The following is a 56063-nucleotide window of genomic DNA, read 5'->3' on the forward strand; positions in this document are numbered from 1 at the left end:
TGGGGCGGACGTCGATGCAGCCGAGCATCGCAGCCGGAAAGGGAAAAAGCGGGTTGCCTGTTTGAGCGAAGCGAGTTTGCAACCCGCCCCTTTCCGGCGAGAAGCGCAGGGGAGCCCGGCGTAGCCGGGCCAAATCGTGGGCCGCCCCAGGCCGTACCCACCCCGGAACCGGCACCCACATCGCAAGCCTCGTCACAGGGCCGTTTCCCTGTGCCGCCGACCTCCCGCCAAAGCGCGATGAATCTTTTTTGAGGGTGCCCCCCAAGCCTGCCCCGAAAATGGCACCGATACTCGCGCCTAGGCAAAGGGGAATCACCCCGTGGTGGACGAGCCTCGATTTCGCTTCGCTGCAGGCCGGCCGCGCGGCTTGCTGCTGCTGGCGGTGGTTTTGGCGGCGGCTTTCCTGGCCGCCGGTTTGGTAGCGGCCTTCGGCGCCGCCGGCTTCTTCCTGGCAGCGGGCTGGGCGGCGGCGGTCGGCTTACCCGTCGTCGGCTTACCCGTCGGCGCGCCCGTCCAGCGCAGGTGCTCGCCGTGGTAAGGCACCAGCAAGGGCTCGGCCTTCGGGTCCTCGGCAGCCAGCCACACGCTCTGATCCCCCACCCAGCGCCCTTGCTCCACTTCATGGACGAAGTCCGCCAGCAGCCGCGCCGTGAGCTCCGGCACCTCCAGCGTGAAGGCATGGGCCATCTTCGGCACGATCACCAGCTTCGAACCGGGAATCGCCAGGCGGATCAGATCATGCAGATGTCGCGGCGTGAGCGAATCGAATTCGGCGTTGAGAATCAGCGTCGGGCAGCGCACCCCGGCGAGCTTCGGCGTGATGCTCTCGAACTCCGCCAACGACTCCATCAGGTTCTGGATGCCGAACAGCTCATTGCTCGCCACCCCCACCCGCTTGATCACCTCGATGAGGTTCTGGTTCTGCCCCATCCACGTATTGGTGAAATTCAGCGGCATCAGCAGATCCAGATAGAACTCGAAGCCCACCCGGGCCATGCCGATGTAGAGATTGCGCGCATGCCCGGTGAGCTGCGGGTCCAGTTCGCTGAAGGTGCTGGCCGGAATCAGCCCGGCCAGGGCATCCGGGTACAGATGGGCGTACTTCAACGCCACCACGCCGCCGAAGGAAATCCCCATCACATACGGGTTCTCGATCGCCAGATGCTCATGCAGGGCCTTCAGCATCACCGCATGGTCATCGAAGCTCACCCCCAGGATCGGCTTGGAGGATGCGCCCTGGCCGATCATGTCGTAGCTCAGCACCCGGCAGCCCAGCTCCGGCAAGCGCTTGAAGTAGGGCGCCCAGTGCGAGGTGCGCATGGACAGCCCGTTGACCAGGGTGATCACCGGCTGGCCGGGTTCCCCGTAGAGTTCGTAGTGGATATCGCGGTTGTCGAATCGGAATATCGGCATGGCTCCGCGCCCCCTCAGTAGCTCGCCACGCTCTGCTCCAGCGAGCAAAGCGTCGTGAGCAGACGATCGAACAGGGCATCGACGATGATCCGCTGCTCATTGATGATGCGCTCCTTCTCCGCATGCTCCAGGCCGACGTCCACACCCTTGAGCAGCCGGATCTGAGTCTGGATCTGGCGGCCGTTCTCCTCCTCGATATCCCGCAGCGCCGACAGGAACGGCGTCTCCAGCGGCAGGGCAGCGGGCAGCAGGGGCAGCAGGCGCATGTCCGACATGAAGGCGTGAGAGAGCGCCAGGTAGCGGTAGAAGTCGGCGTTCAACTCGAAGAAGCCGGTAAGGTAACGGCTCGCATCCGTCTCCTGCCACACGGACAGGCTCAGATTGGTCGCATCCATGTAGACGAAGGGGTTGGTGCTCCAACTGGTGGCCTTGCCCAGCAGGGTGGAGAGCTCGATTTCCTTGAAGTACTGATTGTGCAGGTACTTGTAAGGCATCCAGTCCAGCGGCTGCAGCTCCACCTTGGCGAGGATCGCCGCATTGATGCCCTTCACCGCCTGCAGGAACAGGCAGATGCGGGTCTGCTCGTCGGGGCCAACTTCGTTGTTGGAAAACCAGGCCTTCGCCTGCTTGCGAATCTCTCTGGACGCTACGGACATCCCTAGCCTCGCTTGTTATGGTTATGGTCGGTACAGCGCAGACATCATAGCCCTTCCAGGCGACGAGCAGGAGGCCCGAATGACGGATCAGAGCGAGCGGCAGGGCGAGGAACGTCGGGAAAGGCTCCAGCAACTGCTGCGCGAACGCTGGCCCGATACCCAGGAGCGCGTCTGGCTCGGTCAATTTCTGGATCGTTATTATCGCGGGGTCGCCCCCGAAGACCTGGCCCAGCGCCCGCTGGACGATCTCTACGGCGCCGCCGTCTCTCATTGGAAGCTGTTCACCCGGCAGAAACCGGGCAGCCCCCGCATCCACGCCTTCAACCCGGTCCCCGAGCAGCACGGCTGGGAATCCGCCCACAGCATCGTCCAGATCGTCACCGACGATATGCCCTTTCTGGTGGATTCGGTGGCCATGGCGCTGAGCCGGCTCAACCTCACCATTCATCTGATCATCCATCCGGTGATGAGCGCGGCCCGCAACGGCCGGGGCGAGCTGCGAGGCGTGGAAGGCGGCGAAGAGCGCGACTCCTGCATGCACTTCGAGGTGGACCAGCAAGCCGAGGAAGCCCTGCGCGGCATCGAACGGGAAATTGTCCGGGCCTTGAACGATGTGCGCGCGGCGGTAGAAGACTGGCAGCCCATGAACGCGCAGCTCGGTCGCTGCATTACCCAGCTCAAGCGGCAGATTCCGCAAAGCGTGCGCGAGCAGCTCGACGAGGACGTGGCCTTCCTGGAATGGCTCAAGGAGGACCACTTCACGTTCCTCGGCTACCGCCGCTACGAGCTCGTCACCCGTCGAGGCGAGCGCCAGCTCCGGGCCGTGGCCGATTCGGGCCTGGGCATCCTGCGCCACGTGGACGGCCAGCCCCGCTCCAGAAGCTTCTCCGCCCTGCCCGAGGAAGTGCAGCGGGAAGCCCTGATGCCGCGACCGCTGATCGTCACCAAATCCAACTCCCGCGCCACGGTGCACCGGCCGGGTTACATGGACTACGTGGGCATCAAACGCTTCAACCAGCGCGGCGAGGTCATCGGCGAGCACCGTTTCCTGGGGCTCTACACCTCCGCCGCCTATAACCTCAACCCGCGCCACATCCCGCTGCTGCGGCGCAAGATCGACCAGGTGCTGGAACAGGCCGCCTTGCCACCGCGCAGCCACGCCGGCAAGGCGCTGATCAACATCCTGGAAACCTTCCCCCGCGATGAGCTGTTCCAGATCGAGCCCACGGAGCTGCACCGCATCGCCCTGGGCATCCTGCACCTGCAGGAGCGCGCCAAGGTGCGGCTGTTTCTGCGGGTGGATCCGTACCGGCGCTTCGTCTCCTGCCTGGTCTACGCACCGCGGGAGCGCTACGGCACGGAAGTGCGCCGCCGCATGCAGGCCATTTTGCAGCACGCCTTCGCCGGTGAGCAGGCAGAGTTCAGCGTGCAGCTGGCCGAATCCCTGCTCGCCCGCATTCATTTCATCATCCGCCTGGGCGATCAGGGCCTGCCCGAGGTGGACCTGGATGCGCTGGAGCAGGAACTGGCCGCCACCACCCGCTCCTGGCGAGACGATCTGCACCGCGCGCTGCTGGACTACTACGGCGAGGAGCGGGGCAACCGTCTTTATCGCCGCTACGGCGAGGCCTACAGCGCCGCTTACCAGGAGGACACCCAGCCGCGCGTGGCCGCCCATGATCTGGAGCGACTGGAGGCGCTGAGCCCCGAACGCCCCCTGGGCCTGAGCCTGTACCGCCCGCTGGAGGCGAGTGGCGCGGAGCTGCGCCTGAAGCTGCTCCACCACGGCGAGCCGGTGTCCCTGTCCGCCGTGCTGCCCATGCTGGAGAACATGGGCCTGGAGGTCATCGACGAGCGCCCCTACGAGGTGAACCCCAGCGGCGCGCCGGCGCGCTGGGTGCACGATTTCGGCCTGCGCCACGCCGGGGGCGAGCTGGATACCGAGGAGCTGCGCGAGATCTTCCAGGATGCCCTGGCCGCCACCTGGCGCGGCGATGCGGAGAACGACGGTTTTCACCGCCTGGTGCTGGCGGCCCGCCTGGGCTGGCGGGAGATCCTCATCCTGCGCGCCTACAGCAAGTACCTGCGCCAGGCCGGCACCACCTTCAGCCAGAAGTACTTCGAGGCCACCCTGGCGGCCTGGCCCGAGATCGCCCGGCTGCTGGTGCGCCTGTTCCACGCCCGCCTGGACCCGAAGCGGGCCGACGAGAAACGCGCCGCGCAACTGGTCACGCAAGTCGAAGAGGCCCTCAACGAGGTGCCCAGCCTGGACCAGGACCGCATCCTGCGCCGCTTCCTCGCCGCCATCCAGGCGACCCTGCGCAGCAATTTCTTCCAGACCCGCCAGGGCGCCGACAAGCCCTACATGTCGCTGAAGCTGCGCCCGGCGCAGATCCCCGGCGTCCCCCGTCCGCACCCGGCCTACGAGATCTTCGTCTACTCGCCCCGGGTGGAGGGCGTGCATCTGCGCGGCGGCAAGGTCGCCCGGGGCGGCCTGCGCTGGTCCGACCGGCCCGAGGATTACCGCACCGAGGTGCTGGGCCTGATGAAGGCGCAGATGGTGAAGAACGCCGTCATCGTCCCCGTGGGCGCCAAGGGCGGCTTCATCGTCAAGCAGCCCCCGGAGGAGCGCGAGGCGCGCATGCGCGAGGTGCGCGCCTGCTACCAGGACTTCATCCGCGGCCTGCTGGATGTCACCGACAACCTGGTGGACGGGCGCGTTGTCGCGCCCGAGCGCACCGTGCGTCACGACGAAGACGACCATTACCTGGTAGTCGCCGCCGACAAGGGCACCGCCAGCTTCTCGGACCTGGCCAACGAGGTGGCCGCCGAATACGGCTTCTGGCTGGGCGACGCCTTCGCCTCCGGCGGCTCCAGCGGCTACGACCACAAGGGCATGGGCATCACCGCCCGGGGCGCCTGGGAGGCGGTCAAGCGCCACTTCCGGGAACTGGGCAAGGACATTCAGCGCGAGCCCTTCACCGTGGTGGGCGTGGGCGACATGTCCGGCGATGTGTTCGGCAACGGCATGCTGCTCTCCGAGCAGACCCGCCTGGTCGCCGCCTTCGATCATCGCCACGTATTCATCGACCCGACCCCCGACCCGGCGGCAAGCTACGCGGAGCGCCAGCGCCTGTTCGCGCTGCCTCGCAGCAGTTGGGACGACTACGATCGCGACACGCTGAGCGCCGGCGGCCAGATCTACCCCCGCAGCGCCAAGCGCGTCAGCCTCTCCGAGCAAGCCCGCGCCGCGCTCGCCATCGAGGAGCGCGAACTCACCCCCAACGAACTCATCCACCGCATTCTCCAGGCCCCGGTGGAGCTGCTCTGGAACGGCGGCATCGGCACCTACGTCAAGGCCCGCTTCGAGAGCCACCTGGACGTGGGCGACAAGGCCAATGACCCGGTGCGGGTGGACGGGGCGCAGCTGCGCTGCCAGGTGCTGGGCGAGGGCGGCAACCTGGGCGTGACCCAGGCCGGGCGTATCGAATACGCCCTGCTTGGCGGGCGGGTGAACACCGACGCCATCGACAACGCCGGCGGCGTGGACACCTCGGACCACGAGGTGAACATCAAGATCATGCTGCAGAAGCCGATCGACGAAGGCGACCTCACCGTCAAGCAGCGCAACCGCCTGCTGGCGCGGATACAGGATGAAGTCGCCGCCCTGGTGCTGCAGAACAACTACCGCCAGACCCAGGCGCTGAGCCTGTGTGCCGCCCGGGCCCCGGAATTGCTCGACGAGCACAACCAGCTAATGCGCCTGCTGGAGCGCGAAGGGCTGCTCGATCGCGCCCTGGAGGGACTGCCCGGGGAGGAGCAGGTCAAGGAGCGGGCCTTGGCCGGCCAGGGCCTGACTCGCCCGGAGCTGGCCGTATTGCTGGCCTACGCCAAGATCTACCACTACGAGGAACTGCTGGGCAGCGAGCTGATCGGCGAGCCGCTGCTCGAAGAAGAGCTGCTGGACTACTTCCCCGGCCCGCTGCGCGAGAGCCAGCACGACGCCATCCTGGGCCACCGTCTGCGCGCGCCCATCATCGCCACCGAGGCCGCCAACCACATCGTCAACCGCATGGGTGCGAGCTTCATCCACCGGGTGCGCGAGCGCAGCGGCGCGGACACCGCCGATGTGGCCCGGGCCTGGATGGCGACCCGGGAGATCTTCGCCATCAAGCAATTGCGCGAGGCCGTGGACACCCTGGACAACCAGGTCCCCGCCGCGGTGCAAACCGAGATGCTGCTGCGCATAAACCGCCTGCACGAGCGCGGCAGTCACTGGCTGCTCACCAATCTGCCCCGGCCGATCCCGGTGAGCCATGCGGCGGAGGCCATGCGTGGGCCCGCCGCGCAGCTCGCCGTCTGGCTGGAGGATCTGCTCGCCGGCAGTGACCGCGCGGCGCTCGCGCAGCAGCGCGAGAAGCTGCGTGAACAGGGTGTGGAGGAGAATCTGGCCGGACGCATCGCCGACCTGGAAATGCTCTACACCGCGCTGGACATAAGCCGCATCAGCCGCGACCACGACTGCCCCCTGCGCGATGCCGCCCGGGTCTACCACCGCGCCGCCGAGGAGCTGGGCCTGTGCTGGCTGCGCGAGGCCGTAACCGGTTATCAGGCCTCCAGCCCCTGGGAGGAGCGCGCCCGCCAGGGCCTGGAGGACGAGTACTACATTCAACTGCGCCTGCTCGCCGCCCGGCTGCTGGCCGAACAGGCGCCGCTGCCCGATGAGCCCGGCCCCCTGCAGGACTGGGTGGCCGAGCGCATTCCCCGCAGCCAGCGCCTGGCCCAGACCCTGCACGAACTGTGCAACAGCCCGCAGCTGGACCTGGCCATGCTCGCCGTGGCGGTGCAGGAGCTCAACGCCGTGGTGCACACCGCCACCGCCGCACCCCAGCAGGAGAGCCCCCCATGAGCGCTATCACACTGCACCGCCAGAGCCGAGGCGAAGGTCCGGCGCTGGTCATCCTCCACGGACTGTACGGCTCCGGCCCCAACTGGAACCCCCAGGCGCGGCGCCTGCTCGATCGCTACCGCGTCATTCAGCCGGATCTACGCAACCATGGCCGCTCACCCCACGCCGAGCCCATGGACTACCCGGCCATGGCCGAGGACCTGCGGGCGCTGCTCGACGAGGAGGCGCTGGAGCAGGCCATCATCCTGGGCCACAGCATGGGCGGCAAGGCGGCCATGACCCTGGCCCTGCAGGCCCCCGAGCGGGTCCGCGCCCTGGTGGTGGCGGACATCGCTCCGGTGCCGTATCGCCACACCCAGGGGCATCGGCAGATCATCGACGCCCTGCTCGCACTGGACACCGCGGCGCTCAACAGCCGGGAGGAGGCCGACCAGGCCCTGGCCAACGCCATACCCGAAACCCTGGTCCGCCAGTTCCTGCTCACCAACCTCGTTCGGGGCGCCCAGGGCTACCACTGGCGTATTCCTCTGGCACGCCTGCGGGCGGCCCTGCCCAACATCGAGGGCTTCCCCGCGTTCGCCGAGCCATACCCCGGCCCGGCGCTGTTCATCCACGGCGGCGCCTCGGACTACCTCGCCCCCGAACACGAGGCGACGGTCCATCGGCTCTTTCCCCAGGCGCGGTTGGAAACCCTGGCCGGCGCCGGCCATTGGCTCCACGTGGAACAACCCGAAGTCTTCGCCGACGCGCTGGAGAGCTTCCTGCAGGAGCTTTGAGCTGCCTTGGACCCGACGCCGGGCGGTGGCTTTGCCGCCCCCCCTGCTCGTATAATGCACAGCAACAAAAGAACCCCATCGCAGATCTGTCTCCGGAGTAGCATTCATGGCCGACGACCTGCGCGACAGCGCGCTCGAGTATCACCGTTCCCCCACCCCCGGCAAGGTTCAGGTCGTCCCGACCAAGCCGCTGGCGAACCAGCGCGACCTGGCCCTGGCCTACTCCCCGGGCGTGGCCTACGCCTGCGAAGCCATCGCCGAGGACCCCTACCAGGCCTCCAACTACACCTCCCGGGGCAATCTGGTGGCGGTCATCACCAACGGCACCGCCGTGCTCGGCCTGGGCGCCATCGGCCCCCTGGCGGCCAAGCCGGTGATGGAAGGCAAGGGCGTGCTGTTCAAGAAGTTCTCGGGCATCGATGTGTTCGACATCGAGATCGACGAGCGGGACCCGGACAAGCTGGTGGACATCATCGCCGCCCTGGAGCCCACCTTCGGCGGCATCAACCTGGAAGACATCAAGGCGCCGGAATGCTTCGAGGTGGAGCGCAAGCTGCGTGAGCGGATGAACATCCCCGTGTTCCACGACGACCAGCACGGCACCGCCATCATCACCGCCGCCGCCGTGCTCAACGCCCTGCGCGTGGTGGGCAAGAACTGGGAAGACGTCACGCTGGTTTGCTCCGGCGCCGGCGCCGCCGCCATCGCCTGCCTGGACCTGCTGGTCAGCATGGGCATGCGCAAGGACCACATCACCGTCCTCGACTCCAAGGGCGTGGTACACAGCGGCCGCGACAAGCTCGATGAGCGCAAGGCCGGCTACGCCCGGGAGACGGAAGCCCGCACCCTGTGCGACGCCATCGAGGGCGCCGACATCTTCCTGGGCGTCTCCGGCCCCGGCGTGCTCAAGCCCGACATGGTCGCCAAGATGGCCGACAAGCCCATCATCATGGCGCTGGCCAACCCCACCCCCGAGATCCTCCCCGAGGAAGCCCTGGAGGTGCGCCCGGACGCCATCATCGCCACCGGCCGCTCGGACTACCCCAACCAGGTCAACAACGTCCTGTGCTTCCCCTTCATCTTCCGTGGCGCGCTGGACGTGGGCGCGACCAGCATCAACGAAGAGATGAAGCTCGCCGCGGTGAAAGCCATCGCCGATCTGGCCATGGCCGAGGCCAGCGACGTGGTAGTGGCGGCTTATGGCGGCAAGGCCACCCGCTTCGGCCCCGACTACCTGATCCCCAAGCCCTTCGACCCGCGGTTGATCACCCGCATCGCCCCGGCCGTGGCCCAGGCGGCGATGGACTCCGGCGTCGCCACCCGGCCCATCGAGGATTTCCACACCTACCGGCTGCGGCTCAACCAGTTCGTGTTCCAGTCCGGTCTGGTCATGAAGCCCATCTTCGAGCGCGCCCGCAGCGAGACCAAGCGGGTGGTGTACTCCGACGGCGAGGAGGACCGCATCCTGCAGGCCGTTCAGGCGCTGGTGGACGACAGCCTGGTGGAGCCGATCCTGATCGGCCGTCGTCGAGTGGTGGAAATGCGCATCAAGCGTCTGGGCCTGCGCCTGGAGGCGGGGCGCGACTTCGAGCTGGTGGACCCGGAGGACGATCCCCGCTATCGCGAATACTGGACGCTGTATCACAGCATCATGGAGCGCAAGGGCGTCACCCCGGCCCGGGCGCGGACCGTGGTGCGCACCCGCACCGGCGTCATCGCCGCGCTGATGGTGCGCCGAGGCGAGGCCGACGCCATGATCAGCGGCACCGTGGGCACCTTCCACCGTCAGCTGAAGCACATCGACGAGATCATCGGCCGACGTCCGGGCGTGCGCAACATCGCCGCCATGAACGTGCTGATCATGCCCAAGGGCACCTTCTTCCTCTGCGACACCTACGTCAATCACAACCCCAACGCCGAGGAGCTGGCGGAGATGACCGTGCTGGCCGCCGACGAGGTGCGCCGCTTCGGCATCACCCCCAAGGTCGCGCTGCTCTCCCACTCCAACTTCGGCAGCTCCGCCGCGCCCTCGGCGCAGAAGATGCGCGATGCGCTGACGCTGATCGAGGCGCGCGATCCCAGCCTGGAGGTGGAAGGCGAGATGCACGGCGACGCCGCGGTCAACGAGGCCCTGCGCCGGCGCATCCTCCCCAGCGCGCGGCTCTCCGGCCAGGCGAACCTGCTGATCCTGCCCGACCTGGACGCCGCCAACATCAGCTTCAACCTGGTGAAGGCCATCGGCGAGGGCGTCTCGGTGGGGCCGATCCTGCTGGGCACCGCCAAGCCCGCGCACATCATGACCAACTCCGCCACCGTGCGCAGCATCGTCAACATGAGTGCGCTGGCCAGCGTGGAGGCAAGCATGCTGGAGGCGGATGAGCAGTAAGCCGCAGCAGGGACCGGACACGTCCAGCGCCGTGCTGGGCGTGTTGCTGTGCAATCTGGGCACACCCGACGCCCCCACGCCCGCCGCCCTGCGCCGCTATCTGGGCGAGTTCCTGTGGGACCCGCGGGTGGTGGAAGCGCCTCGCCCGCTGTGGTGGCTGGTCCTGCACGGCATCATCCTGCGACTCCGGCCACGCCGCTCCGCGGCCAGCTATGCCGAAGTCTGGGGCGAGGACGGCTCCCCGCTGCTCAGCATCTCCCGACGCCAGACCCTGGCGGTGGAAGAGGCGCTGAACCGGCGCCTGAACCAGCCGGTGCGGGTGGCGCTCGGCATGCGCTACGGCCGCCCGGTCATTGACGAGGCGCTGCGCGAGCTGAAGATGAACGGCGCCGAGCGCATCGTCGTGCTGCCCCTCTACCCGCAGTATTCCGCCTCCACCAGCGCCTCGGTCTTCGATGCCGTGGCCAGGCATTACCTGGCCGAGCGGGAAGTGCCGCATCTGCGCTACGTGCGTGACTATCACGACGCGCCGGGCTACATCCGCGCGCTGGCCAACAGCGTGCGCGCCCACTGGGCCGCCCACGGCCGGGGCCAGCGCCTGCTGATGTCCTTCCACGGCATCCCCGCCGAGTACGCCACCCGCGGCGACCCCTACCCCCGGCACTGCGCCCGCACCGCCGAGTTGCTGGCCGCCGAGCTGGAGCTCGCCGAGCAGGACTGGCAACTGGTGTTCCAGTCCCGCTTCGGCCCCAGGGAATGGCTGCAGCCCTACTGCGACAAGACCCTGGAGGCGCTGCCCGGCGAAGGCATCAAACAGGTGGACGTGATCTGCCCCGGCTTCACCGCCGACTGCCTGGAGACCCTGGAAGAGATCGCCCTGAGCAACGCCGAGCTCTACCGCAAGGCCGGTGGCGAGCGGCTCAGCTACATCCCCGCGCTGAACGACGACGCCGAGCACATCGAATTCCTCTGCGGCCTGCTGCAGCAGGAACTGGGCCACTGGCTGAAAACACCCGCCTCCCCGTAGGCGCGGCACATGGCCGCTCCCACGGGGGAAGGCGCCGTCCGCGCAACCCAAGGAGGCCATTCCATGTCCCATGCCATCCGCGTACACCAGACCGGCGGCCCAGAGGTACTTAGCTGGGAAGAAGTCAGCGTCGGCGACCCGGGGCCGGGCGAGGCGCGTATCCGCCACACCGCCGTGGGCCTGAACTTCATCGATGTGTACTTCCGCACCGGGCTCTACCCCCACGCGCTGCCCTTCACCCCGGGCCTCGAGGGCGCGGGCGTGGTGGAGGCCGTGGGCGAGGGTGTCACCGAAGTCAGCCCCGGCGACCGGGTAGCCTATGCCGGCGGCGCGCTGGGCGCCTATGCGCAAAGCCGCCTGATCGAAGCCGACCGGCTGCTGCGCCTGCCCGCGGGCATCAGCGACGAGACCGGCGCGGCCATGATGCTCAAGGGCATGACCGCCCAGTACCTGCTGCGGCGCAGCTACCGGGTGCAGCCGGGCGATACCCTCCTGGTTCATGCCGCCTCCGGCGGGGTGGGCAGCCTGCTCTGCCAATGGGGCAAGCACCTGGGTGCCACGGTCATCGGCACGGTGGGCAGCGAGGAGAAGGGCGAACGGGCCCGCCGACTGGGCGCGACGCACACCATCGATTACAGCCGTGAAGACTTCGTCGAGCGGGTACGCGAACTCACCGGCGGTGCGGGTGTGCACGCGGTCTACGATTCCGTGGGCCAGGCCACCTTCCTGAAATCCCTGGACTGCCTGCGCCCCCTGGGCACGCTGGTGAGCTTCGGTCAGAGCTCCGGCCCGGTGGCGCCGTTGGACCTGGGGCTGTTGGTGCAGAAGGGCTCGCTGTTCCTCACCCGGCCGACCCTGTTCCACTACACCGCCAGCCGGGAAGACCTGCTGCACACCGCCCGGGAGTTGTTCCAGGTGGTGGAGCAGGGCGCCGTGCACATCGAGATCGGCCAGCGCTTTCCCTTGCAGGAGGCCGCCGAGGCCCACAGGGCGCTGGAAGGCCGGCGAACCACCGGCTCCACTGTGCTGACGGTGGGCTGAGCCACCTTGGCGCTGCTGACCCTCTTCACGGTGGCCTTTCTCGCGGCCACCTTGCTACCGCTCTACTCGGAGTTCATGCTCGCGGGCTTGATCCTGCAGGGCTACGAGCCCTTGGCGGTGTGGGCCACGGCGACGGCCGGCAACACCCTGGGCTCGGCGGTGAACTGGGCACTGGGCCGCTACCTGCTGCATTACCAGGACCGGCGCTGGTTCCCGGTAAAGCAGAAGAGCCTCGCGAAGAGCCAGGCCTGGTTCCAGCGCTGGGGGGTGTGGTCGCTGCTGCTCGCCTGGCTGCCGGTGGGCGGCGACCCCCTCACCCTGGTCGCCGGCGTAATGCGCGTGAACTTCTGGCTGTTCCTGCTGCTGGTGGCCGCGGGCAAAGCCGCGCGATACGCCTTCGTGATCTATGCGGCCGGGTTCCTGTAGGCGCGGCTCATGGCCGCGCCTGGGGGAGGCTCGGGGCCGTGTCGCCGGCCAACTCATCCAGCTCCGCGGGGCGCACACCGCCGGTGGCCAGGCTCAGGGCCCGGTAGTACGCTTCACGGGCCCGCTCCGGCTCACCCATGGCCTCGCGCAGCTCCCCGAGCAGACGCAGGGTGGCCGCGGTGGGACGCCGTGAGGCAGCGGCTTCCAGATAATCCCGCGCCCGGCCCCAGAGCTTGCTCCGCAGCGCCAGCCGACCCGCCGCCTCCAGCAAGCCGACATCCTCGCTGCGCTCCTTGAGCCACTTTTCCACCTGCGCATAGGCCGGCTCCACCGCCTCACCATTCAGCTCCCCGTACTCGGCGAGCAGGCGCTCATCCCAATCCCGCACCAGCTTCGCCCGCAACAGGCGTTCCGCTTCCACGTCCCGCTGCTGCATGCGCAGCCCGTGGGTGTAAGCCAGCCAGGCCTCGGGCACTTCCCGCAAGCCCCGGCTCGCCCCAGCCCAGCTACGGTCCAGGCTCTTCGCCCCCTCGGAGGTGGCCGCGCGCAATCGCCTACGCAGGATGTCCAGCTCCAGCGCGTCCAACCGGGGCCGTTCCAGCACCCGGCGCTTGCGCAATTCGGGCAGCAGCTGCTCGACGCGCCGCCAGTCATCGAGCTTCTCGCAGGCACGCAGCAGCAGCTCCAGCACCCGGCTGTTGTGAGGGGCACGCTCCTGCAGGTAACTCAAGCTCGCCAGGGCCTGCTCCCACTGCCGCGCTTCGATCTGCAGCTGTGCCTGCAACAGCCCCACCGCCGTGCGCGCCCGGCGACTGGTGCGATCGGCCTGGGCCAGGTACTTGTCACGGTCGGCATAGGAGCCGCGGCGCTGGGCGGCCACCGCCGCGGCCAGATAATGCAGCAGGGGCGCATCGCTGCGGGCCACATCGCGCAGCAGCAGCTTCTCGGCATCCTCCGCGCCGCCTTCGGCCAGGCGAATCATGCCGCGGATCAGCTCACCGCGGGCACGCTCGCGGCGCCGCTCACCCCACCAGCCGCGCACCTGCGAGGGCGCGCCCCACAGCCCGCGCAGCAGGTGCCAGGCCAGCCACAGCAGCCAGACGCCAAGCAGGGTGGCGAGCACGAAGACGAACAGGCTCATCTCCAGGTTCCAGCCGCCGGCCTGGATGAACACATAGCCCCCTTGCTCGCGGAACCACAGGGCAGCGACAACGCTGAGGAGCAGAGCAAGCAGGACGAGAATCAGCTTTTTCATGCGGCCCCCTTAATCCTCGAAGAGTTTCAGGGGCTCGAGCAGCGGCGCAATATCCGGCAGCTCCGGCGCCAGCTCCCGCCCAGCCAGCTCGGTGAGCGACTCCCGCGCCCGAACCACCCCCGGCGCGTCGGCGTCATACCAGGTGGCGAGCCATTCGGCGGCATCGACCAGCGCATCGCGATACAGCGCGGCATCGTCCCGGTGCAAGGCCAGGCGCGCCGTCTCCAGCCGCAGGGTGAGGTTCTGTCGCAGGAAGTACCGCTGCTCCGGGGCGACCAGGGGCAGCACGCCATCGTCCCGGCGCACCACCACCAGCTCGCCGAGGCTGTCGGTGAAGCGCCCCCAGGCCTCGTCCAGGCGGGCGCGCCAACCCTCGGCGGGCAGGTTCACGGCAGCCTCCCGGGGCTCGGCGGCGGCGGTTTCCCGCAAGCGCTCGGCGGCCAGGGGCAGCTGGGGCACCTGGTCGATCAGGCCGTTCAGAGCCTGATCGAGGCGGGCACGGTCCTGCTGCTCCACTTCCAGCAGGCGGTTGACCGCATCGCGCACCGCACGGCGCTGCACCAGCGCCTCGGTGCCCAGTTGTGCCAGCAGCCGGTCAGCGGCCTGCAGCGCGGCGAGCGCCGTATCCACATCCGCCTGAAAATTGAGCCGATAGACCGCGATCTGGGCGAGATAAGCGGCCTCGGAGCGCATCCACTCATCGCGACTGGTCTGTGCCAGGCGCCCTACCTGGTCCAGTCGGCGTCGCAGTTCCTGCTGGCCGGCGGCCAGCTCGGTGAGCAAGCGCTCGGCTTCGGCCTGCTTCTGCTCGGCTTCGACGCGCAGGCTGCCCAGGGCGTTTTCCAGGGCCGCTTCCCGTTGGACCAGCCGCGCTTCCAGGGCATCCAGGCGAGTGTCCGTGACGCTGGTGTCGGTGGCCGCGCGCAGTTGCTGCCACAGCCAGTAGCCGCCGGCGACCCCGGCCAGCCCCACCAGCAGGCTCAGGATCAAGGCCAGCCAGGCAATACCTGTACCGCGCGATGCAGGCGGCTTTGCGGTTGGGGCGGCCTTGCTCGGCGCCTTGGCCGGGGAAGACGGAGCCGGGCCCGGGGGGGCATCTTTGCTCGGCGCGGTTCGGGTGTCGGCGGGCTTGTCGGCGCCGGCCCGCGCCTCGCTGGCGGCCGGCTTCTGTCCGGCCGCCTTGGCGGTTTTCGCTCGAGTGCCGGCGCCCTTGGCCTGATCCGCGTTGGGTTTGTCCGCCTTGGAGCCGGGATTCTTGTTCTGTTCGTCGCTCATCTGCGCCATGCCTGTGCCAAATGAATGATTGCGTCCAGTACCTGGGCGTCGTCCGTGCCCTCGCTGACCCGTATCGGCCCGCGCAGCCCCCGCTTCCGGGCCGCCTCGGCAAGGCGCGGGCTCAGCACCACCAGGGCCAGCGCTTGAAGTGGCGCCTCACCCAGCAAGTCCAGCAGATGATCCAGCGCCGCGCCACTGCTCAGGGTCATCACCCGGATACGCCTCGCGGCCAGCGCGGCGCGTACCGGGGCCGGATCCACTCGGGGCGGCATCCGCGTGTAAACGTCGGCGATATCCAGCCGCTCACCGCGAGTCGCCAGGCCTTCGGGCAGTATGCGCCGCCCGCCTTCACCACGAAACAGCAGCAGCCGCTGAGCCCGCAGATCGGCCAGGGCGGGCTCGGCAAGCAGGCCGGCGCCGCTGGCCTCCCCCTTCGGGACCAGGTCCACCGCCACCCCGGCGGCCTCCAGGGCACGGGCGGTACCCGGCCCCACGGCGGCGACCCGGGTGTGTTCCGCGCGCTGAATCCCCCGCTCCGCCAGGGCGCGCAAGCCATGCTCCACCGCGTTCGGGCTGGTGAAGAACCACCAGTCGGCCTGGGCGGCGGCCCGCAGTGCCGCCTCCAGTTCAGATGTGGCCGGTGTGGGCGCGATCTCAATGCCGGGCAGGGCCCAGACTTCGCCGCCGGCACCGGCCACCAGTTCACACAGGGGGCCGGCCTGGGCCGCGGGCCGGGTTACCAGCACCCCCACACCGGCGAGGCTCACCGGTGCATGGCCTCGGCGTCGAACAGATCATCGAGGATGGCACGGGCACCGCGCGCGAGCAGATCATCCGCCAGGGCACGGCCCAGTTGCTCGGCCTCGCTCGCCGGGCCGCGAATCTCGCCGCGCACGATTTCCTCCCCGCCGGGGCGGCCCACCAGGCCGCGCAGCCAGAGTTGATCGCCTTCCAGCAGGGCGTAGGAGCCGATGGGCACCTGGCAGGAGCCCTGCAGGCGGCCGTTCATGGCGCGCTCGGCGCGCAGGCGGGCGTGGGTGGCCGGGTCGTCCAGGGGCGCGATCAGCGCGTTTACCCGCGCGTCGTCGGTGCGACACTCGATACCCAACGCCCCCTGGCCCACCGCCGGCAGGCTTTCCTCCGGGGGCATTACATAGCGGATCCGCGACTGCAGCTCCAGGCGCTTGAGGCCGGCGGCGGCGAGGATGATGGCGGCGTATTCCCCCGCATCCAGCTTCGCCAGGCGGGTGTTGACGTTGCCCCGCAGCAGGCGAATCTGCAGATCCGGGCGCCTGGCCTTGACCTGGCACTGGCGGCGCAGACTGGCGGTGCCCAGCACCGCCCCGTGGGGCAGTTCATCGAAATGTTCATAGTCGTTGGAAACGAAGGCGTCGCAGGGGTCTTCGCGTGCCATGATCACCGGCAGGTGCAGGCCTTCGGGAAAGGTCACCGGCACGTCCTTCATGGAATGCACGGCGATGTCGGCGCGGCCGTCCATCAGGCCGTTCTCCAGCTCCTTGACGAACAGGGCCTTGCCGCCGATCTTCGCCAGCGGCGCATCCAGCACCCGGTCACCCTTGGTGCTCATGCCCACCAGTTCCACCCGCAACCCCGGGTGATGGCGGCGCAGCTCGGCGGCGACATGCTCGGCCTGCCAGACGGCGAGCGGGCTCTTGCGGGTGGCTATGCGGATCAGATCGTCGGCCATGGGCTCCCTACCGGTGCGTGTACAAGCCCTAAGCATGCCATGGCGGCGCGGGGAATTCAGTCAGACACGGCCGACAGACGCGTAGTGGGCGGCTGCTTTCTCGGCCGAGACCCGGGGGGCATTGGTCCGTGCCCCCTAGAAGCTGGAACCGGGCTGCTGCAGGAAGGCCAGCTCCTCCGCCGTGGACTCCCGCCCCAGGATGGCGTTGCGGTGTGGGTAGCGGCCGAAGCGGTCGATGATCGCCTTGTGCTGCAGCTCGAAGTCGTAGTTGTACTCCAGGCCGGGTTCACGATAAAGACGCTCGGCCCACACGTGCATGGCCGCCGATTCGCTGTGCATGAAAGGCATGTAGAGAAAGGCACGCTGATCGGTGCTCAGCGCCTCCTGGACATTCCCCAGCACCGCCTCCTGGGCCAGCGCCAGGGCCATGGGGTCCTGGGCGAAGGCGGCCGGGGTGTCGCGGTGGATATTGCGGGAGAACTGGTCCAACACCAGGATCTCGGCAAGCCGCCCCGTGGGCGTGGTACGCCAATCATGAAGCTCGCCCGCGGCGGCACGTCGGAGCAGCGCGCCGAAACGCCGGGCGATCTCGGCATCCAGGGCCTCGTCCTTGGCCCACCATTGGGCGGGGTCGAGCTCCTCGAACCAGAATCGCAGCACCTGATCGGGCTGATGCGGCATGGTGGCTCCTCCGGTTAGCCGAGATCCGGGCACAAGCCCTTGGGGAGACACTGATCACCTCGAAACTGACATCCGCACGACCGCCAACCACGAAGGTAGCCTGGACCTCAAGCTGTCCACGGCTGTCGATGATCTGATCGTGCTCGCGGATCCAGGGATAGCGCGAAACCAACACCAGTGATCGTTTTTCGCCTATCCATTGCGACCATTCGTCCTTGTTGCGAAAGTCCGTCGTGTAATCAAAAAGTGCCACCTGGTAATTTCAGCGTCAACTCGGCGGTCTCCACGAAAATGTCGCAGGCTAAACGTTGTCCGCTGGGCCCGACTGCCGGGTCCCGGTCACGATGGCCATAGGCGCTTCGCCATCAAGCGGCCAGCGCCGAGGTCAGATCGGCGACGTAGCCCAGCCACATCAGCACCAGGAGTAGAAAGCCGCCGCCGAAGGCGATGAAACGGTGCAGCACTCGGTTGTAGCTGCAGTGGATGAGGCTGTGGGCGATGCGCGAGAGCACGAACAGCCAGGCGCCGGTGACCAGCCAGGCGGGCACATGCCCCAGGGCCACGGCCAGGCTTGCCAGCGCATAGAACAGCACGGGCACTTCGAACAGGTTACGGAAATTGTCCGCCGCGCGGGTGTCTTCCATGTGCGCGGCCATCTGCCCGGAGGTCGCCAGCTTCTGCGGGTGCAGCCGCTTGGCGCGCGCCTCCCGCGCCCGGCTCCAGAGCATGCGCAAGGCCACGGCGAAGGTGAGCAGCACCAACACCAGGCAGGTGCTGAGCAGTTGCGCCACATTGGCGACGAGCAGAGCGTTGTCCATCTTGCTGTTCCTTGTTGGCGGATCAGGCCGGCGACAAGTATAGCGGCAAACCCACCGCCTCCTCGGGACGCAAACCCCGGCGCGTAATCCGTTTCACCATCAGCTCTCGACCCTGGACGTTTCGGGAGACGCTGACCAATACCCCTGGAGCCTTCGCGGCAGCCCGTGCCGCGAAGGCTCCTGAGACATCACACCTGGCTCGACACCTGTCGGGGCGCGAGCAGCGCCACCAGTACCGCCACCAGCGTCGAGGCAATCAAGGCCCCGGCGAAGGGCGCCAGCGTGGGAATGCCGCCCGGGAAACTCGCCGCCTGCAGACCAGCCCACAGGCTGCCGCCGGCGACCCAGCCCGGCAGCACCGCGCCCAGCAAGCCGGCCAAGCCCCCGGCCACGGCGGCCGCCGGACGCATGCGCCGCCAAAGCCCCATCAGCACCGGCACCACGGCGGTGGCGCAGAGCAGGTCCGCGATCAGGAACAGGCGCAGCACCGAGATACCCTGCAGGGCAATGAGCACCACCGGGATCATCACCAGCAGGGTGATCCAGCGCGCCCCGCCCACGGTCAATCCGCGCGCTTCGGTCACGGCCAGGGAGGCGATGGCGTTCTGCAGGGTATCCACCGAAGAGGCCACCAGGGTCACCGCCAGCACCAGCACCGCCACCACCAACCAGGGCGCGGCACCGCCCAGGGCGGCGAAGAAGGGCAGCGGCGGCTGCCCGAGTTTCAGCCCGGCCATGGCCGCCAGCATGCCGATGCCCCCCACGGCCGCCACCGCCAGCACCGTGGTGACACCGCCCAGGACCGCGCCGCGCCCCAGCGCCCCGCCATCCCGCGCCGCCCACAGGCGCTGCCAGTAACCCTGGTGAAACAGGTTCGCGGCGGTCACGGCGATCACCAGGGTGAAGGCCACGGCCAGCGCATCGCCCACCGGGGCCGACGGCATGACCGGCGCCGCGGGCAAATCCTTAAGCAATTGCAGGCTCGCCATCCCCACCAGCGCCAGCAACACGATCAGCAGCAGCCCCTGCCAGCGGTCCGTCACCAGGCTCGCCCGCAGGCCGCCCCAGGCGGTGTAGACCAGCGTGGTAAACGCCACCGCCAGCACCGCCGCGGCGGCGGGCAGATCCGAGAGCAGGGTGACGATCGCCCCCACGGCGGTGAGTTCGGCGGCGAGAAAGCACAACATGTACAGCGCCGAGATGAGCGCCACCCAGCGCCGCACGCCGCCGCCATAGCAGGCCTCGGCGAACTCGCCGATGCTGCGCCCCCGGGGCAGGTGGCGGCGGATCGCCGGCCCGCAGGCGGCGAAGACGATGAAGGGCAGGGCCGCGCCCAGGGCGTAGCCACCCAGCGCCACCGGGCCGACGAAGGCCGCGATTTCGGGTGGCGCGAACAGTATCCAGGCCCCCATGCCGGAGGCGAGGAACGACAAGCCCAGCGCGGAAGCCCCCTGGGAATCCCGGGCCAGCAGGTAATCATCCAGGCCGGCGGCCGGGCGTCGGGCGCGCAGGCCGATCCAGCCGAACAGCAGCAGGGCAGCGGCCAGGGCAATCAGGGGCGGGTACAGCACGTCCAGTCCTCGGTCTGCTTCAGAGTGGACCGGAGCGTACTACGTCCGCGCGCCAAGGGCAGCAGGGGGGGGGCGGGTCGAGTGCCGGCGTGTGGACTTCGGCTTTTACGTATACGGCGATCATGGCGGTATGCAGTAAGCTTGGCAGGACAGGAAGCCGGGAGGCGCAAGACGGTGCAGCGACACGCGGGACGATGGGGGGCGTACAGCATCGGGGCACTGCTGCAGCTGGCGGCGGCGGCGATGTATTACGCCGTGGCGGCGCTGGGCATGTCGTTCACCCAACCCCAAGCCGCCATTTCCCTGATCTGGCCGGCCACCGGCGCCGCGCTCACCATGGTCTATCTGTTCGGCTACCGTTATCTGGTGGGCGTGGCGCTGGGCGCGTTCGCGTATCACTGGCAACTGGACGGCGATACGGTCAACGCGGCGGCCCTGGCGCTGGGCATTGCCGCGGCGGCGGCGCTGGGCGCGCTGGGGCTGCGCCGTCTGGCCGACTTCTCGGGCACCCTCGAGCGGGTGCGGGACGTGCTCCTGTTCCTGCTGATCGCGGTGATCCTGGTCAGCGGCGTCAGCTCATTGCTCAGCGCGGGGCTTGCCGCGCTCGACGGGCGTGCGCAATGGGGCGGTTTCGGCTCGCTCTGGTGGGCGTGCTGGACCGCCGACATGATGGGCACCCTGCTGCTGGCGCCGGTGCTGCTCACCTGGTGCGGCCGGCCGCTGCCGCGCTGGTCCGTGGGGCGCTGGCTGGAAGCCGTGGTGCTGCTGGGGCTGGTGACCCTCAACGCCTGGGTGGTTTACGCCGACCATCTGCCCACGGACTACGCCATGGCCCGGCCGCTGGTCTACACGGTCTACCCGCTGATGATCTGGGGGGCGCTGCGCTTCGAGAACCGCTGGATGGCCACCCTGCTGCTGCTCAACGCCGGCATCGCCGTGTATTTCACCGCCCGCGGCCTGGGCCCGTTCGCCACCGGCAGCCTGCGGGAGAACATGCTCTCGCTGGACGCCAACCTCTCCCTGCTCAGTGTCACCGTGCTGATTCTCACCGCCCTGATCACCGAGCGCCTCAAGGCCGAGCGCCAGGCCCGACGACACCTGCAGGAGCTGGCGCATTTCGGGCGCATCGGCGACATGGGGCAAATGTCCGCCGGCCTCGCCCACGAACTCAATCAACCGCTGACCGCGATCATGACCTACACCCAGGCGGCGCGGCGGCTGCTGCAAAGCCGCCTGCAGGACGCGGAACTGGATCAGGCCCTGGAGCGGGTCGTGGCCAACGCCGAGCGGGCCGCCCTCATCATCCGCGAGATGCGCGCCTTCGTGCGCAAGGACGCCCCACAGCGGCGCCGCGCCGACATCAACCGTCTGGTGACCGAAGTGCTGGATTTGGTCGGCCACAGCGCGCGTCGCCACCGTGTGGCGATCCTCACCGACCTGGGGGCGCAGCTGCCGGCGGTGGAAGTCGCGGAGGTACAGATCCACCAGGTACTGGTGAACCTGATTCGCAACGCCGTGGACGCCATCGCCGAGGCGGACACCGTGCACCGGGACATCCTCATCCGCACCGCGACCTGCGCGGACGGCGTGGAGGTGGTGGTAAGCGACAGCGGCCCCGGCCTGCCCACCACCGTGGTCAACGAGCTGTTCGAGCCCTTTGTCAGCAGCAAGTCCGGAGGCATGGGCCTGGGCCTGTCCATCAGCCGCGCCATCATCGAGGCCCACGACGGCCGGCTGGAGGCCGGCACCAGCCGCCGGGGCGGCGCCGAATTCCGCTTCGTGCTGCCCGCGCATACCGAGGAGAAACAGGGTCATGACCGACAAGCCCAGCGTGTTCATCGTCGATGACGAGCCGGACGTACGCGCCGCGTTGAAACTGCTGGTGGGCTCGGCGGGCCACGCGGTGGAGAGCTACCCCTCGGCCCAGGCCTTTCTCGACGCCCTGCCGGAGAATCGCGAAGGCTGCCTGGTGCTGGATGTGCGCATGCCGGGCATGAGCGGCCTGGAACTGCAAAAGCGCCTGGCGCAGCGGGAATTACCGCTGCCGATCATCTTCATATCCGGGCACGGCGACATCCCCATGGCGGTGCGGGCCATGCAAGGGGGCGCGGAGGACTTCCTGGAAAAGCCCTTCTCCGATCGGCAATTGCTCGACCGCATCGAGAAGGCGCTCGCCCGGAGTCGGGAGTGGCGCCAGACGGAGCAGGCCTGTGCGCAAACCGAGCGGAACCTCGCCTCGCTGACGCCGCGGGAGACGGAAGTGATGGAGAAACTGCTCGAGGGCAAGGTGAACAAGATCATTGCCCGTGAGCTGGATCTGAGCACACGCACCGTGGAAATCCACCGCGCGCGGGTGCTGCAGAAAATGGCGGTGAGCAATGTCACTCAGCTGGTGGGCGAGGTCATGGCCTGTCGCAAGCGCTGAAGCGATGCCGATCGACCCCCATGGCGCTGCGACTGTCTGGCGCGCGCGCAAGCAGGGCGCGACTCGCCGGCCATGGGCGCAGCCCGTGCCGGGCGACGCCGCGGGACCACGCCAGCGTTATGCCAGCCCGTAGCCCTGGGCCATGAGCACCGCCAGCAGGGGCAGCAGCAGCACCAGCAGCAGCTCGACACGCAGCAGCCAGCGCAAGGCCGGCGGCGTTGGCGTCTCCGCCGCGGCGCCATGGCGATGGCGGAGGAAATACACCGTCGGATACACCGACAACAGGGCGACCAGCACGAATAGCGCCACCTTGGCGTGGAAGATGCCGTTGGGGCTGTAGAAACCGGCCCCCTTGCCCACCAGGAACCACATCGTCAGCCCGGTTGCCAGCACCACGCCGGCGGAAAGCCCATAGACCATGTCCACCCGGGCAATTCTCCTCAGCTCCGCCCCCTGCATCCGCGGCTTTAGCCAAAGGTGCTCCACCACCAGGGTGGAGAAAAGCAGCAAAATACCGAGCAGATGAACGTATTTGGTCAGCACGTAGGCCATTGTCGTGTTCCTCGTCGCCCCGGGGTGGCGCGCCTTGCGCAAGCGCCCGCTATAGTCACTGGCCGGTCCGCGTTCACCTCGGCGGGCGAACGCCCCAAGCGTCAGCCATCGGCCCACCCGGCCAATGCATCCAGCGCCCGGGCGTGAAGCGCCCGGTCGGCCTCCGTGAAGAGCACGAAGCGCACCTCGCGCACCGCGTGCAGCTCGGGCAGCAGTTTCGCCACGGCCGCCAGCGAGACTTTCGCGGCCGCCTCCACGGGGTAGCCGAAGACACCGGTGGAAATTGCCGGGAAGGCGATGCCGGCAACGCCCCGCTGTTCCGCCAATCGCAGCGCATTGCGGTAACAACTCGCCAATAGCCCCTCGGCCGGCTCGTCCACCCCGTAGACCGGGCCCAGGCAGTGGATCACGTAGCGGTTGGGCAGATCATGCGCCCCTGTGATCACGGCCTCGCCGGGGCGGATGGGTGCTAGCGGCCGGCACTCCGCCTCCAGCCCCGGCCCGGCGGCGCGGTGTATGGCGCCCGCCACACCGCCGCCCGTGCGCAACTGCGCGTTGGCGGCGTTGACGATGGCGTCCATGTCCGGCTGCTGCGTGATATCGCCCACCACGCATTCCAGCAGCTTGCCCCGCAGATTGTGTGTCGCCATAACGCCCCTCGGAATAGACTCGCTCACCCTCGCTTCTCTTTTTAGCAGCCCGGCCACCAATTATCAGCCGAGGTGCCGCACCTGCAGGATTAGGCGACTCAGGCCTCAGCCCCAATCCAGGTGCGGGCGACCGTTCACGCCCTCGTACAGCGCCCGAAAGCGCTTGTGCACCCGCAGGCGCATCTCCTGGCCGGCCTTGAAGGTGATCGGCCGCAGGCCCTTCAATTGCGGCGTGCAGGGCCCACACACCGGCATCAGCTGGCGATGCCGCCGCGAGCGGGTGCTGCCCGGCAGCAGGCCCACCAGCCAGCCCATGGGGCCGCGGGCGGGGTTGGAGAGGTAGGACAGGGTCTTGCCCCGGTCGGTGTCGGCGCCACACAGAAAGCAGCAGCAGGGCAGCTCGTGGCGCACGTCCACGGTGACGGCGGTCATGCGCGGGTCCACGCCCTCGGTGTCGTCACGGCGCCGGCCGCAGGCGAGGCAGCCGCCGTCGGCGCGCACGGCGGCGGGGGCGTAGCAGTGGGGGCATTCGTTGTAGTGGGGTAGTTCGTGCATGGCGTCTTGTCCGTGGCATTCCGGGGCCCGGCCTAGTCTACTCCGCCCCGCCTCGTTAAAGTGAGCGCCAAACTCCCACACACCCGCGGAACCCCGAACACCATGGCCCGAAAACCCGCCGCCAAGACCCCCCGCACCTTCGAGCAAACCCTCTGGGACACCGCCGACAGGCTGCGCGGCACGGTGGAATCGTCCGAATACAAGCACGTGGTGCTCAGCCTGATCTTCCTGAAATTCGTCAGCGACAAGTTCGAGGCCCGCAAGCGCGAGTTGATCGACGCCGGCCAGGCCGATTACGTGGACATGGTGGAGTTCTACACCATGAAGAACGTGTTCTACCTGCCCGAGCACGCCCGCTGGTCCAGCATCCAGAAGCAGGCCAAGCAGGACGACATTGCGGTGAAGATCGACACCGCCCTGCACGACGTGGAGAAGAACAACAAGGCCCTGCGCGGCGCGCTGCCGGATAACTACTTCTCTCGCATGGGGCTGGACCCGAGCAAGCTCGCCGCGCTGATCGACTCCATCAACAACATCGACACCCTCGCCGACAATGAGCAGGACGTGGTCGGGCGGGTGTACGAGTATTTTCTGGGCAGGTTCGCCGCCACCGAGGGCAAGGGCGGCGGCGAGTTCTACACCCCCAAGTGCGTGGTCAACCTTATCGCCGAGATGATCGAGCCCTACCAGGGCAAGATCTACGACCCCTGCTGCGGCTCCGGGGGCATGTTCGTGCAATCGGTGAAGTTCGTCGAGAACCACCAGGGCAACCAGAAAGACATCTCCATCTACGGACAGGAATACACCGCCACCACCTACAAGCTGGCGAAGATGAACCTGGCCATCCGCGGCATCGCCGCCAACCTGGGCGATGTGCCCGCCGACACGTTCTTCAAGGACCAGCACCCGGACCTCAAGGCCGACTTCATCATGGCCAACCCGCCGTTCAACCTGAAACAGTGGCGCGGCGTGGACGAACTGGTCGACGATCCCCGCTGGCACGGTTTTGAAGTGCCGCCCACCGGCAACGCCAACTACGCCTGGATACTGCACATGCTCGCCAAGCTCTCGGAGAACGGCGTCGCCGGCTTCGTCATGGCCAACGGCTCCATGTCCAGCAACACCAGCGGCGAAGGCCTGATCCGCCAGAAGCTCATCGAGAATGATGTGGTGGACTGCATGATCGCCCTTCCCGGGCAGCTCTTCTACACCACCCAGATCCCCGTCTGCCTGTGGTTCCTGACCCGCAACAAGGGCGCGCGGCAGGTGCCGGGGCACCGGGACAGCGACCATCGGGACCGCCGGGGCGAAACCCTGTTCATCGACGCCCGCAATATGGGCCGCATGATCAGCCGCACCCATAAGGAACTCAGCGCCGAGGACATCGCCGAGATCGCCCGCACCTACCACGCCTGGCGCGGCGAGGCGAAGGACGGGGTCTACGAGGACAAGGCCGGCTACTGCAAGGCCGCGACGCTGAAAGAGATCGCCGCTAACGATTATGTGCTCACGCCGGGGCGTTACGTGGGCGCCGCCGAGGTGGAGGACGACGGCATTCCCTTCGAACACAAAATGGGCGAGCTGACCAAGGCGCTGTATGAGCAGATGGCGGAGTCGGAGCGGTTGGATGCGGTGATTCGGGGGAATTTGGAGGCGTTGGGTTATGGGGAGTGAGTGGACCCAACGGCGGCTTAAGGATTGTGCAAAGTGGTACTCGGGCGGCACACCTAGCAAGTCCAACCCGGCCTATTGGGGTGGCGGGATACCCTGGATTAGCGCTAAGAGCCTGAGTGAGTTTTTTGTTCAGCATTCTGAGGACACAGTCACTTCAGATGCCATCGGCAATGGCACCAGGCTAGTACCCAAAGACACAATCCTCTTCGTCGTGCGGGGCATGAGTCTGAAGAAAGAGCTCCGGATGGGCATCACGGCACGTCCGGTGACTTTCAACCAAGACCTAAAGGCACTGGTAGCTGAGGATGGTGTAGACCCTTACTTTCTCGCATATGCGATAAGGGCAAAGACTCGCGAGATACTGGCGTTGGTTGAAGAGGCTGGGCACGGGACCGGGGTCCTACCCACATCAGTTATCGAGTCCTTGAAATTACCGATACCCTTGGAAAGCCAACAAAAGGTGATCGCAAGGCTGTTCCGCACGCTCGACGACAAAATCGAACTCAACCGCCAGATGAACGCCACCCTGGAGGCGATGGCGCAGGCGCTGTTCAAGAGCTGGTTCGTGGACTTCGACCCGGTGATCGACAACGCCCTGGCCGCCGGCAACCCCATCCCCGAGCCCCTGCAAAAACGCGCCGCCGCCCGCCAGGCCCTGGGCGAACAGCGCAAACCTCTCCCGCCCGAGATCCAACAGCAGTTCCCCAGCCGCTTCGTCTTCACCGAGGAGCTAGGGTGGATTCCAGAGGGGTGGGAGGTCAGTACGGTGGGCCATCAGGTAGAAACCGTGGGAGGCGGCACACCCAGCACCAAGAACCCCGATTTCTGGGATGGTGGCAGTCATGCGTTCTGCACACCAAAGGATATGTCTCGCCTCGGGTCCATCGTACTCACGGAGACTGAGCGATATTTAACCGACGCGGGGGTAAGCAAAGTCAGCTCCGGCCTGTCGCCCTCCGGCACCGTACTAATGTCATCGCGGGCGCCAATCGGTTATCTGGCGATCAGCAACACCCCTATTGCGGTCAACCAAGGTGTGATTGCGATGCTGCCAAGCAGCCACTATGGCGCGATGTATCTCCTTTGCTGGACGCAGAACAACATGCCGACGATCAAGGATCGAGCCAATGGCAGTACCTTCCTTGAGATCAGCAAAAAGAACTTCAGGCCCATTCCATTCCTGGTGCCCAACAACGACCTTTTGCGCCATTTCAACGGACAAGTCGGCGGGCTTTACGCGCGGCTCGTGTCATCAGTCGAAAATACAGCGACGCTCGCCCAACTCCGCGACACCCTCCTCCCCAAACTCCTCTCCGGCGAACTCCGCGTCCCCGAGGCCGAACGGCAAATCGCCGCACAGGTGTGAACGCCGTCCGCCCACAGGGTGCGCCCCGTCATGGAAACGGCGGGCGACAAGCCCGATGATCCTCTCAAGGAGGAATCATGCACACCGACAAACAGATCGAGATTTATCAGGCCGCAGACGGTCAGGCACAAATCGAAGTGCGCCTGGAGCAGGACACCGTATGGCTCACTCAACGGCAAATGAGCGAGGTGTTCCGCACCACCCCTGAGAACGTCCTGATGCATCTGCGGAACATCTACAGCGACGGCGAGCTGGCGGAGGAGGCAACTACTAAGGATTTCTTAGCAGTTCGCCAAGAGGGGAAGCGCCAAGTAAAGCGCACGCTCAAGCACTACAGCCTGGACGCCATTATTTCGGTCGGCTACCGGGTGAACTCCAAGCAGGGCGTCCAGTTCCGCCAGTGGGCAACCCAACGCCTCAAGGAGCACCTGGTTCAGGGTTACACTCTCAACCGCCACCGCTTCGAAAAAAACGCCACCGAACTGGAACAGGCCCTGTCCCTGATCCGCAAGGCCGCGCAATCGCCGGAACTGACCGGCGAGGCCGGGCGCGGCCTGGTGGACGTGGTCTCCCGCTACACCCAGACCTTCCTCTGGCTGCAACGCTACGACGAGGGTCTGCTGGAGGAACCGGCTGGCCAGCGGGGCGGCCAGCTGCCCAGCCCGGAAGCGGCGATGGAATCGCTGGAAACCCTCAAGCGCCAGCTCATGGAACGGGACGAGGCCACGGCGCTATTTGCCCAGCCCCGGGGTGACGGCCTGAGCGCGATCTTCGGCAACCTGGAGCAGAGCGTATTCGGCGAAGCGGCGTACCCCACCGTGGAGAGCAAGGCCGCGCATCTGCTTTACTTCGTGGTGAAGAACCACCCCTTCTCCGACGGCAACAAGCGCAGCGGCGCCTTCTTGTTCGTGGACTTCCTGCACCGCAACGGCCGGCTCCTCAACGGGCGGGGCGAGCCCATCATCAACGACACCGGCCTCGCCGCCCTCACCCTGCTGGTGGCCGAATCCGACCCGAAGCAGAAGGACGTGCTGATCCGGCTGGTGATGAACATGCTGAGTCAGGCGTAGGTCAAAGCCAACTAATTGCTGCGAATTGCTGGCGCAACGGTGGCTGGCTATGCTGTCGGCAACCGAACACCGCCGCCCATGCGGCAACAATAACGAACAGGCCAGCCATTGAGCTTTAACGAGGCGAAACTGGAGCAGGCGATCATCGCCCTGCTGGAAGCCCAGGGCTACCCGCACCACCCGGCCGAGACCCTGCAGCGCGCCCCCGAGCAGGTGCTGCTCCACGACGACCTGCGCAGCTTCCTCGCCCGCCGCTACGCCGACCAGGGCATCACCCCCGGCGAGATCGAATCGGTGATCCGCACGCTGGAAGCCCTCCCGGCGAGCGACCTGTACGAAGCCAACAAGGCCATCCACCAGCGGGTGGCCGACGGCTTTCTGCTGAAACGCGAGGACCGCAGCCGCAAGGACCTCTACGTCCAGCTCATCGACTACACGGACCTGGCGGCGCTGCCCGCGCCGGCCGACACCTCCACCACCACGCAAGTGGCCGACCAGGCGCCGTTTTACGGCGCCACACAAAACCACTACCGACTGGTCAGCCAATTGCAGGTGGTCGGCAGCGAGACCCGCATCCCCGACGCCGTGCTCTACATCAACGGCCTGCCGCTGGTGGTGTTCGAGTTCAAGAGCGCGGTGCGCGAGGACGCCACGCTGTTCGATGCCTACAAGCAGCTCACCACCCGCTACGTGCGGGATATTCCCGAGCTGATGAAGTACAACGCCCTGTGCGTGCTCAGCGACGGCGCCAACAGCAAGATGGGCTCCCTGTTCGCCCCCTACGACTACTTCTACAACTGGCGCAAGGTCAGCGGCGACGAGGCCGTGGGCCGGGACGGCATCGACGGCCTGCACTGCATGCTGCAGGGCCTGTTCGACCAGCGGCGGCTGCGACAGGTGATCCGCCATTTCATCCATTTCCCCGACGTTTCCCGCACACAACAGAAGATCGTCTGCCGTTACCCGCAGTTCTACGCGGCCACCAAGCTCTACCGGAACATCCTCGCCCACCGCCGGCCCCGGGGCGACGGCAAGGGCGGCACCTATTTCGGCGCCACCGGCTGCGGCAAGAGCTACACCATGCTGTTCCTCAGCCGCCTGCTGATGAAAAGCCTGGCACTGGAAAGCCCCACCATCGTGCTGATCACCGACCGCACCGATCTGGACGACCAGCTCTCGGCGCAGTTCACCAACGCCAAGGGCTTTATCGGCGATCAGACCGTGGTGAGCGTGGAAAGCCGCGCGCAGCTACGCGAACTGCTCAAGGGCCGCAGCAGCGGCGGGGTGTTCCTCACCACCATCCACAAGTTCACCGAAGACACCGAACTGCTCACCGAGCGCGACAACGTCATCTGCATCTCCGACGAGGCCCACCGCAGCCAGGTGAACCTGGACCAGAAGGTGCGGGTGACGGAGCAGGGCGTGCGCCGCAGCTACGGCTTCGCCAAATACCTGCACGACTCCCTGCCCAACGCCACCTATGTGGGCTTCACCGGCACCCCCATCGACGCCACTCTGGATGTGTTCGGCGAGGTGGTGGACAGCTACACCATGACCGAATCCGTACACGACGAGATCACCGTGCGCATCGTCTATGAGGGGCGCGCGGCCAAGGTAGTGCTGGACAACCGCAAGCTGGAAGAAATCGAGGCCTACTACGCCGCCTGCGCGGAGGACGGCGCCAGCGAATATCAGATCGAGGCCAGCAAGCAGGCCAGCGCCAACATGGCGGCCATCCTCGGCGACCCGGACCGGCTCCGCGCCCTGGCGGCGGACTTCGTCCACCACTACGAGCAGCGGCTGGAAGAGGGCGCCACGGTCAAGGGCAAGGCCATGTTCGTGTGCAGCAACCGCGCGGTGGCCTGGGCCTTCTACCAGGAGTTGATCGCCTTGCGCCCGGAATGGGCCGAGCAGCGTGACTGCGAACCCGGGGCGGTGCTCAGCGAACAGGAGCGCCAGCGCATCAAACCCATGGAGCGGGTGAAGCTGATCATGACCCGGGGCAAGGACGACCCGAAAGCCCTTTGGGACATGCTGGGCAACAAGGACCACCGCAAGGAGCTGGACCGGCAGTTCAAGAACGCCCGCTCCAACTTCAAGATCGCCATCGTGGTGGACATGTGGCTCACCGGCTTCGACGTGCCCTTCCTCGACACGATCTACATCGACAAGCCCATCCAGCGCCACAACCTGATCCAGACCATCTCCCGGGTGAACCGCAAGTTCGCGGGCAAGCACAAGGGCCTGGTGGTGGACTACATCGGCATCAAGAAGCAGATGAACCTGGCGCTGGCGCACTACAACAAGGCCGACCAGCAGAACATCGAGGAGATCCGGCAATCCATCGTGGTGGTGAAGGACCACCTGGACCTGCTGGCGCGGATGTTCCACCGCTTCGACACCCGGCCCTACCACCAGGGCAGCCCGCTGGAGCAGTTGCAGTGCCTGAACCGCGCCGCCGAATTCGCCCAGGCCACGGAGCCGCTGGAAAAGCGCTTCATGCTGCTGGTGAAACGGCTGAAAGCCGCCTACGACATCTGCAGCGGCTCCGAGGCCATCAGCCAGACCGAGCGCGACCGGATTCATTTCTACCTCGCCGTGCGCGCCATCATCGCCAAGCTCACCCGGGGCCAGGCGCCGGATACCGCGCAGATGAACGCCCGGGTGCAGGCAATGATCCGCGACGCGCTGCAGGCCGACGGGGTGGAGGAGATCCTGCGGATGGGCGAGGGCGCCGAGGGCGCGCGGGACATCTTCGACGAGTCCTACCTGGCCATGATCGACAAGATCAAACTGCCCAACACCAAGGTCAAACTGCTGCAACAACTACTGGCCAAGGCCATCGCGGACTTCAAGAAGATCAACCGGGCCCGGGGCGTGGATTTCTCGAAGAAACTCCAGGCGCTGGTCGCGCACTACAACGAGCGCGACGAAAGCAACGTGCTGGTGGGCAATGTGCTGGAGGATTTCTCCGAGCAGTTGGCCGACCTGTTCCTGGCCCTGGGCCGGGAGCGGGGCTCCCACGCCGAGCTGGGGCTGGATGTGGAAGAGAAGGCCTTCTATGACATCCTCAAGAGCCTGACCGTGAAGTACGACTTCAGCTACCCCGAGGACAAGCTGCTGGTGCTCGCCGGCGCCGTGAAGGCAGTGGTGGACGACAAGGCGAAGTACACCGACTGGAACCGGCGCGAGGACATCAAGGCCGAGCTGAAGGTGGACCTGATCCTGGTGCTCGCCGAGCACGGCTACCCGCCGGTGGACCGAGACGAGGTGTACCAGGAAATCTTTGAACAGGCGGAGACGTTTCGGCGGAGTTTGCGGGGGTGAGTTACAGTCGCCTGCCCCCCGGCCCCACTCTCATGGGCCACCGCACAGGGCGATAGCATCCGGGAAGCGGGTGGCGTCATCCATCGCGCCGTAGGTGGCCGGCAAACCCCTCGGGAAGTTGAGGCGCGGCCTCATGGCGATGTGCAGCAAGCGCTCCAATGCACGAATGAATTTTTTACCGGTGCCATTCGCGTCCACCAGCAGAAGGCGGTAGTCACCGATCCGCTCGACGCCCTCCACATAGCCACCATAGCTTCCCTGGTCCAGGCCAATGTCCTTTATCGCCCTGCGCAAAAACGTATTCATTCCGTATCTTGGCGACATGCCGAAATGCCCCCCGATCCGGTGGGCAAAGTGGCTTGAGCTGCACATTCCCACATAGACGCAGTGCCCCTTCCCATCAAAAAACAGGTAGACGCCGTGCCGCAGGGCGGCTGTGCGCTCTCCGGCGAGCAACAGATCGAAGAGCCGCAGGTCGCGGAGCGCGATCTTCGGCGTAGCGGCAAGCACTTCGACCACCTCTCCCACCGGCAACGGCCGCAACGCGTCTATGTTCACCACGTGAGTCACTGTAAATCCTTGAGAAGGTTGCGCAGGGCGACGGCAGCGTCTCGCGCCACCCCCTCGAAATAGTCGGGCAGCGAGGTTTGAGTCTGACTGCTCGGTTCTACGCCCCGAGCATGATCGACGAGGATCAGGCTGTCGACCTGCTGTCGCAGACCTGGCAAGGCCGCCTGGGCTACCGGAATACGCTTCTCCTCGAAGGCGAACGGCATGGTGGCTATCGCTGTTACCCGCAAACCGCGCGTTCCGGCAATACGCGCCAACACGCTGGCCGCACCGCTCCCGGTGGCACCACCCAAGCCCACGACCACGGTGACAACGCCGTAGCCGGCCAACATGTCGGCGAAAGCGTGGGCTTCCTGTTCAGCGGCGGCTTCCGCCTCCATGACCGCCGTCTTCGCGGGCCGGCGCCCCAAATCCAGCCACTTCTGTGATGACGCGGCGCCGACGGAGGCGTGGGCCAGCTCCTCGCGAAAATTAACGAACAAAACATCCATATCCAATGCCGGCCCTATGTACCCGGCCATACTGCAGCCGGCTCCACCGACCCCGATCACCAGCGTCTTACCCACGCCACTCTCCCGTCTCAGACAATTCACCGGCATCGTGAACCATCCGAACGACAGGGTTTGTCGCGCATCAGCTCCGGCGTCGCCGCAGAGCGTCCACATAACCTTGCTGTTTCAGGGCTTCGTCCAGCTCCCATCGCACAACACATAGCGCAGGGTCTGCTACATACCCTCGCGAAAACTTGCCCACACCCAAGTCGAACAATGCTCCGCAGTGCGCGTAGCCCTGACGCTCCACGTACTGCTCGGTTATCCAACCGGCAATGACAGGCACGGGAATCAAGAGGATCAGGGTCAGGTACAACCCCGCCATGAATCGCTTCATGACCGGCAGCATGCGCTCGCGAGGCACAGCCCTCCGCCGCTGAATCTGCACATACAGGATCAAGCCAGGCACCAGCAAACCGCCGAGCAGTACGGCAGGCAATGTATAGTGGCTATAGTCGACGAGGACTACCGGATCACCGTGAACGAGCGGCCCGTAGATGTCGCGCACCCAGGCGTCGTAATACCAGGCTGGCGCGAAGGCGAACAGCAAGACAATGAACACGGTTGCCGCCAGGCCGGCGAGCATGAACCTCCAACGCATGCCGGACAGGAACTCCATCCTCACTACAGCCGCGGCAGATGCGCCGGACCACGATAAAACACAGGCCCCACACGGCCGCTTTTTTCCGCGGCACACAAGCGCAGGGCGCTCACTCCACCCCCAGCCGCCGCAAGAACTCCCGCACCCCCGCCACATGCCGCCGGCTGATCTCCAGCCTCTCGCCGCCGTCGCGCAGCACCGCCCACGGCCCGCCATCGCCGCGCTCCATGCCGGCCAGCCAGGCCTTGTTCACCAGGCAATTGCGATGAATCCGCAGCAAACGCCGGGGGTGCTGCTCTTCCAGCTGCTTCAACGACTGCTCGATCAGCTCTTCGCCGCCCGCATGGTGCACGGTCACGTACTTGTGCTCGGCCTGCAGGTAGCGCACCTGGTGCAGGGGCAGCAGCTCCATACCGTCACGCCGACGCACCAGGAGCGCTTCGGCTTCCTCGGTGGGCGGTTCGGGCTGTTTCAGCGCCTGCAATTGCGCCCGGTTCAGCCGCCGCGCCTTTTGCAGCGCCTCTTCCAAGCGCGCCCGGCGCACCGGCTTGACCAGATAATCCACCGCATTGGCCTCGAAGGCCTGCAGGGCGTGATCGGTGCTGGCGGTGATGAAGATCAGCGCCGGGGGCTGGGCGCTCTGGGCGAGCCGCACGGCGGCTTCCAGCCCGTCCATGCCGGGCATGCGGATGTCCATCAGCACCAGCTCCGGGGCATGTTCCGCGGCCTGTTCCAGGGCCTGGCGCCCGGTGCCGGCCTCAGCGACGACGCGGTACTGCGCGCCCAGTTCTTCGATGAGCTTGCGCAGCCGGGTCCGGGCAGGGGCTTCGTCATCGACGATCATCAGTCGCATCCGGCGCCCTCCTGTACGGGAAGTGAATGTCCAGCCGGTAGTCCGGGCCCTCACGGCTCAGCCGCAGATCCGCCGCCTCGCCAAAGGCGAGCTTCAGGCGCTCGCGAACGTTGTTCTGGGCGATGCCGAAGCCCCCGCCCGGCCCCCGGCCAGCACTGGCCGGGTTGCGGATGGTCAGGCGCAGGCCATCACCCTCGCGCGCACCATTCACCTGCACGCAGCCACCCTGCTCGCGGGGCTCCACCCCGTAGCGCACCGCATTCTCCAGCAGGGGCTGCAGGGTGAGCGGGGGCAAGAGGGCATCGTTGGGCAGGGCGGCGGTGTCCCAGGCCACCTGCAGTCGGGCGTCGAGCCGCAAGGCCTCCATGCGCAGATACCCCCGCCCCAGCTCCAGCTCCTCGGCCAGGCTCACCAGCCGCCGCCCGCGCCCCAGCGCCGCGCGGAACAGGTCCGCCAGGTCCTCCACCGCCGCCTCGGCCTTCTCCGGGGCGGCGGGGATCATGGAGGCGATGGTGTTCAGGCTGTTGAAGAGAAAATGGGGGCGGATGCGCGCCTGCAGGGCATCGATGCGGGCATCGGCCTCGCTCAGCAGGCGCAGCCGGGCCTGGTATTGAACCTGCAGATAACGCAGCAGCACGGCGGCGACGATGGCGGCAATGGCCAGCACCCGCAGCACGAACTCGGCACGGGCCGCGGCGGGCTCGCCGAGCAGCACGTGGCCAAAGCCCGCCACCAGGGCGGCGACCAACAACACCAACCCCCAAGCGGCCACGCCCGCCCGGACGTCGCCCAGGCGTTCCAGCAGCGGGCGCAGGATGCAAAGCAGGGCCGCAGAGGCCAGCGCGATCCACTGCACGAACAGGGAAAGCAGCCCCAGCGCGGTCCAGGAGAAGGCCCCCGGCTGTGCCAGCACCAGCACGAACACCAGCAACTCGCCGGTGACCACCACGGCGAACACGCTGCCGATCTGGCAGAAATTGGGCAAGAAGGTTTGCTGCTGTGCCACGTTTTCGTTGTTCTTGTGTAGTTTCCCCGCGGGCGGCATTTTATGCCGTCGCCCCAAGCCCTTATAACACGGGGGGCGGCGGGGAACAGTGATCTTGCTATACTGCCGCCCCCCACGCACCAGCCCGAGGACCGTACGCCGATGACGAAGAAATCCAGCCAGCTGTGGACCGGCCGCTTCAGCGAGGCCACCGATGCCTTTGTGCAGCAGTTCACCGCCTCGGAGCACTTCGACCGGCGGCTCTACGCCCACGATATCCGCGGCTCCCAGGCCCATGCCCGCATGCTCGCCAAGGTGGGCGTGCTCACCGAGGCCGAGCGCGACGCCATCATCGAAGGGCTGGACGCGATCCGCGCCGAGATCGAGGCGGGGGAGTTCCCCTGGGACCCGGCGCTGGAAGATGTGCACATGAATATCGAGAAGCGCCTGACCGATCGCATCGGCGAGGCGGGCAAGAAGCTGCACACCGGGCGCTCGCGCAACGACCAGGTGGCCACCGATATCCGCCTGTACCTGCGCGATGCCATCGCCGAGATTCGCCATCAGCTGATTCGCCTGCAGCGCGGCCTGGTGAGCCTGGCCGAGCGCGAGGCCGCCACCATCATGCCCGGCTTCACCCACCTGCAGGTGGCCCAGCCCATCACCTTCGGCCACCACATGCTGGCCTGGTACGAGATGCTGGTGCGCGATCAGGGTCGGCTGGAAGACTGTGCGGCGCGCATGAACGTGATGCCCCTGGGTTCGGCGGCGCTGGCCGGCACCAGCTACCCCATCGAGCGGGCGATGACCTGCGAGGAGCTGGGCTTCGACTACCCCAGCCGCAACTCGCTGGATGCGGTGAGCGACCGGGACTTCGCCATCGAGTTCTCGGCGGCGGGCGCGATCATCACCACACACCTCTCACGCATGGCCGAGGAGATGATCATCTGGGCCTCGCCGCTCACCGGCTTCATCGAGCTGCCCGATCGCTTCTGCACCGGCTCCTCGATCATGCCCCAGAAGAAGAACCCGGATGTGGCCGAGATCGTGCGCGGCAAGAGCGCGCGGATGAACGGCCACCTGATGGCCCTGCTGACCCTCATGAAGTCCCAGCCGCTGGCCTACAACCGGGACAACCAGGAAGACAAGGAGCCGCTGTTCGACGCCGTGGACACGGTGCGCGACTCCCTCACCGCTTTCGCCGACATGATCCCGAACCTCACGGTGAACCACGCCCGGCTCTACGAGACCGCCCGCGCGGGCTTTTCCACCGCCACGGATCTGGCCGATTACCTGGTGCGCCAGGGCGTGCCCTTCCGCGATGCCCACGAGATCGTCGGCCGCTCGGTGCGCTACGCCACCGAAGAGGGCAAGGATCTGGGCGAACTGGAACTGGACGAGCTGCGCCAGTTCAGCGCCAGGATCGGCGAGGACGTGTTCGAAGTGCTCACCCTGGAGGGCTCGGTGAACGCCCGCGACCATGTGGGCGGCACCGCTCCCACCCAGGTACGCGCCCAGGTGGAAGCGGCCAAGGCGCGGCTGGCGGCGCTCTGAGCGCCGCCGCAGCCCCCCTCAGACCCGCTCGAACCAGGCCCGCACGCCGGCGAAGTCGAATTCCAGCAGGCCGCTTTCCGTGCGGCCGAACCCCACGCTCTGGTGGTGATCGGCCTCGGGCTGGCGGGTGTGCAGCTCATCGCCCCGCACGCTGTAGTACAGGCTGAAGCGGTGGACCCTGCCTTCCAGCGGAATGGTATAGACCAGCTCTCCTTCCGCCAGGAACTCCATGCCGGTGCCTTCCTGCAGCTCGACACCCGGCTCCACCTCCCGCAATCGCCACTCGCCGAACAGCCAGCCCGGCACCTGCTCGGCGCTCATGCCGCACCCCCCAGCACCCGCATCAGCCAGGCCCCGATGGCCTCGGCCTCTTCCATGCACAACTGATGCCCCATGGGGTAGGCATGCCACTCCACCGGGTAGCCCTGCGCCTGCAAGGCCTCGCGGCTGCGCTCGCCCAGGCTGAAGGGCAGCACGTCATCCTGCTCGCCGTGGGCCAGGAACACCGGCAGTTCGGCGTTCGCGGGGTGGGCATCCGCCGCCAGCCGCTCGGCGAGCGGCATATAGGTGGAGAGACCCATCACGCCGGCGAGCCGCTCGGGGTGGCGCAAGGCCGCGTGCAGCACCACGGCGCCGCCCTGGGAGAAGCCGGCCAGCACGATGGCGTGGCTGGGCACGCCACGGTCCACCTCCCGGGCAATCAGGGCGCGCACCTGGGCGGTGCTCTGTTCAATGCCGGCTTCATCCACCGGCGACTTGCCGCCCAGCTCGCTGATATCGAACCAGGCACGCATGGCCATGCCGCCGTTTACCGTCACCGGGCGCACCGGCGCGTGGGGAAAGACGAAACGCACGCCCCGGGTCGCACCGTCACCCAGGGCGGGCAGCACCGGCTCGAAGTCATGGCCGTCGGCACCCAGGCCGTGCAGCCAGATCACCGACGCGCCGGCGTTCTCGGGGCCGAACTCGACCGTCTCCAGCAAAGAATCACTCATGGGACTTGGTCCTTGGCTCACGTAAGACCGGCCATTGTCACTGTATGGCGACGCTTGAAAAAGACCCCAATCGGATCGAACTGGCTTGTTTAGGGAAATCTTTCCCGAGGAAGGCAGCCCTTCCGTCGTGCTTTCAAAGCCATGGGAAAAGGAGGTCAGTCATGACCCGGCATGTAATCTTCGCCAGCGCACTGGTGCTTGCCACCGGCGGCGCCTTCGCCGCCCAGAGCGAGTGGCAAGCAGGCCCGGATAGCCCGCAACAGGTGTCCGCCCAGGAAAGCCGGGACTTCCCGGCCCCGGTGGACGACCAGATGATTCGCCAACTGCAACAGGCCCTGAGCGAGCAGGGCCAGGACCTGCAGACCGACGGCATCTGGGGCCCGGAGACTCACCAGGCGCTGCGCCAGTACCAGCAGGAACAAGGCCTGGAGCCCAGCGGCCAGATCGATAGCGAAACCCTGGCCTCGCTGAACCTGGAGAATCAGCAGAGCGCCGCCATGGAGCAGGGCCAACCGGAGCAGGATCAACAGGCGTCGGTGCAGGAGGACCAGCAACAGGCGGGCGTGAGCGAGCGAATGCAAGATGAAATGTCCGCCGCCTTCGGCGAGGGCGAGCCCGCCGAATACGCGTCTGGCGCGCCGGACGGCCCGCTGGAAGACCCGGACTCCCTGCGGGCCACCGCACCCGACAACATGGAACAGAATGTCCGGCAGAGCATGGAGCGAGCGGAAACCGAGCTGGAGGAAGGCCAGCGGGAGCTGGAACAGCAAGGCTAGCCACCATCCCTCTCTGTAGGAGCGGCTCCTGGCTGCGATTGGGCTGCACCTGCACCGCTAATCGCGGCCAGGAGCCGCGCTTCTACGGGGAATGGTGCCTGATTATCCCGCTCCATGGCGCAGGGGAGACTCCATGCCTGATCTCAACCTGGGGCTGATCGGCAATTGCAGCTTCGCCGCGCTGATCGACCGCCATGCGGTGGTCACCTGGTGCTGCCTGCCGCGGCTGGACGGCGACCCGGTGTTCTGCAGCCTGCTCAAGGGCCTTCGTCCCGGGCGCGACGGCAGCCTCGGGGTGGAGCTGCTGGATCTGGCCCGCACCGAGCAGCATTATCTGGAGAACACCGCCATCCTGATCACCACCCTGTACGACCGCCACGGCGGCGTGGTGGAGATCACCGACTTCGCCCCGCGCTTCAAGCACTACGGGCGCAATTTTCGCCCCGCCACCCTCATCCGCCGCATCCGGCCCCTGGCGGGCAGCCCGCGCATCCTCATCTGGGTACGCCCCCTGTTCGACTACGGCAGCGCCCGGCCGGTGATCACCTTCGGCAGCAACCACCTGCGCTACGTGGGCAGCAGCCAGGTACTGCGGCTGACCACCAACGCCTCGCTCACCGCCATTCACGACGAGATCCCCTTTCTGCTGGAGAGTGACCTGACCCTGCTGCTGGGGGCGGATGAAACCATCGAGCACGAACTGGACGATATGGGCCGGCGCTATCTCAACCGCACCCGGGATTACTGGGAAGAATGGGTGCGTTACCTGGCCATCCCCTTCGAATGGCAGGAGGCGGTGATCCGCGCCGCCATCACGCTGAAGCTCAACGCCTACGAGGACAGCGGCGCGATCATCGCCGCCGTCACCACCTCCATTCCCGAGGCGCCCAACTCCGGGCGCAACTGGGACTATCGCTACTGCTGGTTCCGGGATGCCTACTTCGTGATCAACGCGCTCAACCGCCTGGGCGCGACCAAGACCATGGAGGACTATCTGCGCTACATCATCAACCTGGCCGCCGGCTCCCCGGAACTGCGCCCGGTCTACCGCATCAACGGCCGGGCGGACCTGCACGAGTCCATCGTCCAGGCGCTGCCGGGCTATCGCAGCATGGGCCCGGTGCGCCGGGGCAACCAGGCCTACGAGCAGGTGCAGAACGATGTCTACGGTTCCTGCATTCTCGCCGCCGCCCACATCTTCTTCGACAAGCGCATCCTCCGCCCCGGCGACGAGGCCCTGTTCCGCCGCCTGGAGAGCATCGGCGAGCAGGCGGTGCGCAAGGCCACCGAGCCCGACGCGGGGCTGTGGGAGTTCCGCGGCAGCCTGCGGGTACACAGCTTCTCCACCCTGATGTGCTGGGCCGGTGCCAAGACCCTGGCCAAGATCGCCCACCGCCTGGGGCTGGAGGAATCCACCACCTACTGGGCACGCCACGCCGTGGAGATCTCCCGCATCCTCCAGGAGAAGGCCTGGAGCGACGAGCACCAGGCCTTCATGGCCAACTTCGGCGGCACCGACCTGGACGCCAGCCTGCTGCTGATGCCGGAGCTGGGCTTCATCCGCGCCGACGACTCGCGCTTCATCGGCACCGTGAAGGCCATCGAGAACCAGCTGCGCAAGGGGGATTTCCTGTTCCGCTACGTCCAGGAAGACGACTTCGGCTACCCGGAGAACGCCTTCACCACCTGCACCTTCTGGTACATAGACGCACTCTGCGCCATGGGCCGGCGCGACGAGGCCCGGGCGCTGTTCGAGAACCTGCTCGCCAGCCGCAACCCGCTGGGGCTGCTCTCCGAGGATCTGGACCCGAAAACCGGGGAGCTTTGGGGGAACTTCCCGCAGACCTATTGCATGGTGGGGCTGATCAACTCGGCCATGAGGCTGAGCCGGCCTTGGGAAGAAGCCTATTGATACCGGAAGGTTCGCGGCCATGGGCCGCTCCTACCGAGAAGGCGCCCCACCTTTCCCTTCACCACCCGCCCCCCGCTATACTGCCCGGCGTATTCAAACGGGGGTCCCCATGCGCACCAAGTCCATCCTCCTCCTCTCGCTGCTTCTGCTCACCGTGCTCCTCAGCGCCTGCGGCCAGAAGGGCCCGCTGTACCTGCCCGAACCCGACGAGCAGGAGCAAGGCCAATGATGGACGCCCTGACCCGCCGCGAGGACGGCCTGTACCTGGAAGACTGCCGCCTGCAGACCCTGGCCGAAGAGCATGGCACCCCCTGCTACGTCTACTCCCGCGCCGCCATCGAGAGCGCCTGGCGCGCCTTCGACCAGGCCTTCGCCGGGCAGGACCACCTGATCTGCTACGCCGTGAAGGCCAACTCCAACCTGGCGGTGCTGAACCTGCTCGCCCGGCTGGGCTCGGGCTTCGACATCGTCTCCGGCGGCGAGCTCGCCCGGGTGCTCGCCGCCGGCGGCGACCCGGCGAAAGTGGTGTTCTCCGGGGTGGGCAAGACCGCCGAGGAGATGCGCCTGGCGCTGGAGCACAACATCCTCTGCTTCAACGTGGAATCCGAACCGGAGCTGGAGCGGCTCAACGCCGTCGCCGGCGAGCTGGGCCGCATCGCCCCGGTCTCCCTGCGGGTAAACCCGGATGTGGACGCCCAGACCCACCCCTACATCTCCACCGGGCTGAAGGAGAACAAGTTCGGCATCGAGTTCGACCGCGCCGAGGCCGCCTGCCAGCGCGTGGCCGAGCTGCCGAACCTGCACCTCGCGGGCCTGGACTGCCACATCGGCTCCCAGCTCACCAGCACCCGGCCCTTCGCCGATGCGCTGGGGCGCATCCTCGCGCTGCTGGAGCGCCTGGAGGCCCAGGGCTTCTCCGTGGAGCACCTGGACATCGGCGGGGGCCTGGGCATCCGTTATCAGGATGAAACCCCGCCCGCGCCCGCCGAGTACGCCGCCGCCATCCTCGAACGTCTGGGTGACCGTCAGATCAAGCTGCTGATGGAGCCGGGCCGAGCCATCGTCGGCAACGCCGGCGTGCTGCTCACCCGGGTGGAGTATCTCAAGCACACCCCGCACAAGAACTTCTGCGTGGTAGACGCGGCCATGAACGACCTGCTGCGCCCGGCCCTGTACCAGTCCTGGCAAGGCATAGAGCCGCTGCGCCCGCGGGATGCGCCGAGCCAGCGCTACGATGTGGTCGGCCCGGTGTGCGAGACCGGCGATTTTCTCGGCAAGGACCGGGACCTGGCGGTGGAAGCGGGCGATCTGCTCGCGGTGCGCTCCTCCGGCGCCTATGGTTTCGTCATGAGCTCCAACTACAACAGCCGCCCCCGGGCCGCGGAACTGCTGGTGGATGGCGAGCGCGTGCACGTGGCCCGACGCCGGGAAACCGTGGAAGAGTTGTGGCAAGGCGAGGCGGTGTTGCCGGCCTAAGCGCCGACACACGCCCATTGCGAATGGACGGACGATGCTGATGCTGCGAACCGAATTGCTGCTGCTGGTCCCGGTCCTGCTGTTCTTCGCCTACTGGCTGTATCGCTCGCTGGCGCGTTTCGTGGGCCAGGGGGGCCGCGTGCAACTGCGCGGCCTGCTGTGGCTGGTGGTACTGATGGGCCTGATGGCCCTGGCCGTATTGCTGATGAAAAGCGAGGCGTGATGGAACTGAACTTCACCAAAATGCACGGTTTGGGCAACGACTTCGTGGTCATCGACGCCGTGCGCCAGCGCGTAAACCTGAGCACCGAGCAGATCCGCCACCTGGCCGACCGGCGCTATGGGGTCGGCGCCGACCAGATCCTGCTCGCCGAAACCAGCCAAAAGCCCGGTGCCGACTTCCGCTACCGCATCTTCAACGCCGACGGCGGCGAGGTGGAGCAGTGCGGCAACGGCGTACGCTGCCTGGGCCGCTTCCTGCGCGAGCAGGGCCTGAGCGAGAAAAGTGAACTGGTGGTGGAGACCCTGGCCGGCGATACCCGCATCCAGCTGCGCGAGGATGGCCAGGTGGCGGTGAACATGGGCCCGCCGGTGCTGAGCCCCGCCGACATCCCCTTCGAGGCAGAAGCCCGCGCCAGCCACTACCCGCTGGCGGTGGGCGGCGAGACCCACCAGATCGGTGCCGCCTCCATGGGCAACCCCCATGCCGTGCTGCGGGTGAGGGACCTGGAGAACGCCCCGGTGGCGCATCTGGGCGCGCTGATCGAATCCCACCCCCGCTTTCCTCGGCGGGTGAACGTGGGCTTCATGCAGGTAAAGCGCCGCGACCACGTGCGACTGCGGGTGTTCGAGCGCGGCGTGGGCGAGACCCGCGCCTGTGGCACCGGCGCCTGCGCCGCCGCCGTGGTCGGGCAGATACAGGGCCTGCTGGATCAGCGGGTCACCGTGGAGCTGCCCGGCGGGCCGCTGCTGATCGAATGGGCGGGCGAGGGGGAGCCTGTGTGGATGACCGGGCCGGCGGTGACGGTGTTCGAGGGGCGAATCACGCTGCCCTGAACACCGCAGTGGCCGCCGGACTCCTCTTCATGCCGACCTGGAAGCCGCGTTGTTCACGAAGCGTATCAGGGGCGGGTGATCAAGAACCGTGCGAATAACGCGCGCCCCTTCCGGGCCCTCGATTTTCAATCGTGCCCGATACGCTGGCCAGTGCGCCGCCGTCATTCTCACCCTGCTATCGCGCAGATTTACCGACAACGGCTCCTCCAAGGCGAGATGCAAGTCACTCCCTTCCAGCCGGGCAAGCAGCATGCGCTCGCCAGGCAGAAATTCAGTCAACACGGCTGTATCGGTCAACAGCCAGAAGGCGATCGACGACACGACGATTACTGAAAGGGAGGGGAGCAGCCCCGAAACATGTCTCCAAGCTACCACAGCCAGCGCGAACACGAGCACAATCGACACGTAACGAAGCAGCAGCCGCAACCAAAAGGATTGGTATGCTTCACGGGTGCCTGCACGAATAGTCAGAGTGTCATCAATGGGTGTTGGCACGACGATACAGTTCCTGTTCTATCTGTCCACGAGCCGTATCGTTCATCCAATAGAAGCCCCAAATACCGATGGTGGGCAACACTCCATAAGACGACCACAATGCATCCCGCGCTCGCAATCGTTTCAATAAATCACCAAAAGACTGAAAACTGTAGCCAAGCCCCAGATACCCTAGCCAATCGACTATCGCGGACAAGAATCGTTGTTGCTGCAACAATTCCTCAGTAGTAAGTGACCATACTCCCCAGTCGGGATTGACGATCGGCAGCAACACCTTGCTCATCAACAGGTCTTGCCTGCGTACCGGCAAGGCGCGTATACGACGAATCACGTTCTCTTTCTGCTTCCTGTCGAGGTGCCGATAAAGACAAATATCAGTCAGCAGCGCACTGGCTCTATCCGCCGTAAGACCGGATAGCCAAGCGGGAGGCACATACATCAACTGCGCCAGGAAGACAGCTTTGGCGTGCGGGCTTGCTGGCATGCGGTAGGGTAATTTCGGGCTGAACACGGGACCTCCTTGTCCGCGTTTATTGTTGGATGGCTCACTTTCCGCTGTGAGTAGCGCATGTAACTAAACACCACAGAGCGACCAAAGACCAGTCGCGCTCGGTTTCCCTTGGTTCCCCACACCCCGCATCTGCTATGCTCCCCGCCATGAAAACCGCCGGGTCACACGGCGGCAAGGCAGGGGGAAACACAGCCGATGAGCGCACAGCAGAGCAGCAAGCAGGCCGAGCCGGCCAGCCCGGAAGACACCGTCGCCGACTACCTGGCCGACAACCCGGAGTTCTTCCAGAACCGCCCCGAACTGCTGCAATCCCTCAGCATCCCCCACGAAGTGGACGGCGCGCTCTCGCTTATCGAGTACCAGGTGCGCAGCCTGCGCCGGCGCAACGAGGAGCTCCACGACAAGCTCCACGAGCTGCTGGACGTGGCCCGGGACAATGACCGGGTCTCCGAGCGCCTGCACCGCCTGACCCTGGAGCTGATGAGCGCCGACAGCCTCGACGGCGCGGTGGTGGCGCTGAAGGAAGGCCTGCGCGGCGAGTTCCAGGCCGATGTGCTGCGCCTGTGCCTGTTCGACCAGGCCGCCGCCGGCCACCCGGACCACCTGCCCGCCCAGGGCGAGCAGGCCCAACACCTGCGCAAGCTCGCCGGCCGGGGCGAGCCGGTCTGCGGCAAGCTCCCCCGGGAGCAGCTGGATTTCCTCTTCGGCGAGGCCGCGACCGCCGTGGGCTCCAGCGCCCTGATTCCGCTGCAGGACCAGGGCACCCTGGGCCTGCTCGCGGTGGGCAGCTACCAGGCCGACCGCTTCCACCGCAACCAGGGCACGGTGTTCCTGCGCCGCCTGGGCGCGCTCAGCGCCCGATCCCTGCAACTGCGGCTGCGCTGAGCGCCCCATGGAAGCCCGCGCCCGGCAAAGCGTGCAGGGCTTTCTCGCCCATCTGCGCAACGAGCGCCGGCTCTCCCCCCACACCGTCAGCAATTACCGGCGCGACCTGGAGCACCTGCTGGCCTGGTGCGAGGCACGCAGCCTTGGCCACTGGTCGACGCTGGACGCCGGCCACATCCGCCGCTACATCGCCGACGGCCACCGCGGGGGGCTGGGCGGGCGCTCGCTGGGCCGGCGCCTGTCCGCCATCCGCAGCTTCTACCGTTACCTGATCCGCGAGGGCGAGGCCGGCTTCGACCCCGCCGCCGACATCCGCCCGCCCAAGTCCCCGCGCCGCCTGCCCCGGGTGCTGGACGTGGACGAGATGAGCAGCCTGCTCGACGGGCAGCCCGCCGATGATCTGCAACTGCGCGATCAGGCGATCTTCGAGCTGGCCTACTCCAGCGGCCTGCGCCTGGCGGAACTGGCGGGTTTGGACCTGCACGATGTGGATCTGGGGGAGGGCCTGGCGCGGGTTACCGGCAAGGGCGCGAAGAGCCGCGATGTGCCGGTGGGGGGCAAGGCGATAAAAGCATTGCAGGCCTGGCTGCAGAAACGCGCTCTTTACGCCGAAGCCGAGCAGCCGGCGCTGTTCGTCACCCGCCAGGGCGCGCGGCTCTCGGCGCGCAGCATCCAGAGCCGCCTGCGCGGGCTGGCCCGCCGCCGCGGCCTGGGCCGGCAGGTGAACCCGCACATGCTCCGCCACTCCTTCGCCAGCCACGTGCTGGAATCCAGCGGTGACCTGCGCGCCGTGCAGGAACTTCTGGGGCATGCGGACATCAGCACCACCCAGATCTACACCCATCTGGACTTTCAGCATCTCGCCGAAGTCTACGACCGGGCGCATCCGCGGGCGAAGAAGAAGCCTGAGTAGCTTAAGCTCAAACTCCACAATAAGGACTCCTCATGACACGTGCCGCCTTGATCGCCATCGTCTTTTCCTTCGGCCTTGTCGCCGGATGCGCCTCCGTGCCGCCACCCAGTGGCCCCCGGCTCTCCGGTGTCGAAACGCCCTCCGATCCGAACCAGGCCGTTCTATATATCTACAGAACCGAAGCCGAATACCGCCAGAACCGTGCCCTCTTGTTTCCGGCCATATTGAACGGCCGTACCGTGGCGGAGCTCACGGAAAACGCCTATGTGTCGATGGTCGTCGAACCCGGCAAACATGTCATACACACCCGAACCGAGAAGGTCGACAAGAAGACCGAGCTGGACGTAAAGCCGGGGGACGCGCTCTTCCTGCGGGTTAGATACTACATGCGCCCATCGTTTTGTTTTTGTTCATATACCAAATTTGAACTTGTCGACGAGTCGCAAGCACGGGCTCAGCTGGCGGGGACGCGCCGGGAAATCGAACGGTTTTACGCCCACTGAACCCTGGCTTTCCTCTGGGTCAGGTGGAATCGCGGCCAAGAGCCGCCCCTACGGGAGAGCGCCCTGTAGGAGCGGCTCTTGGCCGCGAATCCCCCTTACCCCCACCCCCACCCATACAAGAACACCCCCCGCGCCCCCATCCCTGCTTGATGTACAATGCCGCCCAACATCTCTAGAGCAAGCAGGAGCCGTCTGTGGAACAGTTCCGAGGCACCACCATACTCGCCGTGCGCCGCAATGGCCGGGTCGTGATCGGCGGCGACGGCCAGGTCACCCTGGGCAACACCGTCATGAAGGGCAATGCGCGCAAGGTGCGCCGTCTGTACCGGGAACAGGTGCTGGCGGGCTTCGCCGGCGGCACCGCCGATGCCTTCACCCTGTTCGAGCGCTTCGAGGGCCAGCTGGAGAAGCAGCGCGGCAACCTCACCCGCGCCGCGGTGGAGATGGCCAAGGACTGGCGCTCGGACCGGGTGCTGCGCAAGCTCGAAGCGCTGCTGCTGGTGGCCAACCCCGAAGGCATTCTGATGATCTCCGGCAACGGCGATGTGGTGGAGCCGGAGCAGGATCTCATCGCCATCGGCTCCGGCGGCGCCTTTGCCCAGTCCGCCGCCACCGCGCTCTATGAGAACACCGAGCTGGGCGCGCGGGAGATCGTCGAGAAATCCCTCGGCATCGCCGCCGATATCTGCATCTACACCAACCGGCAGCTCACCATCGAGGAGCTCGACGCCTGAGCGCCGCGCCAACGCACACACAGGGAGTAGCCTCACCCATGTCGGAGATGACCCCGCGGGAGATCGTCCAGGAACTGGACCGCTTCATCATCGGCCAGGCCAAGGCCAAGCGCTCGGTGGCCATCGCCCTGCGCAACCGCTGGCGGCGCATGCAGGTGGACGAAGCCCTGCGCCCCGAGATCACCCCGAAGAACATCCTCATGATCGGCCCCACCGGTGTCGGCAAGACCGAGATCGCCCGGCGCCTGGCCAAGCTCGCCCGCGCCCCCTTCATCAAGGTGGAGGCGACGAAGTTCACGGAAGTGGGCTATGTGGGGCGGGATGTGGAATCCATCATCCGCGATCTGGTGGACATGTCCATCAAGCTCACCCGGGAGGAGGAGATGGCCAAGGTGCGGGTGCGCGCCGAGGACGCCGCCGAGGACCGGCTGCTGGACGCGCTGCTCCCCCGGGCCAGCAACTGGGACGAGGAATCCGCCGATTCCGGCACCCGCCAGAAGCTGCGCAAGAAGCTGCGCGAGGGGGATCTGGACGAGCGCGAGGTGGAGATCGAGATCCGCCAGGCCCCCGTGGGCGTGGACATCATGGCCCCGCCGGGCATGGAGGACATGACCAGCCAGCTGCAGAGCATGTTCCAGAACCTCTCGGGCGAGCGCACCAAGGCGCGCAAGCTGAAGGTGAAGGACGCGGTGAAGGTCCTGGTGGACGAGGAGGCCGCGCGCCTGGTCAACGAGGACGAACTCAAGTTGAAGGCCGTGCAGCGGGTGGAGCAGAACGGCATCGTCTTCCTCGACGAGATCGACAAGGTCTGCCGGCGCGGCGGCGGCGAGACCAGCGGCGGTGACGTCTCCCGCGAAGGCGTGCAGCGCGATCTGCTGCCCCTGGTGGAGGGCGCCACCGTATCCACCAAGCATGGCATGGTGCGCACCGACCACATCCTGTTCATCGCCTCCGGCGCTTTTCACCTCGCCAAGCCCTCGGACCTGATCCCCGAGCTGCAGGGCCGCCTGCCCATCCGGGTGGAGCTGGAATCGCTCTCGGTGGAGGATTTCGTGCAGATCCTCACCGCCACCAGCGCCTCCCTGGTCACCCAGTACCAGGCGCTGCTCGCCACCGAGGGCGTGGACCTGCAGTTCACCGACGAAGGTGTCGCGCGCATCGCCGAAGTGGCCTGGGAGGTGAACGAGCGCATCGAGAACATCGGCGCCCGGCGCCTGCACACGGTCATGGAGCGGCTGCTGGAGGCCATCAGCTACGAGGCCTCGGACCGGGACGGCGACGTGGTGCGGGTGGACGCGGATTACGTCGAGGAACACCTGGCGGATCTGGCCCGCAACGAGGATCTGAGCCGGTACATACTCTGATGACCGGCTGCGGGCGGTTTGTAACCACAAAGGCACAGAGGGTTCACGGAGGAAGACTCTTTCCTGCTCCGTGCAACTCCGTGCTCTCTGAGCCTCTGTGCCTCTGTGGTTGACATCATGCTTTCGGAGCGCCCCATGACACCGACGGACATAAAACTGCACCGCCGCTCGCGCATCCTGGAGGTGCTCTTCGACAACGGCGATCATTTCAGGCTGCCCTGCGAGTACCTGCGGGTCTATTCGCCTTCCGCCGAGGTCAAGGGCCACGGCCCGGGGCAGGAGACGCTGCAGGTCGGCAAGGAAACGGTCAACATCGACGCCATCGAACCGGTGGGCCATTACGCGGTGAAGCTCGTCTTCGACGACGGTCATGACAGCGGCCTATACTCCTGGCGCTATCTGCACGAACTGGGCACCCACCAGGACGACTGGTGGGCGGATTATCTGCAACGACTGGCGCGGGCCGGGCACAGCCGCCGCGAGCCGGGGGAGCACTGAACATGGCCGAGGAGCCGACGACACACTTCGGGTATCAGCAGGTCCCCGTGGGCGAGAAGGCCGCCCGCGTCGGGCAGGTGTTCCGCTCGGTGGCCGGCAAGTACGACCTGATGAACGACCTGATGTCCCTGGGCCTGCACCGGCTGTGGAAGGACCAGGCGATCCGCCAGCTCAATCTGCGCCCGGGCATGCGGGTGCTGGACCTGGCGTCCGGCACCGGCGACCTGGCCGAGAAGATGCTGCGCCGGGTGGGCGAGGGCGGCCAGGTGGTGATGTCCGACATCAACGAGGCCATGCTCGACCAGGGCCGCCGGCGCATGATCGACCGCGGCCGGGTGGGCAACGTGGAGTACGTGCTCGCCAACGCCGAGGACCTGCCCCTGCCCAGCGCCCACTTCGACCGGGTCACCATCGGCTTCGGGCTGCGCAACGTCACCGACAAGCTCAAAGCCCTGAAGGAGATGCGTCGGGTGCTGAAACCCGGCGGCATGGCCCTGGTGCTGGAATTCTCCCAGCTCTACGCCAAGCCCCTGCAACCGGTCTACGACCTGTACTCCTTCCAGATCCTGCCGCGTCTCGGGCAGCTGATCGCGAGCGACGCGGAAAGCTACCGGTATCTGGCCGAGAGCATCCGCATGCACCCGGACCAGGAGAGCTTGAAGCAGATGATGGTCGAGGCCGGCTTCGAGGATTGCGACTACACCAATATGAGCGGCGGCATCGTCGCCTGTCATCGTGGCTATACCTATTGAAGCGTTGCTGAAGAGCGGGTTGTGGCCCCTGGAGCAGGCGCTCAACCGCCTGCTCGGCCTGGACCCGGAGACCGAGGCCCGGCTGCGCCCGTTGGCCGGCCGCCACCTGCAGGTGGAACTGGAAGGCGCGCCGCAGCCGCTGCAGGTGCATTTCAGCCCCCAGGGCCTCAGCCTGCTGCCCGGTGCCGCCGAGCGGCCCGAGGCCACCCTGCGCAGCAGCCCGGGGGCGCTGATCGGCCTGGCCCTGCGCCGGGGCGAGCTGCGCTCGGGAGATCTGAGCTTCCAGGGCGATGTGGGCCTGGTGCAAGGCGTGCAAAAGCTCTTCGGCGAGCTGGACATTGACTGGGAGGAGCAGCTTGCGGGGCTCACCGGCGATGTGCTCGCTCACCAGATCGGCCGCGGCGTTCGCGAGGGTTTCGCCTGGCTTGCCCGCAGCCGGGCTAGCCTGACGCAGAGCCTGGGCGAATATCTGAGCGAGGAGGCCCGCTACACGCCACCGCGCCTGGAGCTGGAAGGTTTTTATGCCGACGTGGACCGGCTGCGGGAGGGCGCCGACCGGCTGGCCGCGCGGCTTGTGCGGCTGGAGCGACGGCGGGGCGCGGAGTAGCCCATGAAACGTTTGCGCCTCGCCCTGCGGCTGACCCGCATCAATGTCATTCTGCTGAAACACGGCCTGGACGAGCTGATCCTGGCCCTGCCCTTTTTCCGCCCACTGCGCTTTCTGGTGATCTTCATGCCCTGGCGCTGGGTGCCGCGAGCGCTGCCCGCCCGGGGCGTGCGGATACGCCGCAGCCTTGAGGAACTGGGGCCTATCTACGTGAAGTTCGGGCAAATCCTTTCAACAAGAAGGGATCTTCTGCCACCGGACCTGATCGACGAGCTCGCCAAACTGCAGGACCGGGTGCCGCCCTTCCCCGGCGATCAGGCCCGGCGCATCGTCGAGCGCAGCCTGGGCGAGTCGGTCACCGAGCTGTTCGCCAAGTTCGATGAGACCCCCATGGCCTCGGCCTCCATCGCCCAGGTCCACGCGGCGCGGTTGCGCGACGGGCGCGAGGTGGTGGTGAAGGTGGTGCGCCCGGGCATCAAGCGGCGCATCCAGCGCGATATGGAGCTGCTCTATTTCTTCGCCGAGCTGATCCATCGCTACGTGCCCGAGGCCCGGCGCCTGCGCCCGCTGGAGGTGGTGGCGGAGTTCGACAAGAACCTGGACGACGAACTGGACCTGATGCGCGAGGCGGCCAACGCCTCCCAGCTGCGGCGCAACTTCACCGGCTCCGAGCTGCTCTATATTCCCGAGGTGGAATGGCCCCTGACCCGCCGCGAGGTGATGGTCATGGAGCGCATCTACGGCGTGCCGGTGAGCGACACCGAGCACCTCACCGCGCTGGGCACCGATATGCAGAAGCTCGCCGAGCGGGGCGTGGAGATCTTCTTCACCCAGGTCTTCCGCGACAGCTTCTTCCACGCCGACATGCACCCGGGCAATATCTTCGTCAACGCCGAGCACCCCGAGGAGCCCCGCTACATCGCCGTGGACTTCGGCATCGTCGGCAGCCTGAACCCCTCGGATCATCGCTATCTCGCCGAGAACTTCCTCGCCTTCTTCCGCCGGGATTATCGCCGGGTGGCGGAGCTGCACGTGGAATCCGGCTGGGTACCGGCCGATACCCGGATCGAGGAATTCGAGGCGGCCATGCGCACCGTCTGCGAGCCCATCTTCGAGCGCCCCCTGAAGGACATCTCCTTCGGCGCGCTGCTGCTGCGCCTGTTCCAGACCGGGCGGCGGTTCAACATGGAAGTGCAACCGCAGCTGGTGCTGCTGCAAAAGACCCTGCTCAACATCGAAGGCCTGGGGCGCCAGCTCTACCCGGAGCTGGATCTGTGGCGCACCGCCAAGCCCTACATGGAGCGCTGGATGCGCGAGCAGGTGGGGCCGCGGGCCTTCCTGCGGAAATTGCGCGAACAGGCGCCCACCTGGAGCGAGCGCCTGCCGGACCTGCCCGAGCGCCTGATCCGCGCCCTGGACGATGTGAGCGAGATGCGCGCGGCCCTCAGCCGCCAAAGCGAGGAACTGGAAGGCCTGCGCCAGGAACAGGCCCGCACCGGCGCACGGCTGCTCGCCGCCGGCGCCGGCAGTGGGCTGCTGGGGGGTGGGGTGCTGGTGCTCGCCCTGCAACCCGGAGCCTGGTTCAGCCTGGCCGGGGTGCCGGTGCTGGGCTGGGCGAGCGTGGTGATCGGGGCGGGGCTGTTGTTGTCGGGAAGGTGGCGCTGAGGGGATTCGCGATGCCGCGGCGCTGCAGCGCGGCTACGCAGAGCTTGGCGCCAGCCGCAAAGTGGGCGCCGGGCTCCGCGTAGCCCGGGTGTAGCCGCAGGCGAGAAGCCGGGATTCCCCAATCCACCAAGGCCCGGCCGCCCTCAACGTCCGCCCACTACCCGCACACCCGCGCCACGCCGCCGCTCGATCATCTCCCGCACCGATATGAGCCGCACCCCGTAGCGGGCCTCCAGCTCCGGCAGCACCTCTTCGAGCACGTCCAGGGTTGCCGGGTACGGATGCCCTATTCCCACGGCGCTGCCATACCGCCGGGCCCGGGCCACCAGCTGCTCGAAGGCCGCCCGTATTCGCGCACGGTCCCGATAATGGTCCAGGAAAACATCCCGCTCCAGGCTGGGCAGCTCCATCTCGCGGGCCAGGCGCAGGGCCACCGACTGCTGGCTGGTGCGGCTGTCCACGAAGAACAGACCGCCCCGATAGCGCAGCTCCTCCATCAGCCAGGCCATGTAGCCCGGGTGGCGGGTGAGCAGGCTGCCCATGTGGTTGTTCACGCCGCTCACATGGGGCAGGGCGGCGAGATTGCCCCGCAGCACCCGCAGGAACTCGCTCCGTTCCATGTCCATGGTGACGCCGCCCGGGCCCAGCCGGTTGCCGCGGGTAGCCTGCATCGGCTGGTGCAGCATCACTTCCTTGCCCAAGCGGTGCGCCTGACGGGCCAGCCTTGCGGCATGGGGGGTGTGGGGGAGAAAGGCACAGGCCACGGGGCCGGGCAGGGCGACGCTGCGCGCACCCTCCACGGGGCGATCCCCCACGTCGTCGATGATGAGGCTGATCACCGGCCGCGCGGCGGCGGGCAGGGCGGTGAGCAATATCAGCCACAAAGAAAACGCGCCCCGCAGGGCGCGTCTCGGTTTCTTCTCGTTGGCGCCTGGCGCCATGGGCAGTCCTTCTTGTTAGCGTCGCGCCGCCATGATGTTCAGCCCCTTGAGCAGGTTCACGGCTTCGGTCAGAGCATAGTCCAGATCCTTCTGCGCCGCACCCGCCTGGCGCTCGGCGCTCTCGTGGGCCTTGCCGGCGTCGGGGTTGCTCAGATGCCCGCGCAGGTCCGCCTCCCGCAGGCGGTTGACCGCCGGCACCTCGGCGCGGCTCAGCTTGTAGTCGCTGAGCTTGATGTCCGGGGTGATGCCCTCGGCCTGGATGGAGCGGCCCTTGGGCGTGTAGTACCGCGCGGTGGTCATCTTCATGGCGGTGCCGCCGGCCAGGGGCAGGATGGTCTGCACCGAGCCCTTGCCGAAGGTCTGCGCCCCCATGATCACGGCCCGACCGTGATCCTGCAGGGCACCGGCGACGATCTCGGAGGCCGACGCGGAGCCCGCGTTCACCAGCACCACCATGGGCGCGCCGTCCAGCAGATCACCGCGGGTGGCCTTGTAGTTCTCGCCGTCCTCGCGCCCACGGGTGGCGACGATATCGCCGTCCTCCAGGAAGGTGTCGGCCACCTGCACGGAGGCGCGCAGCACGCCGCCGGGGTTGTTGCGCAGGTCCAGCACCAGACCCTTCAGGCTGCCGCCGGCCTCCTTGCGCAGCGCCTTCACCGCGTTCCGGGTCTGCTCGCCGGTGCGACTCTGGAAGTTGCTGATGCGCACATAGCCGTAGTCGTCTTCGAGCAGGCGGGATTTGACGCTCTCCACCTTGATCACCGCGCGGGTGAGCTCGAAGCTCAGCGGGCCCTCTTCGCCGTCGCGGATCACGGTCAGGCGAATGCTGCTGCCCGGCTCACCGCGCATCAGCGCCACCGCGTCACTGAGCGTCATGCCCTTGACCGGCTCGTTGCCCAGCCGCGTGATCAGGTCCCCGGGGCGCAGGCCGGCGCGGCTCGCCGGCGTGTCGTCGATGGGGCTGACCACCCGGACGAAGCCGTTCTCCATGCTGACTTCGATACCCAGGCCGCCGAACTCGCCGCGGGTGCTCACGCGCATGTCCTGGTACTGCTCCTCGTCCATATAGGCCGAGTGCGGGTCCAGGCCCTGGAGCATGCCGCGCACCGCGTGCTCCAGCAGGGTCTTGTCGTCCACGCCTTCCACGTAATCACGCTTGATGCGGGAGTAGACCTCGGTGAAAGCGCGCAGCTCGTCCAGGGGGATCTCGGCGCGGGCCTGTTGCATATCCGCCCAGCTCGGCGCGGACAGCGTCCCCAGCGCCAGCACGGCGCCGCTTGCGAGGCTGATGAGCGTCTTCCGGATCGTCATAGTCGTTCAACTCCCGGTCATCGTACGCCGCGCTTCCCGCGCGCCACCGACGGCCTCCTTGGTATAGGCGATGCGCGGCGACTCCCTGGCCGCGCCTTCATCCGCGTTGGTCCTTCGCTCGCAGCCAGCGCTGCGGATCCACCGGCTTGCCGGCGGCACGAATCTCGAAATACAGCCCGGGCTTGTCGCGCCCACCGCTGCTGCCCACCCGGGCCAGCAACTCGCCGGCCTCCACCCAGTCACCCGCCTCTTTGTAGAGTGATTGGTTATGGCCGTAGAGGCTCATATAGCCCTCGCCGTGGTCAACGATCAACAGCAGGCCAAAACCTCGCAGCCAATCGCTGTAAACCACCCGGCCGTGGGAGACGGCGCGTACCTCCGCGCCGGACTCCGCGCCGATCAGCACACCGCTCCAGCGCATGTCGCCCAGGCCGCGAGCCTGCCCGTAGCGGGCGGTGAGCCGACCCTTCGCAGGCCAGGGCAGTGTGCCCCGTGTCTGGGGGAACGGTTTGCGATCCAGTGCGCTTTCCGGGATATCCGCCAGAGCCCGATTCAACTCTTGGAGCAGTTTTGTGAGCTCCTGCTCGTCGACCTTCAGTGCCGCCAACTCGCCGCCACGACTTTCCAGCTCCCGGCCGATGCGCGCCAGCAACGCCTGGCGCTCGGTGCGGGCAGCCTGCAAGCGCTCGTGCTCGGCGCGTCGCGCCCGCGCCAGGCCGTCCAACTCGGCCAGCGCCTGATCCAGCTCCTCCCGGGTGCGGGCCAGGGCCTGCAGCGCCTCGGTGACTTCCGCAATGCGCGCCGCCCGCGCCCGGTTGAAGTAATCGTAGTAAACCAGCAGGCGCTGAAACTGTGACGGATCCTGCTGATTGAGCAATAATTTCAGGTATTCCTGGCGTCCGCCAGCGTAGGCCTCGCGCAGAGCCCGGGCCAGATAGGCCCGTTGCTCGCTCAGCAGCTCGCTTTGGCGGCCCTGTTCGGCCCGCAGCCGGCTCACCCGGGCGTCGACCTGCTGCCGGCGCCCGGCGATCTCCCGCAGAGCCGCGGCGGCGCGCCCCAGGCGGCGCTCCAGGCGGCCCAATTCCGTTTGGGCGGCATCCCGGCGCTGCTGGGCTCGGCGCATGTCTTCCCGCACCTGGGTGATGCGCTCGCGCAGTTCCCGCAGCTCGGCTTCCCGCTCGCGGTATTCCTGAGCCGGGGCGCCGAAGGCGGCCAGCGCCAGCAGCAGCGGAGCCAGACGTAAGAATCCCATGGGCTGGTGTTCGGTTTCCTTGGCTTGGGTTGCTGCTATCATGACCGGCTTTCGGGGCCGGCACGCTCTATATCAGAGGCAGCGAAACAGTATGGATCAGCTCGTTCAATTTATCAGTGATCAGTGGTTGCTGGTCACCGCCTTCGTCATGGTGCTGGTGGCGGTCATCGCCTACGAGATCCGCCAAGGCGCGGGCGGCGGCAAGCGGCTGGATGCCTCCGCCGCCACGCAGCTCTATAACCGCGATCAGGCTCAATTCGTGGACCTGCGGGGCGACCAGGAGTTCCGTGCCGGCCACCTGCCCGGCGCCCTGCATCTGCCCGCCAACGCCACCGACGAGCGACTCAAGCGGGTGAAGAAGGCGCGCGCCGTGATCGTCTATGACGAGAACGGCCTGCAGCTCAACAAGGGCCTGCAACGGCTGAAGAGCGCCGGTATCGAGAACGTCTACGGCCTGCGCGGGGGCATTGCCGCCTGGCGCACCGCCGGCTATCCCATCGAAAAGAAGTAAAGGAGCACAGACCCCATGGCCGAGAACCAACCCCAAGCGGGCGGGCAGGAACAGCAGGCGCCCCAGCAGAACTTCAACATCGTCAAGCTCTATCTCAAGGACTGCTCCTTCGAGGCGCCCAATACGCCCGACATCTTCCAGCAGGACTGGCAGCCCCAGGTGAACGTGGATCTGAACACCTCCGCCAGGTCGGTGGCCGAGAAAACCTACGAGGTCGTGGTCTCGGTGACG

General features: G+C 67.0%; 54 protein-coding genes (1 of these 54 running past the window's edge). 30 read left to right on the forward strand and 24 right to left on the reverse strand.

The features are described from left to right. Window positions 1–312: 312 nt before the first annotated feature. Window positions 313–1413: an alpha/beta fold hydrolase gene (locus tag GBG68_RS11785; protein WP_152147576.1), complete on the reverse strand. Its 1101-nt coding sequence runs from the start codon at window positions 1411–1413 to the stop codon at window positions 313–315. 14 nt (window positions 1414–1427) lie between these two features. Beyond that, window positions 1428–2069, reverse strand: coding sequence for a hypothetical protein (locus GBG68_RS11790; protein WP_152147578.1), 642 nt, complete (start codon window positions 2067–2069; stop codon window positions 1428–1430). A 79-nt stretch (window positions 2070–2148) separates the two neighbouring features. Between GBG68_RS11790 and GBG68_RS11795 the strand changes: the two genes are divergently transcribed. The 6 genes from GBG68_RS11795 to GBG68_RS11820 all read left to right on the forward strand — a co-directional run bounded on the left by GBG68_RS11795 (window position 2149) and on the right by GBG68_RS11820 (window position 12634). Next, window positions 2149–6978, forward strand: a complete 4830-nt coding sequence (locus GBG68_RS11795; RefSeq protein WP_152147580.1) for an NAD-glutamate dehydrogenase — start codon at window positions 2149–2151, stop codon at window positions 6976–6978. Then, window positions 6975–7754: an alpha/beta fold hydrolase gene (locus tag GBG68_RS11800; RefSeq protein WP_152147582.1), complete on the forward strand. Its 780-nt coding sequence runs from the start codon at window positions 6975–6977 to the stop codon at window positions 7752–7754. Before GBG68_RS11795 ends, GBG68_RS11800 begins: the two co-directional genes overlap by 4 nt. A gap of 106 nt (window positions 7755–7860) precedes the next feature. After that, window positions 7861–10140: an NADP-dependent malic enzyme gene (locus tag GBG68_RS11805; RefSeq protein ID WP_152147584.1), complete on the forward strand. Its 2280-nt coding sequence runs from the start codon at window positions 7861–7863 to the stop codon at window positions 10138–10140. Next, window positions 10130–11167 carry a ferrochelatase gene (gene hemH, locus GBG68_RS11810; RefSeq protein WP_152147586.1) on the forward strand — a complete coding sequence of 346 codons (1038 nt, stop codon included), beginning with the start codon at window positions 10130–10132 and terminating at the stop codon, window positions 11165–11167. Before GBG68_RS11805 ends, hemH begins: the two co-directional genes overlap by 11 nt. A 63-nt stretch (window positions 11168–11230) precedes the next feature. After that, window positions 11231–12208, forward strand: a complete 978-nt coding sequence (locus GBG68_RS11815; protein ID WP_152147588.1) for a quinone oxidoreductase family protein — start codon at window positions 11231–11233, stop codon at window positions 12206–12208. A gap of 6 nt (window positions 12209–12214) precedes the next feature. Then, window positions 12215–12634, forward strand: coding sequence for a YqaA family protein (locus GBG68_RS11820; protein WP_226801787.1), 420 nt, complete (start codon window positions 12215–12217; stop codon window positions 12632–12634). A gap of 7 nt (window positions 12635–12641) precedes the next feature. On the opposite strand, the gene GBG68_RS11825 is transcribed toward GBG68_RS11820, so the two are convergent. The 7 genes from GBG68_RS11825 to GBG68_RS11855 all read right to left on the reverse strand — a co-directional run bounded on the left by GBG68_RS11825 (window position 12642) and on the right by GBG68_RS11855 (window position 19942). Further along, a complete protein-coding gene (locus GBG68_RS11825; RefSeq protein WP_152147590.1) occupies window positions 12642–13889 on the reverse strand; it encodes a heme biosynthesis HemY N-terminal domain-containing protein in 1248 nt (415 codons plus the stop codon). Between the two features lie 9 nt (window positions 13890–13898). After that, on the reverse strand, window positions 13899–15164 hold the full coding sequence (locus tag GBG68_RS11830) for a uroporphyrinogen-III C-methyltransferase (RefSeq protein ID WP_193222316.1): 1266 nt from the start codon (window positions 15162–15164) through the stop codon (window positions 13899–13901). Continuing rightward, the gene (locus GBG68_RS11835; protein ID WP_152147594.1) at window positions 15161–15931 is read right to left on the reverse strand and encodes a uroporphyrinogen-III synthase; all 771 of its coding nucleotides are present in this window, start codon (window positions 15929–15931) and stop codon (window positions 15161–15163) included. The genes GBG68_RS11830 and GBG68_RS11835 overlap by 4 nt, the downstream gene beginning before the upstream one ends. Continuing rightward, window positions 15928–16872 (reverse strand): hydroxymethylbilane synthase, encoded by a 945-nt coding sequence (hemC, locus tag GBG68_RS11840; RefSeq protein WP_152147596.1) that lies wholly within the window; start codon window positions 16870–16872, stop codon window positions 15928–15930. The genes GBG68_RS11835 and hemC overlap by 4 nt, the downstream gene beginning before the upstream one ends. 135 nt (window positions 16873–17007) lie before the next feature. Then, the gene (locus tag GBG68_RS11845; protein ID WP_152147598.1) at window positions 17008–17553 is read right to left on the reverse strand and encodes a DUF924 family protein; all 546 of its coding nucleotides are present in this window, start codon (window positions 17551–17553) and stop codon (window positions 17008–17010) included. A 365-nt stretch (window positions 17554–17918) separates the two neighbouring features. After that, window positions 17919–18371: an MAPEG family protein gene (locus GBG68_RS11850; protein WP_152147600.1), complete on the reverse strand. Its 453-nt coding sequence runs from the start codon at window positions 18369–18371 to the stop codon at window positions 17919–17921. Window positions 18372–18559: 188 nt separating this feature from the next. Further along, window positions 18560–19942 carry a sodium:solute symporter family transporter gene (locus GBG68_RS11855; RefSeq protein WP_152147602.1) on the reverse strand — a complete coding sequence of 461 codons (1383 nt, stop codon included), beginning with the start codon at window positions 19940–19942 and terminating at the stop codon, window positions 18560–18562. Window positions 19943–20116: 174 nt separating this feature from the next. Here GBG68_RS11855 and GBG68_RS11860 point away from each other — a divergent pair, with 174 nt between their 5' ends. Both GBG68_RS11860 and GBG68_RS11865 read left to right on the forward strand, forming a co-directional pair. Further along, on the forward strand, window positions 20117–21790 hold the full coding sequence (locus GBG68_RS11860; protein WP_152147604.1) for an MASE1 domain-containing protein: 1674 nt from the start codon (window positions 20117–20119) through the stop codon (window positions 21788–21790). Then, on the forward strand, window positions 21756–22367 hold the full coding sequence (locus GBG68_RS11865; protein ID WP_152147606.1) for a response regulator transcription factor: 612 nt from the start codon (window positions 21756–21758) through the stop codon (window positions 22365–22367). Before GBG68_RS11860 ends, GBG68_RS11865 begins: the two co-directional genes overlap by 35 nt. Window positions 22368–22484: 117 nt before the next feature. On the opposite strand, the gene GBG68_RS11870 is transcribed toward GBG68_RS11865, so the two are convergent. From GBG68_RS11870 to GBG68_RS11880, 3 genes are all read right to left on the reverse strand, one after another. Next, window positions 22485–22919 carry a DUF2214 family protein gene (locus GBG68_RS11870; RefSeq protein ID WP_152147608.1) on the reverse strand — a complete coding sequence of 145 codons (435 nt, stop codon included), beginning with the start codon at window positions 22917–22919 and terminating at the stop codon, window positions 22485–22487. A 101-nt stretch (window positions 22920–23020) separates the two neighbouring features. Beyond that, entirely contained in the window at window positions 23021–23569 is a 549-nt protein-coding gene (locus tag GBG68_RS11875) for a macro domain-containing protein (RefSeq protein ID WP_152147610.1), read from the reverse strand. Between the two features lie 105 nt (window positions 23570–23674). After that, window positions 23675–24124, reverse strand: coding sequence for a hypothetical protein (locus GBG68_RS11880; RefSeq protein ID WP_152147612.1), 450 nt, complete (start codon window positions 24122–24124; stop codon window positions 23675–23677). Window positions 24125–24226: 102 nt separating this feature from the next. Here GBG68_RS11880 and GBG68_RS11885 point away from each other — a divergent pair, with 102 nt between their 5' ends. From GBG68_RS11885 to GBG68_RS11900, 4 genes are all read left to right on the forward strand, one after another. After that, window positions 24227–25798 (forward strand): type I restriction-modification system subunit M, encoded by a 1572-nt coding sequence (locus tag GBG68_RS11885; protein WP_152147614.1) that lies wholly within the window; start codon window positions 24227–24229, stop codon window positions 25796–25798. After that, a complete protein-coding gene (locus GBG68_RS11890) occupies window positions 25788–27164 on the forward strand; it encodes a restriction endonuclease subunit S (protein ID WP_152147616.1) in 1377 nt (458 codons plus the stop codon). The genes GBG68_RS11885 and GBG68_RS11890 overlap by 11 nt, the downstream gene beginning before the upstream one ends. 77 nt (window positions 27165–27241) lie before the next feature. Beyond that, entirely contained in the window at window positions 27242–28234 is a 993-nt protein-coding gene (rhuM, locus tag GBG68_RS11895; RefSeq protein ID WP_152147618.1) for a virulence protein RhuM/Fic/DOC family protein, read from the forward strand. 108 nt (window positions 28235–28342) lie between these two features. After that, complete coding sequence (locus tag GBG68_RS11900) at window positions 28343–31561, forward strand: type I restriction endonuclease subunit R (RefSeq protein ID WP_152147620.1); 3219 nt, start codon at window positions 28343–28345, stop codon at window positions 31559–31561. Window positions 31562–31591: 30 nt separating this feature from the next. Here the strand turns inward: GBG68_RS11900 and GBG68_RS11905 are convergent, their stop codons facing one another. The 5 genes from GBG68_RS11905 to GBG68_RS11925 form a co-directional block, all read right to left on the reverse strand. Then, window positions 31592–32131 carry a hypothetical protein gene (locus GBG68_RS11905; RefSeq protein WP_152147622.1) on the reverse strand — a complete coding sequence of 180 codons (540 nt, stop codon included), beginning with the start codon at window positions 32129–32131 and terminating at the stop codon, window positions 31592–31594. After that, a complete protein-coding gene (locus GBG68_RS11910; RefSeq protein ID WP_193222317.1) occupies window positions 32128–32697 on the reverse strand; it encodes a hypothetical protein in 570 nt (189 codons plus the stop codon). Before GBG68_RS11910 ends, GBG68_RS11905 begins: the two co-directional genes overlap by 4 nt. 67 nt (window positions 32698–32764) lie before the next feature. Continuing rightward, entirely contained in the window at window positions 32765–33268 is a 504-nt protein-coding gene (locus GBG68_RS11915) for a hypothetical protein (RefSeq protein WP_152147626.1), read from the reverse strand. 124 nt (window positions 33269–33392) lie between these two features. Next, window positions 33393–34136, reverse strand: coding sequence for a LytR/AlgR family response regulator transcription factor (locus GBG68_RS11920; RefSeq protein WP_152147627.1), 744 nt, complete (start codon window positions 34134–34136; stop codon window positions 33393–33395). Further along, window positions 34114–35142 (reverse strand): sensor histidine kinase, encoded by a 1029-nt coding sequence (locus GBG68_RS11925; RefSeq protein ID WP_193222318.1) that lies wholly within the window; start codon window positions 35140–35142, stop codon window positions 34114–34116. The genes GBG68_RS11920 and GBG68_RS11925 overlap by 23 nt, the downstream gene beginning before the upstream one ends. Before the next feature lie 141 nt (window positions 35143–35283). Here GBG68_RS11925 and argH point away from each other — a divergent pair, with 141 nt between their 5' ends. Then, on the forward strand, window positions 35284–36675 hold the full coding sequence (gene argH, locus GBG68_RS11930) for an argininosuccinate lyase (RefSeq protein ID WP_152147629.1): 1392 nt from the start codon (window positions 35284–35286) through the stop codon (window positions 36673–36675). A gap of 18 nt (window positions 36676–36693) precedes the next feature. Here the strand turns inward: argH and GBG68_RS11935 are convergent, their stop codons facing one another. Both GBG68_RS11935 and GBG68_RS11940 read right to left on the reverse strand, forming a co-directional pair. Beyond that, the gene (locus GBG68_RS11935) at window positions 36694–36996 is read right to left on the reverse strand and encodes a hypothetical protein (RefSeq protein ID WP_152147631.1); all 303 of its coding nucleotides are present in this window, start codon (window positions 36994–36996) and stop codon (window positions 36694–36696) included. Beyond that, window positions 36993–37670 (reverse strand): alpha/beta hydrolase, encoded by a 678-nt coding sequence (locus tag GBG68_RS11940; protein ID WP_152147633.1) that lies wholly within the window; start codon window positions 37668–37670, stop codon window positions 36993–36995. The genes GBG68_RS11935 and GBG68_RS11940 overlap by 4 nt, the downstream gene beginning before the upstream one ends. Window positions 37671–37831: 161 nt before the next feature. On the opposite strand from GBG68_RS11940, the gene GBG68_RS11945 reads away from it, so the two are divergent. From GBG68_RS11945 to dapF, 6 genes are all read left to right on the forward strand, one after another. Further along, a complete protein-coding gene (locus tag GBG68_RS11945) occupies window positions 37832–38446 on the forward strand; it encodes a peptidoglycan-binding domain-containing protein (RefSeq protein WP_193222319.1) in 615 nt (204 codons plus the stop codon). A 91-nt stretch (window positions 38447–38537) separates the two neighbouring features. After that, a complete protein-coding gene (locus GBG68_RS11950) occupies window positions 38538–40358 on the forward strand; it encodes a glycoside hydrolase family 15 protein (RefSeq protein ID WP_226801788.1) in 1821 nt (606 codons plus the stop codon). 109 nt (window positions 40359–40467) lie between these two features. After that, on the forward strand, window positions 40468–40587 hold the full coding sequence (gene lptM, locus GBG68_RS11955; RefSeq protein WP_152147639.1) for an LPS translocon maturation chaperone LptM: 120 nt from the start codon (window positions 40468–40470) through the stop codon (window positions 40585–40587). Continuing rightward, the gene (lysA, locus tag GBG68_RS11960; RefSeq protein WP_152147704.1) at window positions 40587–41834 is read left to right on the forward strand and encodes a diaminopimelate decarboxylase; all 1248 of its coding nucleotides are present in this window, start codon (window positions 40587–40589) and stop codon (window positions 41832–41834) included. Before lptM ends, lysA begins: the two co-directional genes overlap by 1 nt. 40 nt (window positions 41835–41874) lie before the next feature. Beyond that, window positions 41875–42057, forward strand: coding sequence for a hypothetical protein (locus GBG68_RS11965; protein WP_152147641.1), 183 nt, complete (start codon window positions 41875–41877; stop codon window positions 42055–42057). Next, window positions 42057–42890: a diaminopimelate epimerase gene (gene dapF, locus GBG68_RS11970; RefSeq protein ID WP_152147643.1), complete on the forward strand. Its 834-nt coding sequence runs from the start codon at window positions 42057–42059 to the stop codon at window positions 42888–42890. Before GBG68_RS11965 ends, dapF begins: the two co-directional genes overlap by 1 nt. 27 nt (window positions 42891–42917) lie before the next feature. Here the strand turns inward: dapF and GBG68_RS11975 are convergent, their stop codons facing one another. Next, window positions 42918–43385: a hypothetical protein gene (locus tag GBG68_RS11975; protein ID WP_152147645.1), complete on the reverse strand. Its 468-nt coding sequence runs from the start codon at window positions 43383–43385 to the stop codon at window positions 42918–42920. After that, window positions 43369–43896: a hypothetical protein gene (locus tag GBG68_RS11980; RefSeq protein ID WP_152147647.1), complete on the reverse strand. Its 528-nt coding sequence runs from the start codon at window positions 43894–43896 to the stop codon at window positions 43369–43371. Before GBG68_RS11980 ends, GBG68_RS11975 begins: the two co-directional genes overlap by 17 nt. A 195-nt stretch (window positions 43897–44091) precedes the next feature. Here GBG68_RS11980 and GBG68_RS11985 point away from each other — a divergent pair, with 195 nt between their 5' ends. The 9 genes from GBG68_RS11985 (at window position 44092) to ubiB (ending at window position 51817) form a co-directional block, all read left to right on the forward strand. Then, a complete protein-coding gene (locus tag GBG68_RS11985) occupies window positions 44092–44781 on the forward strand; it encodes a DUF484 family protein (RefSeq protein ID WP_152147649.1) in 690 nt (229 codons plus the stop codon). A 7-nt stretch (window positions 44782–44788) separates the two neighbouring features. After that, window positions 44789–45694 carry a tyrosine recombinase XerC gene (gene xerC, locus GBG68_RS11990; RefSeq protein WP_152147651.1) on the forward strand — a complete coding sequence of 302 codons (906 nt, stop codon included), beginning with the start codon at window positions 44789–44791 and terminating at the stop codon, window positions 45692–45694. Window positions 45695–45726: 32 nt separating this feature from the next. Then, the gene (locus GBG68_RS11995) at window positions 45727–46197 is read left to right on the forward strand and encodes a DUF2846 domain-containing protein (protein ID WP_152147653.1); all 471 of its coding nucleotides are present in this window, start codon (window positions 45727–45729) and stop codon (window positions 46195–46197) included. A 194-nt stretch (window positions 46198–46391) separates the two neighbouring features. Further along, complete coding sequence (hslV, locus tag GBG68_RS12000) at window positions 46392–46931, forward strand: ATP-dependent protease subunit HslV (protein WP_152147655.1); 540 nt, start codon at window positions 46392–46394, stop codon at window positions 46929–46931. A gap of 38 nt (window positions 46932–46969) precedes the next feature. Beyond that, window positions 46970–48295 carry an ATP-dependent protease ATPase subunit HslU gene (gene hslU / locus GBG68_RS12005; RefSeq protein ID WP_152147657.1) on the forward strand — a complete coding sequence of 442 codons (1326 nt, stop codon included), beginning with the start codon at window positions 46970–46972 and terminating at the stop codon, window positions 48293–48295. Window positions 48296–48430: 135 nt separating this feature from the next. Continuing rightward, a complete protein-coding gene (locus GBG68_RS12010) occupies window positions 48431–48793 on the forward strand; it encodes a gamma-butyrobetaine hydroxylase-like domain-containing protein (protein ID WP_152147659.1) in 363 nt (120 codons plus the stop codon). Window positions 48794–48795: 2 nt separating this feature from the next. Continuing rightward, window positions 48796–49545 carry a bifunctional demethylmenaquinone methyltransferase/2-methoxy-6-polyprenyl-1,4-benzoquinol methylase UbiE gene (ubiE, locus tag GBG68_RS12015; protein ID WP_152147661.1) on the forward strand — a complete coding sequence of 250 codons (750 nt, stop codon included), beginning with the start codon at window positions 48796–48798 and terminating at the stop codon, window positions 49543–49545. Further along, complete coding sequence (locus tag GBG68_RS12020) at window positions 49529–50152, forward strand: SCP2 domain-containing protein (RefSeq protein WP_152765762.1); 624 nt, start codon at window positions 49529–49531, stop codon at window positions 50150–50152. The genes ubiE and GBG68_RS12020 overlap by 17 nt, the downstream gene beginning before the upstream one ends. 3 nt (window positions 50153–50155) lie before the next feature. Next, window positions 50156–51817: a ubiquinone biosynthesis regulatory protein kinase UbiB gene (gene ubiB, locus GBG68_RS12025; RefSeq protein ID WP_152147665.1), complete on the forward strand. Its 1662-nt coding sequence runs from the start codon at window positions 50156–50158 to the stop codon at window positions 51815–51817. 143 nt (window positions 51818–51960) lie between these two features. Here ubiB and GBG68_RS12030 read toward each other — a convergent pair whose 3' ends face one another. The 3 genes from GBG68_RS12030 to GBG68_RS12040 all read right to left on the reverse strand — a co-directional run bounded on the left by GBG68_RS12030 (window position 51961) and on the right by GBG68_RS12040 (window position 55321). Then, complete coding sequence (locus tag GBG68_RS12030; RefSeq protein ID WP_152147667.1) at window positions 51961–52758, reverse strand: divergent polysaccharide deacetylase family protein; 798 nt, start codon at window positions 52756–52758, stop codon at window positions 51961–51963. Window positions 52759–52773: 15 nt separating this feature from the next. Further along, window positions 52774–54069, reverse strand: a complete 1296-nt coding sequence (locus GBG68_RS12035; RefSeq protein WP_152147669.1) for a S41 family peptidase — start codon at window positions 54067–54069, stop codon at window positions 52774–52776. Window positions 54070–54166: 97 nt separating this feature from the next. Further along, entirely contained in the window at window positions 54167–55321 is a 1155-nt protein-coding gene (locus tag GBG68_RS12040; RefSeq protein ID WP_193222321.1) for a murein hydrolase activator EnvC family protein, read from the reverse strand. Between the two features lie 91 nt (window positions 55322–55412). On the opposite strand from GBG68_RS12040, the gene GBG68_RS12045 reads away from it, so the two are divergent. Together GBG68_RS12045 and secB are read left to right on the forward strand one after the other, a co-directional pair. Further along, the gene (locus GBG68_RS12045; protein WP_193222322.1) at window positions 55413–55832 is read left to right on the forward strand and encodes a rhodanese-like domain-containing protein; all 420 of its coding nucleotides are present in this window, start codon (window positions 55413–55415) and stop codon (window positions 55830–55832) included. Window positions 55833–55847: 15 nt separating this feature from the next. After that, a protein-coding gene (gene secB / locus GBG68_RS12050) for a protein-export chaperone SecB (RefSeq protein WP_152147675.1) crosses the window boundary here: on the forward strand, window positions 55848–56063 show its beginning. 282 nt of this gene lie beyond the right edge of the window; only the first 216 of its 498 coding nucleotides appear in the window; its start codon is at window positions 55848–55850; its stop codon lies beyond the right edge, outside the window.

The organism is Alkalilimnicola sp. S0819 (genome assembly GCF_009295635.1).
Classification (GTDB): domain Bacteria; phylum Pseudomonadota; class Gammaproteobacteria; order Nitrococcales; family WHIW01; genus S0819.

Excerpts from the sequence above, each read along its gene's own strand:
- GBG68_RS11785 (WP_152147576.1), bottom strand. The coding sequence starts at position 1,413 with ATGCCGATATTCCGATTCGACAACCGCGATATCCACTACGAACTCTAC.
- GBG68_RS11790 (WP_152147578.1), bottom strand. The coding sequence starts at position 2,069 with ATGTCCGTAGCGTCCAGAGAGATTCGCAAGCAGGCGAAGGCCTGGTTT.
- GBG68_RS11795 (WP_152147580.1), top strand. The coding sequence starts at position 2,149 with ATGACGGATCAGAGCGAGCGGCAGGGCGAGGAACGTCGGGAAAGGCTC.
- GBG68_RS11800 (WP_152147582.1), top strand. The coding sequence starts at position 6,975 with ATGAGCGCTATCACACTGCACCGCCAGAGCCGAGGCGAAGGTCCGGCG.
- GBG68_RS11805 (WP_152147584.1), top strand. The coding sequence starts at position 7,861 with ATGGCCGACGACCTGCGCGACAGCGCGCTCGAGTATCACCGTTCCCCC.
- hemH (WP_152147586.1), top strand. The coding sequence starts at position 10,130 with ATGAGCAGTAAGCCGCAGCAGGGACCGGACACGTCCAGCGCCGTGCTG.
- GBG68_RS11815 (WP_152147588.1), top strand. The coding sequence starts at position 11,231 with ATGTCCCATGCCATCCGCGTACACCAGACCGGCGGCCCAGAGGTACTT.
- GBG68_RS11825 (WP_152147590.1), bottom strand. The coding sequence starts at position 13,889 with ATGAAAAAGCTGATTCTCGTCCTGCTTGCTCTGCTCCTCAGCGTTGTC.
- GBG68_RS11830 (WP_193222316.1), bottom strand. The coding sequence starts at position 15,164 with ATGAGCGACGAACAGAACAAGAATCCCGGCTCCAAGGCGGACAAACCC.
- hemC (WP_152147596.1), bottom strand. The coding sequence starts at position 16,872 with ATGGCCGACGATCTGATCCGCATAGCCACCCGCAAGAGCCCGCTCGCC.
- GBG68_RS11845 (WP_152147598.1), bottom strand. The coding sequence starts at position 17,553 with ATGCCGCATCAGCCCGATCAGGTGCTGCGATTCTGGTTCGAGGAGCTC.
- GBG68_RS11850 (WP_152147600.1), bottom strand. The coding sequence starts at position 18,371 with ATGGACAACGCTCTGCTCGTCGCCAATGTGGCGCAACTGCTCAGCACC.
- GBG68_RS11865 (WP_152147606.1), top strand. The coding sequence starts at position 21,756 with ATGACCGACAAGCCCAGCGTGTTCATCGTCGATGACGAGCCGGACGTA.
- GBG68_RS11870 (WP_152147608.1), bottom strand. The coding sequence starts at position 22,919 with ATGGCCTACGTGCTGACCAAATACGTTCATCTGCTCGGTATTTTGCTG.
- GBG68_RS11875 (WP_152147610.1), bottom strand. The coding sequence starts at position 23,569 with ATGGCGACACACAATCTGCGGGGCAAGCTGCTGGAATGCGTGGTGGGC.
- GBG68_RS11880 (WP_152147612.1), bottom strand. The coding sequence starts at position 24,124 with ATGCACGAACTACCCCACTACAACGAATGCCCCCACTGCTACGCCCCC.
- GBG68_RS11885 (WP_152147614.1), top strand. The coding sequence starts at position 24,227 with ATGGCCCGAAAACCCGCCGCCAAGACCCCCCGCACCTTCGAGCAAACC.
- GBG68_RS11890 (WP_152147616.1), top strand. The coding sequence starts at position 25,788 with ATGGGGAGTGAGTGGACCCAACGGCGGCTTAAGGATTGTGCAAAGTGG.
- rhuM (WP_152147618.1), top strand. The coding sequence starts at position 27,242 with ATGCACACCGACAAACAGATCGAGATTTATCAGGCCGCAGACGGTCAG.
- GBG68_RS11915 (WP_152147626.1), bottom strand. The coding sequence starts at position 33,268 with ATGCTCGCCGGCCTGGCGGCAACCGTGTTCATTGTCTTGCTGTTCGCC.
- GBG68_RS11920 (WP_152147627.1), bottom strand. The coding sequence starts at position 34,136 with ATGCGACTGATGATCGTCGATGACGAAGCCCCTGCCCGGACCCGGCTG.
- argH (WP_152147629.1), top strand. The coding sequence starts at position 35,284 with ATGACGAAGAAATCCAGCCAGCTGTGGACCGGCCGCTTCAGCGAGGCC.
- GBG68_RS11935 (WP_152147631.1), bottom strand. The coding sequence starts at position 36,996 with ATGAGCGCCGAGCAGGTGCCGGGCTGGCTGTTCGGCGAGTGGCGATTG.
- GBG68_RS11940 (WP_152147633.1), bottom strand. The coding sequence starts at position 37,670 with ATGAGTGATTCTTTGCTGGAGACGGTCGAGTTCGGCCCCGAGAACGCC.
- GBG68_RS11945 (WP_193222319.1), top strand. The coding sequence starts at position 37,832 with ATGACCCGGCATGTAATCTTCGCCAGCGCACTGGTGCTTGCCACCGGC.
- GBG68_RS11950 (WP_226801788.1), top strand. The coding sequence starts at position 38,538 with ATGGTGCCTGATTATCCCGCTCCATGGCGCAGGGGAGACTCCATGCCT.
- lptM (WP_152147639.1), top strand. The coding sequence starts at position 40,468 with ATGCGCACCAAGTCCATCCTCCTCCTCTCGCTGCTTCTGCTCACCGTG.
- lysA (WP_152147704.1), top strand. The coding sequence starts at position 40,587 with ATGGACGCCCTGACCCGCCGCGAGGACGGCCTGTACCTGGAAGACTGC.
- GBG68_RS11965 (WP_152147641.1), top strand. The coding sequence starts at position 41,875 with ATGCTGCGAACCGAATTGCTGCTGCTGGTCCCGGTCCTGCTGTTCTTC.
- dapF (WP_152147643.1), top strand. The coding sequence starts at position 42,057 with ATGGAACTGAACTTCACCAAAATGCACGGTTTGGGCAACGACTTCGTG.
- GBG68_RS11985 (WP_152147649.1), top strand. The coding sequence starts at position 44,092 with ATGAGCGCACAGCAGAGCAGCAAGCAGGCCGAGCCGGCCAGCCCGGAA.
- xerC (WP_152147651.1), top strand. The coding sequence starts at position 44,789 with ATGGAAGCCCGCGCCCGGCAAAGCGTGCAGGGCTTTCTCGCCCATCTG.
- GBG68_RS11995 (WP_152147653.1), top strand. The coding sequence starts at position 45,727 with ATGACACGTGCCGCCTTGATCGCCATCGTCTTTTCCTTCGGCCTTGTC.
- hslU (WP_152147657.1), top strand. The coding sequence starts at position 46,970 with ATGTCGGAGATGACCCCGCGGGAGATCGTCCAGGAACTGGACCGCTTC.
- GBG68_RS12010 (WP_152147659.1), top strand. The coding sequence starts at position 48,431 with ATGACACCGACGGACATAAAACTGCACCGCCGCTCGCGCATCCTGGAG.
- ubiE (WP_152147661.1), top strand. The coding sequence starts at position 48,796 with ATGGCCGAGGAGCCGACGACACACTTCGGGTATCAGCAGGTCCCCGTG.
- ubiB (WP_152147665.1), top strand. The coding sequence starts at position 50,156 with ATGAAACGTTTGCGCCTCGCCCTGCGGCTGACCCGCATCAATGTCATT.
- GBG68_RS12030 (WP_152147667.1), bottom strand. The coding sequence starts at position 52,758 with ATGGCGCCAGGCGCCAACGAGAAGAAACCGAGACGCGCCCTGCGGGGC.
- GBG68_RS12035 (WP_152147669.1), bottom strand. The coding sequence starts at position 54,069 with ATGACGATCCGGAAGACGCTCATCAGCCTCGCAAGCGGCGCCGTGCTG.
- GBG68_RS12040 (WP_193222321.1), bottom strand. The coding sequence starts at position 55,321 with ATGGGATTCTTACGTCTGGCTCCGCTGCTGCTGGCGCTGGCCGCCTTC.
- GBG68_RS12045 (WP_193222322.1), top strand. The coding sequence starts at position 55,413 with ATGGATCAGCTCGTTCAATTTATCAGTGATCAGTGGTTGCTGGTCACC.